The organism is Streptomyces sp. NPDC050743, from assembly GCF_044456925.1.
GTDB lineage: Bacteria > Actinomycetota > Actinomycetes > Streptomycetales > Streptomycetaceae > Streptomyces.
Window position 1 is genome coordinate 1 of sequence record NZ_JBITGJ010000036.1, and the last position, 57,533, is coordinate 57,533.

45 protein-coding genes and 2 pseudogenes (1 of these 47 running past the window's edge) are annotated in these 57,533 nt (G+C 72.7%); 26 read left to right on the top strand and 21 right to left on the bottom strand.

The features are described from left to right. Positions 1-110 precede the first annotated feature (110 nt). Both ACIBJF_RS28975 and ACIBJF_RS28980 read right to left on the bottom strand, forming a co-directional pair. The gene (locus ACIBJF_RS28975; RefSeq protein WP_399178070.1) at positions 111-674 is read right to left on the bottom strand and encodes an alpha/beta fold hydrolase; all 564 of its coding nucleotides are present in this window, start codon (positions 672-674) and stop codon (positions 111-113) included. Next, positions 667-1,251, bottom strand: a complete 585-nt coding sequence (locus tag ACIBJF_RS28980; RefSeq protein WP_399178072.1) for a TetR/AcrR family transcriptional regulator — start codon at positions 1,249-1,251, stop codon at positions 667-669. Before ACIBJF_RS28980 ends, ACIBJF_RS28975 begins: the two co-directional genes overlap by 8 nt. A gap of 181 nt (positions 1,252-1,432) precedes the next feature. Between ACIBJF_RS28980 and ACIBJF_RS28985 the strand changes: the two genes are divergently transcribed. The 5 genes from ACIBJF_RS28985 (at position 1,433) to ACIBJF_RS29005 (ending at position 6,092) form a co-directional block, all read left to right on the top strand. Continuing rightward, positions 1,433-2,077 carry a helix-turn-helix domain-containing protein gene (locus ACIBJF_RS28985; protein ID WP_399178073.1) on the top strand — a complete coding sequence of 215 codons (645 nt, stop codon included), beginning with the start codon at positions 1,433-1,435 and terminating at the stop codon, positions 2,075-2,077. Further along, a complete protein-coding gene (locus tag ACIBJF_RS28990; protein WP_399178075.1) occupies positions 2,074-2,850 on the top strand; it encodes an MFS transporter in 777 nt (258 codons plus the stop codon). The genes ACIBJF_RS28985 and ACIBJF_RS28990 overlap by 4 nt, the downstream gene beginning before the upstream one ends. A gap of 106 nt (positions 2,851-2,956) precedes the next feature. After that, the gene (locus tag ACIBJF_RS28995; protein ID WP_399178076.1) at positions 2,957-4,177 is read left to right on the top strand and encodes an RNA-guided endonuclease InsQ/TnpB family protein; all 1,221 of its coding nucleotides are present in this window, start codon (positions 2,957-2,959) and stop codon (positions 4,175-4,177) included. A 28-nt stretch (positions 4,178-4,205) separates the two neighbouring features. After that, positions 4,206-4,808: an MFS transporter gene (locus ACIBJF_RS29000; RefSeq protein WP_399178078.1), complete on the top strand. Its 603-nt coding sequence runs from the start codon at positions 4,206-4,208 to the stop codon at positions 4,806-4,808. 27 nt (positions 4,809-4,835) lie between these two features. Further along, positions 4,836-6,092 carry an MFS transporter gene (locus ACIBJF_RS29005; RefSeq protein ID WP_399178080.1) on the top strand — a complete coding sequence of 419 codons (1,257 nt, stop codon included), beginning with the start codon at positions 4,836-4,838 and terminating at the stop codon, positions 6,090-6,092. A gap of 97 nt (positions 6,093-6,189) precedes the next feature. Here ACIBJF_RS29005 and ACIBJF_RS29010 read toward each other — a convergent pair whose 3' ends face one another. From ACIBJF_RS29010 to ACIBJF_RS29035, 6 genes are all read right to left on the bottom strand, one after another. Further along, positions 6,190-7,020, bottom strand: a complete 831-nt coding sequence (locus tag ACIBJF_RS29010) for a MerR family transcriptional regulator (RefSeq protein ID WP_399178081.1) — start codon at positions 7,018-7,020, stop codon at positions 6,190-6,192. Positions 7,021-7,065: 45 nt separating this feature from the next. After that, positions 7,066-7,386: a nuclear transport factor 2 family protein gene (locus ACIBJF_RS29015; protein WP_399178084.1), complete on the bottom strand. Its 321-nt coding sequence runs from the start codon at positions 7,384-7,386 to the stop codon at positions 7,066-7,068. Between the two features lie 24 nt (positions 7,387-7,410). Then, positions 7,411-8,184: an SDR family oxidoreductase gene (locus ACIBJF_RS29020; protein WP_399178085.1), complete on the bottom strand. Its 774-nt coding sequence runs from the start codon at positions 8,182-8,184 to the stop codon at positions 7,411-7,413. Positions 8,185-8,548: 364 nt separating this feature from the next. Next, on the bottom strand, positions 8,549-11,419 hold the full coding sequence (locus tag ACIBJF_RS29025; RefSeq protein WP_399178087.1) for a glycoside hydrolase family 2 TIM barrel-domain containing protein: 2,871 nt from the start codon (positions 11,417-11,419) through the stop codon (positions 8,549-8,551). Between the two features lie 165 nt (positions 11,420-11,584). After that, on the bottom strand, positions 11,585-12,826 hold the full coding sequence (locus tag ACIBJF_RS29030) for an ROK family transcriptional regulator (RefSeq protein ID WP_399178089.1): 1,242 nt from the start codon (positions 12,824-12,826) through the stop codon (positions 11,585-11,587). 149 nt (positions 12,827-12,975) lie between these two features. Continuing rightward, positions 12,976-14,247, bottom strand: coding sequence for an FAD-binding protein (locus ACIBJF_RS29035; protein ID WP_399178090.1), 1,272 nt, complete (start codon positions 14,245-14,247; stop codon positions 12,976-12,978). Between the two features lie 158 nt (positions 14,248-14,405). On the opposite strand from ACIBJF_RS29035, the gene ACIBJF_RS29040 reads away from it, so the two are divergent. From ACIBJF_RS29040 to ACIBJF_RS29065, 6 genes are all read left to right on the top strand, one after another. Next, positions 14,406-15,080, top strand: a complete 675-nt coding sequence (locus ACIBJF_RS29040; protein WP_399178092.1) for a pyridoxamine 5'-phosphate oxidase family protein — start codon at positions 14,406-14,408, stop codon at positions 15,078-15,080. Between the two features lie 58 nt (positions 15,081-15,138). Next, complete coding sequence (locus ACIBJF_RS29045) at positions 15,139-16,482, top strand: radical SAM protein (RefSeq protein WP_399178094.1); 1,344 nt, start codon at positions 15,139-15,141, stop codon at positions 16,480-16,482. A 237-nt stretch (positions 16,483-16,719) separates the two neighbouring features. Further along, on the top strand, positions 16,720-18,228 hold the full coding sequence (locus tag ACIBJF_RS29050; RefSeq protein ID WP_399178095.1) for a cellulose binding domain-containing protein: 1,509 nt from the start codon (positions 16,720-16,722) through the stop codon (positions 18,226-18,228). 268 nt (positions 18,229-18,496) lie between these two features. Then, on the top strand, positions 18,497-19,591 hold the full coding sequence (rsgA, locus tag ACIBJF_RS29055; RefSeq protein WP_399178098.1) for a ribosome small subunit-dependent GTPase A: 1,095 nt from the start codon (positions 18,497-18,499) through the stop codon (positions 19,589-19,591). 172 nt (positions 19,592-19,763) lie between these two features. Further along, positions 19,764-21,167 carry a DNA-3-methyladenine glycosylase 2 family protein gene (locus ACIBJF_RS29060; protein ID WP_399178179.1) on the top strand — a complete coding sequence of 468 codons (1,404 nt, stop codon included), beginning with the start codon at positions 19,764-19,766 and terminating at the stop codon, positions 21,165-21,167. Continuing rightward, positions 21,164-21,736 carry a methylated-DNA--[protein]-cysteine S-methyltransferase gene (locus ACIBJF_RS29065; protein ID WP_399178100.1) on the top strand — a complete coding sequence of 191 codons (573 nt, stop codon included), beginning with the start codon at positions 21,164-21,166 and terminating at the stop codon, positions 21,734-21,736. The genes ACIBJF_RS29060 and ACIBJF_RS29065 overlap by 4 nt, the downstream gene beginning before the upstream one ends. Here the strand turns inward: ACIBJF_RS29065 and ACIBJF_RS29070 are convergent. Continuing rightward, positions 21,645-22,043, bottom strand: coding sequence for a PPOX class F420-dependent oxidoreductase (locus ACIBJF_RS29070; protein WP_399178101.1), 399 nt, complete (start codon positions 22,041-22,043; stop codon positions 21,645-21,647). The two genes, ACIBJF_RS29065 and ACIBJF_RS29070, sit on opposite strands and share 92 nt — an antisense overlap. Positions 22,044-22,239: 196 nt before the next feature. On the opposite strand from ACIBJF_RS29070, the gene ACIBJF_RS29075 reads away from it, so the two are divergent. Further along, positions 22,240-23,445, top strand: a complete 1,206-nt coding sequence (locus ACIBJF_RS29075) for a GDSL-type esterase/lipase family protein (RefSeq protein WP_399178103.1) — start codon at positions 22,240-22,242, stop codon at positions 23,443-23,445. Positions 23,446-23,453: 8 nt separating this feature from the next. Here the strand turns inward: ACIBJF_RS29075 and ACIBJF_RS29080 are convergent. Beyond that, positions 23,454-23,933: pseudogene (locus tag ACIBJF_RS29080) on the bottom strand (DUF456 domain-containing protein); the annotation flags it as partial. A 76-nt stretch (positions 23,934-24,009) separates the two neighbouring features. Further along, a pseudogene (locus tag ACIBJF_RS29085) lies at positions 24,010-24,989 on the bottom strand (helix-turn-helix domain-containing protein). Positions 24,990-25,427: 438 nt separating this feature from the next. On the opposite strand from ACIBJF_RS29085, the gene ACIBJF_RS29090 reads away from it, so the two are divergent. The 3 genes from ACIBJF_RS29090 (at position 25,428) to ACIBJF_RS29100 (ending at position 29,533) form a co-directional block, all read left to right on the top strand. After that, positions 25,428-26,990, top strand: a complete 1,563-nt coding sequence (locus ACIBJF_RS29090; RefSeq protein ID WP_399178104.1) for a protein phosphatase 2C domain-containing protein — start codon at positions 25,428-25,430, stop codon at positions 26,988-26,990. A gap of 27 nt (positions 26,991-27,017) precedes the next feature. Next, positions 27,018-28,760, top strand: a complete 1,743-nt coding sequence (locus ACIBJF_RS29095) for a pyruvate dehydrogenase (protein WP_399178106.1) — start codon at positions 27,018-27,020, stop codon at positions 28,758-28,760. Positions 28,761-29,059: 299 nt separating this feature from the next. Continuing rightward, positions 29,060-29,533 (top strand): ATP-binding protein, encoded by a 474-nt coding sequence (locus tag ACIBJF_RS29100; protein WP_399178108.1) that lies wholly within the window; start codon positions 29,060-29,062, stop codon positions 29,531-29,533. Positions 29,534-29,654: 121 nt separating this feature from the next. On the opposite strand, the gene ACIBJF_RS29105 is transcribed toward ACIBJF_RS29100, so the two are convergent. Next, on the bottom strand, positions 29,655-30,704 hold the full coding sequence (locus ACIBJF_RS29105; RefSeq protein ID WP_399178110.1) for a DUF2637 domain-containing protein: 1,050 nt from the start codon (positions 30,702-30,704) through the stop codon (positions 29,655-29,657). A gap of 449 nt (positions 30,705-31,153) precedes the next feature. Here ACIBJF_RS29105 and ACIBJF_RS29110 point away from each other — a divergent pair, with 449 nt between their 5' ends. Next, the gene (locus tag ACIBJF_RS29110; protein ID WP_399178112.1) at positions 31,154-31,954 is read left to right on the top strand and encodes a GntR family transcriptional regulator; all 801 of its coding nucleotides are present in this window, start codon (positions 31,154-31,156) and stop codon (positions 31,952-31,954) included. Between the two features lie 652 nt (positions 31,955-32,606). Here the strand turns inward: ACIBJF_RS29110 and ACIBJF_RS29115 are convergent. Then, positions 32,607-33,374: a hypothetical protein gene (locus tag ACIBJF_RS29115; RefSeq protein ID WP_351806454.1), complete on the bottom strand. Its 768-nt coding sequence runs from the start codon at positions 33,372-33,374 to the stop codon at positions 32,607-32,609. A 167-nt stretch (positions 33,375-33,541) separates the two neighbouring features. Then, the gene (locus ACIBJF_RS29120; protein WP_399178114.1) at positions 33,542-35,215 is read right to left on the bottom strand and encodes a PucR family transcriptional regulator; all 1,674 of its coding nucleotides are present in this window, start codon (positions 35,213-35,215) and stop codon (positions 33,542-33,544) included. 343 nt (positions 35,216-35,558) lie between these two features. On the opposite strand from ACIBJF_RS29120, the gene ACIBJF_RS29125 reads away from it, so the two are divergent. The 5 genes from ACIBJF_RS29125 to ACIBJF_RS29145 all read left to right on the top strand — a co-directional run bounded on the left by ACIBJF_RS29125 (position 35,559) and on the right by ACIBJF_RS29145 (position 42,297). Further along, positions 35,559-36,452 carry an FAD binding domain-containing protein gene (locus tag ACIBJF_RS29125; protein WP_399178116.1) on the top strand — a complete coding sequence of 298 codons (894 nt, stop codon included), beginning with the start codon at positions 35,559-35,561 and terminating at the stop codon, positions 36,450-36,452. After that, positions 36,452-37,039, top strand: coding sequence for a (2Fe-2S)-binding protein (locus tag ACIBJF_RS29130; protein WP_399178118.1), 588 nt, complete (start codon positions 36,452-36,454; stop codon positions 37,037-37,039). The genes ACIBJF_RS29125 and ACIBJF_RS29130 overlap by 1 nt, the downstream gene beginning before the upstream one ends. Position 37,040: 1 nt before the next feature. Next, positions 37,041-39,425, top strand: coding sequence for a xanthine dehydrogenase family protein molybdopterin-binding subunit (locus tag ACIBJF_RS29135; protein WP_399178120.1), 2,385 nt, complete (start codon positions 37,041-37,043; stop codon positions 39,423-39,425). Between the two features lie 208 nt (positions 39,426-39,633). Next, positions 39,634-41,100 (top strand): NCS2 family permease, encoded by a 1,467-nt coding sequence (locus tag ACIBJF_RS29140; RefSeq protein WP_399178122.1) that lies wholly within the window; start codon positions 39,634-39,636, stop codon positions 41,098-41,100. 45 nt (positions 41,101-41,145) lie between these two features. After that, entirely contained in the window at positions 41,146-42,297 is a 1,152-nt protein-coding gene (locus ACIBJF_RS29145; RefSeq protein WP_399178124.1) for an XdhC family protein, read from the top strand. Positions 42,298-42,307: 10 nt separating this feature from the next. On the opposite strand, the gene ACIBJF_RS29150 is transcribed toward ACIBJF_RS29145, so the two are convergent. Both ACIBJF_RS29150 and ACIBJF_RS29155 read right to left on the bottom strand, forming a co-directional pair. Next, complete coding sequence (locus ACIBJF_RS29150; protein ID WP_399178126.1) at positions 42,308-42,748, bottom strand: SRPBCC family protein; 441 nt, start codon at positions 42,746-42,748, stop codon at positions 42,308-42,310. 53 nt (positions 42,749-42,801) lie between these two features. Then, positions 42,802-43,572 (bottom strand): polysaccharide deacetylase family protein, encoded by a 771-nt coding sequence (locus ACIBJF_RS29155; protein WP_399178180.1) that lies wholly within the window; start codon positions 43,570-43,572, stop codon positions 42,802-42,804. A gap of 154 nt (positions 43,573-43,726) precedes the next feature. On the opposite strand from ACIBJF_RS29155, the gene ACIBJF_RS29160 reads away from it, so the two are divergent. After that, positions 43,727-44,371 carry a phosphoribosyltransferase gene (locus ACIBJF_RS29160; RefSeq protein ID WP_399178128.1) on the top strand — a complete coding sequence of 215 codons (645 nt, stop codon included), beginning with the start codon at positions 43,727-43,729 and terminating at the stop codon, positions 44,369-44,371. A 24-nt stretch (positions 44,372-44,395) separates the two neighbouring features. Here ACIBJF_RS29160 and ACIBJF_RS29165 read toward each other — a convergent pair whose 3' ends face one another. Further along, a complete protein-coding gene (locus ACIBJF_RS29165; RefSeq protein ID WP_399178130.1) occupies positions 44,396-45,559 on the bottom strand; it encodes a magnesium and cobalt transport protein CorA in 1,164 nt (387 codons plus the stop codon). Between the two features lie 137 nt (positions 45,560-45,696). Between ACIBJF_RS29165 and ACIBJF_RS29170 the strand changes: the two genes are divergently transcribed. Further along, positions 45,697-46,812 carry a winged helix DNA-binding domain-containing protein gene (locus tag ACIBJF_RS29170; RefSeq protein ID WP_399178131.1) on the top strand — a complete coding sequence of 372 codons (1,116 nt, stop codon included), beginning with the start codon at positions 45,697-45,699 and terminating at the stop codon, positions 46,810-46,812. 137 nt (positions 46,813-46,949) lie between these two features. On the opposite strand, the gene ACIBJF_RS29175 is transcribed toward ACIBJF_RS29170, so the two are convergent. From ACIBJF_RS29175 to ACIBJF_RS29185, 3 genes are all read right to left on the bottom strand, one after another. Continuing rightward, on the bottom strand, positions 46,950-47,741 hold the full coding sequence (locus tag ACIBJF_RS29175) for a S1 family peptidase (RefSeq protein WP_399178133.1): 792 nt from the start codon (positions 47,739-47,741) through the stop codon (positions 46,950-46,952). A gap of 241 nt (positions 47,742-47,982) precedes the next feature. Then, positions 47,983-50,811, bottom strand: coding sequence for an ATP-binding protein (locus tag ACIBJF_RS29180; RefSeq protein WP_399178135.1), 2,829 nt, complete (start codon positions 50,809-50,811; stop codon positions 47,983-47,985). Positions 50,812-50,963: 152 nt separating this feature from the next. Then, positions 50,964-51,794, bottom strand: coding sequence for a response regulator transcription factor (locus ACIBJF_RS29185; protein WP_399178137.1), 831 nt, complete (start codon positions 51,792-51,794; stop codon positions 50,964-50,966). Positions 51,795-51,982: 188 nt separating this feature from the next. Between ACIBJF_RS29185 and ACIBJF_RS29190 the strand changes: the two genes are divergently transcribed. Beyond that, a complete protein-coding gene (locus tag ACIBJF_RS29190) occupies positions 51,983-53,656 on the top strand; it encodes an AMP-binding protein (RefSeq protein WP_399178139.1) in 1,674 nt (557 codons plus the stop codon). Next, positions 53,653-55,245 carry an AMP-binding protein gene (locus tag ACIBJF_RS29195; protein WP_399178140.1) on the top strand — a complete coding sequence of 531 codons (1,593 nt, stop codon included), beginning with the start codon at positions 53,653-53,655 and terminating at the stop codon, positions 55,243-55,245. Before ACIBJF_RS29190 ends, ACIBJF_RS29195 begins: the two co-directional genes overlap by 4 nt. A 93-nt stretch (positions 55,246-55,338) precedes the next feature. Here ACIBJF_RS29195 and ACIBJF_RS29200 read toward each other — a convergent pair whose 3' ends face one another. Next, a complete protein-coding gene (locus ACIBJF_RS29200) occupies positions 55,339-56,109 on the bottom strand; it encodes a hypothetical protein (protein ID WP_399178142.1) in 771 nt (256 codons plus the stop codon). A 251-nt stretch (positions 56,110-56,360) separates the two neighbouring features. On the opposite strand from ACIBJF_RS29200, the gene gcl reads away from it, so the two are divergent. Continuing rightward, a protein-coding gene (gene gcl / locus ACIBJF_RS29205) for a glyoxylate carboligase (protein ID WP_399178143.1) crosses the window boundary here: on the top strand, positions 56,361-57,533 show its 5' portion. It continues 615 nt past the right edge of the window; the window shows 1,173 of its 1,788 coding nt (coding positions 1-1,173); the start codon lies at positions 56,361-56,363; its stop codon lies off the right edge, out of view.

The following is a 57,533-nucleotide window of genomic DNA, read 5'->3' on the forward strand; positions in this document are numbered from 1 at the left end:
ACACCCACCACCGGCCACAAGCCGCGAGGAGCAGCACTGGGCGCAGGCTTCCACCTGCACGCTCATGCTTCCCCACCAAAGTGGGCAGAACCCACACTGGACCTCACGGTTCACATGGGATCGCTTAGCTGATTAGAGACGCTGAGACCGCCCGGGGAAGCGGTGAAGGACGGCAGGTACGACGTGAACGGGCGCAGTACGCGCGCCAGGAAGACCCCGTACGGTGTGGCCGCGTCCCCTTCCGCGGGCGGGCGCCCGGGGCCGTCCAGCTGTCCGATCAGTTCGGCCCGCCGCGCCTCCCCGTCCGGCAGGACCATCACGCACGGCGGTTCGTGCGCGACCACGTGCGCCAGCCGTCCGGGGTGGCGGGCGAGCAGGTCCAGGGCCGCGATGCCGCCGGAGCTGGTCCCGACGACGTAGGCGGACCCGCCCTCCGGAAGCACCGCCTCCAGCACCCGGTGCGCGCCCTCGCTCCAGTCCGCCACCCGCTGCTCGGGAACCGGCAGCCCGAGCCGGCCGTGGGCGAGGCCCAGCGGGTCGTACGTCACCACGGTGAACCGCGCGGCCAGCCGCTCGGTCAGCGGCCCGAGCCCCATCGGATGCCCGGCGCCGCCCGGCAGGACCAGCAGGACGGGACCGCTGCCCGTGACGTCGTAGGGAAGCGGTTCAGTCATCGTTCCTCGTCTCCCGGGGCCAGTGGGTCAGGGCCAGGTGCAGGGCGTCGATCGCCTTGTCCCAGGAGGCCCGTACGTCCCGGTCCGCGCCGAAGCCGCCGGAGGACTCCAGGGCGCAGTAGCCGTGGAAGGTGCTGCGCAGCAGGCGTACGGCGTCGGTCAGGTCGGGTTCCTCAAGGCCGTAGCCGCGCAGCATGCCGTAGGTGATCTCTGCGGTGCGGCGCATCGCCGGGGAGTCGACGATCAGGGACTGGTCGATGCGGATCTGGGTGGCCGCGTAACGGCCGGGGTGCTCCAGGGCGTAGGCGCGGTAGGCCCCGGCGAAGGCGGCCAGCGCGTCCTTGCCCGCGCGGCCCGCCACGGCCACCGCGATCCGGTCGATCAGCTCGCCGCCCGCGTGCAGCGCCAGCCGGGTGCGCAGGTCCGCGAGGCCCCGGACGTGCGAGTACAGGCTCGCGTCCTTCACACCGAAGCGGCGCGCCAGCGCGGACAACGTGACGTTCTCGAACCCCGCCTCATCGGCGAGTTCGGCGGCGGCCACGACGACACGCTCGACGGTGAGTCCCGCTCGGGCCATGGGACCTGCCCTTCCCTGTCTACCTAGGACATCTAGGTTATGAGCTAGGTATACCAGGAAACGGTACCGGGCTGAAGCGGTCCGCCGGGCTCAAGGGCGACGAGGAGTCGTCTCGCTGCTCAATCTTTGGAAATTACGTGAGAGTTGACTCTCACATCTTCCGAGAGAACACTCTCACGTCATGGAGACCGGCAACCGCTTCGGCGATGTGGAGATATCCGACCCCAAGGTCATGCGGGCCCTCGCCCACCCGGTGCGGCTCGCGATCCTCGAACGGCTGCGCCGGTACGGCCCCGCCACCGCGACCCGGCTTTCCCCGTACGTGGGCGCCACCCCGTCCGTCACCAGCTGGCATCTGCGTCATCTGGCGGGCTTCGGCCTGATCCGGGACGCCGAGGGCGGGACGGACGGGCGCGAGCGGCGCTGGGAGGCCGTCGGCCGCGGCTTCCGCTTCGTCATCGCCACCGACCCGGCCGACGAGGAAGGGCAGGCGGCGTCCCGGGCGCTCACCGGCGAGATGTTCGCACGTGCCGCCGAAGTCCCGCTGCGCTGGCTGACCGAGACCGCACCCGCCCTGGAGCCGGAGTGGATCCACGCCCTCGGCACGGCCGACACCCGCATCGTGGTGTCGGCCGACGAACTGGCGGCACTGCGCGATGCGTTGGAGGAGACCGTCGCCCGGTACATCAACCGCGGCCCGGCCGAACGGCCCGCAGGAAGCCGTGGGGTGCGACTGCTGCTGTATGCGCTTCCCGAAACGGCGGAATCAGCGGAAACGGCAGAAACAGCCGAGGCCGACGACGCAGAGCCGGAGCAGGAAACATGAGCGGGACCCTGTGGCGGGACTGCCGCTTCCGTCGCTTCTGGGCCGGCCAGACCGTCTCCCAGTTCGGCGACCGCGTCACCGAGCTGGCGTTACCCCTGCTCGCGGTCTCCACCCTGCACGCCTCCGCCGTGCAGGTGTCCTGGCTGACCGCGCTGGTGTGGACGCCCAACCTCCTGGCGCTCCTGCTGGGCGCCTTGGTCGACCGCCGAACGGAGAAACGGGCCGTCATGGTCGCCGCCGACCTCGTCCGCGCCGCGCTCCTGCTCACCGTCCCGGCCGCCGCGCTGCTCGGCACGCCCACCCTGGTCCAGCTGTACGCGGTGGCGCTGCTGACCGGCCTGGCCTCGGTGGCGTTCGGAACCGCTTACCCGTCCTACTTCGCCCACCTCGTGCCCCCGGCGTCGTACATCGACGCCAACAGCAAACTCAGCGCCAGCCGTTCGGTGTCGTTCGTCGCCGGCCCCGCGGTCGGCGGCTGGCTGGTCCAGGTACTGAGCGCACCGCTCGCCGTCGCCGCCGACGCGCTGTCCTTCCTCGCCTCCGCCCTCCTCATCGGGCCGTTGCCCGCCGCCGGACCGCCCCCGACCCGGTCCGCCCCGCCCCGGCTCCTGCGCAGCGCCCGCGAGGGCCTGGTCCACCTCCTGCGCCACCCGGTGCTGCGTGCCGCGCTCGGCTGTGCCGCCACCGTCAACTTCTTCACCGGGTTTCTCCGAGGATGCCCCGGCCTTCGGGCCGGGGAGGAATCGGACTCCTGCGGAGCAGGGCAGGGATAGCCGGATCGCCGTCAGGGCGATCCGGCGTCCACCCCGCACGGCGGTGATGCCGCCCACGATGATCGAGAACTCTCAACTGTCAGTGGCCTCGGGTAGATTCGGATGCATGACGACAGAAGCGACCACGAAGGACACCGGGCATGCCCGGTACACCTTCCGTGTGCGCCTGTCGGCTGCCGCGCGGCGCGCACTCGAAGCGGAGTGGGATCGCTGCCGCTGGATCTGGAATGAGTGCGTCGCGAAGTCCCAGCAGGTCCACGCGCAGAGCCGGGCGACGGGTGAGAAGGTGACCTGTGGTCCGGGGCAGTTGGACAAGATGCTGACCGAGGCACGCGGGATGACGCCCTGGCTGGCTGAGGGCGCGAGCGTGCCTCAGCAGCAGGTGATACGCGACTTCGCCAGGTCGAGGGCGAAAGCGCTGAAGGACATCGAGGACCGGCTTCCGATGCACCGGCGGGCCGGGATGCCCAGGTGGAAGAAGAAGCGGGAGGCGCGGCCCAGCCTGAACTACACGAAGCGGGGTTTCCGCCTCAGGGACGGACGCCTGCACCTGGCGGGCCAGATCGTGCTGACGGTGGTGTGGTCACGGGACCTTCCGGCCGACCCGTCGAGTGTGCGGGTGTTCCAGGACACGCTCGGACATTGGTACGTGTCCTTCGTCGTTGCCGCGCAGAGCGAACCGCTCGCCGCCACGGGGCGCGTGCTCGGGGTGGACTGGGGTGTGAAGGAGACCGCCACCACCACCGACGACGCCTACGATCTGCCGCATGCCGAGCACGGCAGGCGGGCCGCGCAGCGGCTGGCGAGGTACCAGCGGATGACGGCCCGGCGGCGCCGTCCGAAGGGACAGCCCGCATCCGCCGGCTACCGCAAGGCCCAGGCGCAGGCGGCGAAGCTGCACAAGAAGGTCGCGCGGCAGCGGGAGGACACCGCCCGCAAGTGGGCCAAGCGGGTGATGCGCGGCCACGACGGGGTCGCGGTGGAGGACTTCAGGCCGAGGTTCCTGGCGAAGACCACCATGGCCCGCAAGGCGGCCGATGCCGCCCTCGCCGCCACGAAGCGTGCCCTGGTCGAGATGGGCCGCAAGCACGCGCGGGACGTCCGTCTCGTGCACCCGGCGCACACCACGATGGACTGTGCCACGTGCGAAGCGAGAACCAAGCACGCACTGCCTCTGTCGATGAGAACGTATACCTGCACCGCGTGCGCAGCGGTGTCCCCCAGGGACAAGAACTCCGCCCGCGTGATGCTGGTCCGGGCAGGTTGGAACCCGGACGGTGCCGAGGGCGTAAGACCACCCGAGCCGCCGGCTCCGGCGGCGGCCTGAGCCGTAAATCCCCGCTCAGCCCTGGAGGGTGAGGCATCCCCTCCCTTCAGGGAGGGGAGCCTTCAACTTCCTGACCGGCACCGGACTGCTCGTCCTGTTCGCCCAGCGGGAACTGGCGCTGTCCCCCGGCCTGATCGGAGCCGTCTTCGGGATCGGGGCGATCGGCGGACTCCTCGGCGCGGTCGCCGCGCCCGCCGTCTCCCGGCTGATCGGCGTCGGCCGCAGCGTGGTCGTGGGCGCCGTCCTCTTCCCGGCGCCCTACGCCCTCGTCTGGCTCGCCGACGGCCCGCTGAGGACCCGTGCCGGAGCCCTGGCCGCCATCGAGTTTCTCTCCTCGCTCGGCGTCATGCTCTTCGACGTCAACCTCAACTCCCTGGCTGCGGCGGTCACTTCGGACGATCTGCGCAGCCGGATCGCCGGCGCCCACGCCACCGTCAACTACGGCGTACGGCCGCTGGGCGCGCTGGCCGGCGGCGGTCTCGCCACCCTCGTCGGTCTGCGGGGAACGATCACCGTGTCCGCCGTCGGCGGCGTGCTGTGCGTGCTGTGGCTGCTGCGGTCGCCGATCCCGGCCATCCGCACTCTGCACACGGCCGATTCCGCACCGGTCCGCCCCGGCGCGGCCGCGTAGGGTGTTCGGACGCGGGGAGGGGGAGCGGTGGGACGTGAGACACGCAAGGGGCGCAGCCGCAGGGCCGCCGCGGAGCGAGAAGAGACCCAATCCCTCTGGCGTAGACGGGACTTCGCGGTCTTCTGGGCCGCCCAGACCCTCTCCGTCCTGGGTGACTCCTTCGCCCTGATCGCGCTGCCGCTGCTCGTCCTGGAGGCCACCGGATCCGTGGCGAGGATGGGGCTGCTCACCGCCGTCGGCGGGGCAGCCGCCGTCCTCGCCGCCGTCTTCGCGGGCACCGTGGTGGACCGCGTCGACCGGCGCCGGCTCCTCATCACGTGCGACCTCGTCCGCATGGCCCTTTACGGCCTGATCCCGCTCGTGTGGGCCTTCGGCCCGCGCATCTGGCTGCTGTACGCGGTGCTGCCGGTTTGCGAGGCCGTCGGCATGTTCTTCGCCGTCGGCTATGTCACCGTCGTCCGAGGTCTCGTCGGCACCGGCCGGCTCACCGAGGCCAACGGCCGGCTGAACGCCACCGCCGCGGTGGCCGGGGTGCTGGGACCGGTGGGCGCGGGGCTGGTCGCCGCCTGGACCGGACCGGCCGCCGCCGTCGCCGTCGACGCGGCCAGCTTCGCCGTCTCCGCCGCCTGTATGCGCTGGGTACGACTGCGCCCCCGGGCCGGCGACGACACCCCGGCGCCCGGCCGCAGTACCGTAGGGCAGGACCTGCGCGCCGGAATCGCCTTCCTGTACCGTAACCCGCTGCTGCGCTCGCTCACCGCCCTGCTGTTCGGTTTCAGCTTCCTCACCCTGGGCCTGAACGACCTGGTCATCTACCACCTCAAGCACGACCTCGGCCACGACGACGGCACGGTCGGCACCGTTCTGGCCGCCGGTGCGCTCGGCACCATCGCCGGGTCTCTGCTCGTCGCCCGCGTCCGCCGTCTGCTCGGCTTCGGACGCACCTGGATCGGCGCGACCGCGCTGTGCGGGCTGGCCTGCGCGGGCCTCGGCCGGGCCGGTACCGTGCCCGCCGTCGCCGTTCTCGCCGCCGGCTTCCTGGCCGGTGTCGGCATCGCGGGCACCTGCTCGATGTCCCTGCGCCAGGAGGTCACTCCCGAGCATCTGCTCGGCCGGGTCACCTCCGCCTACTGGACCCTGCAGTACTCCGCCGCCCCCGCCGGCGCCGCCCTGCTCACCTGGGCCGCCGAACGCTGGGGCACCACACCGGCCGCCCTGACCGCGGGCACCGCCTGCGTCCTGCTCGCCCTCACCGCCCTCCTCACCCCGATCCGCACGGCCTGACCCCGCGTTCCGCGCCCCTCGCCGCACCCCCGAAGCGCGCTCGGGTAGGCCCTTCGCACGACCCGCGAGCAGCGTCGTCCCGGCCCCGTCGCCACCATCAGCAGCGGTCGTGGAGCAGCCATGCGACAAGGGTGCGCCAGTGGTCGGGCTGGTCGGTGTCGCGTGGCCCGACGAGATAGACCTCCTCGACGAAGTCATCGGAGCCCAGCCCGTTCCGGGCCGCGAAGGAGCCGACGGCGGCGTAGGTGAGGTCGAGATCGTCGTGCGGACCGGAGTGGGTGGCGACGACGGCTCTCCGCTCGGGCAGTTGAAGCTCCCTCACGGTGACAGGGGTTCCTGGCCGCAGCGGTGGCTCGGCCGGGAGGTAGACGGTGGCACGGCCGTGGCCCTCGGTGAAGAGCGTGTGCTCGTACCGGCCGCCGGGCGGGAGCACCGGACGCCGGCCGGCTGCTGCGTCCAGGTCACGCATCGCGTCGTCGTACCAGCTCAAGTCGGCCCCGGGCGAAACGTCCACGGACACGGCGAGGACTCGCTGAGGCGGAAGAACATCCAGGCTCACCGCTCGTTCGGCCTCCGGGTCGAGGAGCTCCCGCAATGCCTGCACCGCTCGCTGGGTGCGGCCGAGCCGGTCTTCGAGCCGGCGCAGGTGGTCGGCGACGATCTGTTGCGCCGTGCCGTGGTCCGCCGCGCTCCCGCCGGCGGACTCCGCCTCGAGAAAGCGCCGGAGGTCCGGCAGCGGGAGGTCGAGCTCGCGGAACCGCCTGATGGTCAGGGCCGGGCGGACCTGTGCGGGCGCGTAGTAGCGGTAGCCCGTGGCCGGGTCGACCTCCGCGGGGACGAGGAGCTCCTGCTCGTGGTAGCGGCGCAGCGCGCGGATGCTCAGGTGTGTGATGCGGGAGAACTCTCCGATGGTCAGCCGCTCAGCCACGATGTCCTCCTCGTGGTCCGCATCCGGACCGGTGCGCTCTCGCTGTCAGGGTTCGATGTCCAGCTGGGTGATCTTCCCCCGTACGTCGCGCACGAAGGCGAAACGGAGCGTGACCGGGCTGCCGGGGAAGTCGCCGGAGACCTCCGCGACCGCCGTGCACGCGGTGGCCGTACCGGTGACCTCGCGGAGGCTGTAGCGCACGGAAGGGATCTCGGCGCGCCAGCGGCGCACCGCCGTGAGTCCATGGTGGCTCCGGCCGTCGTCGTGTACGACGACGTCGTCGCCGAAGAGCGAGAAGTAGCGCTCACGGTCGGGGTCGACCGCCGCGCCGAAGTACTCCTCGGTGAACTCCTGGATGTCGTGCATGGTCTTCTCCTGTGTCGAGACGGGTCAGAGGGTGCGAATGGTGCCGCCGTCGACGACGTGTTCGGCGCCGGTGACCGCGCTCGCCCGATCCGAGGCAAGGAAGGCGATTACCTCGGCCACCTCTTCCGGCTCGGCGGGCCGCCCCAGCGGGATGCCGCCGAGGACCTGCATCAGGTCGTCGAGAGCGGCCTCCCTGGAGATGCCGTTCTCGCTCATCCGGCGTGCGAGCAGGTGCTCGGCACCGTCGGTGCGGATGAAGCCGGGCGCGACCGAGTTGACCCGGACACCGGCCGGGGCGACCTCGTTCGCGAGTCCCTTGCTGTAGGTGGCCAGGGCGCTCTTGGCCGCGGCGTACGCCAGCGTCGAGTGGTGCAGCGGCATACGGCGCTGGATGGAGGTCACATGGACGACGGCGCCCGACCCGCGGGCCACCATCCGGGGGACCAGCTCGCGGTCCAGCCGGACCGCGGGGAACAGGTTGAGCGCGAACTCCTGCGCCCACAGTTCCTCGTCCAGGGCCGCGTACCCACCGGCCGGGGAGCGGGAGCCACCCACGACATGCACCAGGATGTCCGGTACGTCGAGCAGCTCGGCCACTGCCGCAGCCGCCGATGCCACACCTTCGCGGGTGCTCAGGTCGGCCCGGACGAAGAGGGGGTCGGAGGTCTCGGGCGGCGTACGGGCGATGGTGACGACCCGGGCTCCGGCGTTGCCGAGCCGGCGTGCCGTCGCCAGCCCGGCTCCCTTGCTCGCGCCCGCCACCACGGCGAGGCGCCCGTCGAGATCAGTGCTGCTCATGACCTCGACCCTGCACCCTCCCGCGGGGAGAGACTCAAGCCGCATGCCCGGACTCGGGGCGGGCGCAACGGCGGCGCCAGGCTGCGCGACCTTCGGTCGGGGGCGCTGAGTGGCCGCCAGAGTCTGCGAGGGGGCTCGGAAACGGGGCTTCGAGCCCGGCCGGTCTCGGGGTGCCGCGCCCGTGGGGCCGTGCCCCGTGCGGGCGCGGTCATCCGCTCACCCCCGTGTGGTGCCCGAGGGCACGGCGCCACAGCAGGTGGGCGGACAGGCCGAGCGCGCAGGACGCGGTCGCCGGCCAAGGCCGACACCGGCGCGGCCGGCCGGGCGGAACCGGCCGGCCGCGGTGGGTGTCGGGGCGTGGCGGTCAGCTGGTCTCCGGGTCGGGGGCGGTGGAGAACACGAAGGAGAACTCCGCCGGTTCGGCCCGCAGGTGGTACTGGGGCAGCGGGGCCGGGCCGCAGGACTGGGAGCCGATGCCGTGCTGGCCGTGGTCGAGGTTGACCCACACCGTGTCGCCGGGGGGGAGGTCGGTGCGGTGCGCGGCGGCGTCCAGCTGCTCGGTGGTCCAGCGGCGGGCGGTGAGCCAGAACGCCGGGTCGCCCTCGATGCGCAGGCCGCCGAGCTCGGCCCAGCGGACGTCGATGCGGGCGCCGTTCTCCTGGGGACGGACGTACGGCGTCTGCATACCGTCCACGGTCGACTGCCAGCGGCCGACCGCCGACGCCGTGCTGGTGTCCGGATACGCCTCGCCGGGGCCCCCGCCGTACCACTGCACACGGTCGGCCGCTCGCAGTCCGAGGCGGATGCCGAGCCGGGGGAGGGGGACGGTCCAGTCGCCCTCGGGGGTGGTGCATACGGTCAACCGCAGCCGGTCTCCGTCCGAGGTCCAGCGGTATACGGTCGACAGCCCCAGCTCCCGTGCGGCCGGCGCCACCCGGGTGCGGACCGTCAGGGTGTGCTCGCCGGTCTCCACGGCGTCCAGCCGGTGCCGCATCCGGTGCAGGCCGAGCCCTCGCCACAGCGGCCCATAGCGCAGGTCGGGCTGCCAGGGGGCACCGTCGTCGTTGTCGGTGGTGGCTCGCCACACGTCCAGGCGCAGCCCGGAGACCGGCACGCCGCCGACGGCCGTCAGGGCGCCGGTGCGGGCGTCGAAGGTGCCGGGGCCGAGGGTGATCACCCCGTCGCCGGACACCGGGCGGGCCGTCGCCGCGACCGTGGGCACCCGGCGCTCCGACGCCGGGACCTGGCCCCAGGCCACCACATGGCCCTTCGGCGCCCAGGCGGTGTCCGCCGCGAGCGCCGCCCGGACCGTCCAGAAGGCCTCGCCGGCCGGCGCCCCGGCCGGCGGCGCGGGCAGCTTCACGTCGGCCGACTCGCCGGGCGCCAGCGCCGGCACCGACAGCGTGCCGGTCTCCACCGCCTTCCCGTCGACCTCGTACGACCACGAGAACGCCAGCGCCGACAGGTCGGCGAAGTCCTGCTTGTTGGTGACCCGGACCGTGGCGTCGCCGAAGTCGCCGGCGATGCCGACCGGTTCGATCACCTTCTTGAACTCGACCAGGCCGGGGGAGGGCCGCCGGTCCGGGAAGAGCAGGCCGTCACAGACGAAGTTGCCGTCGTGCAGCTCCTCGCCGAAGTCACCGCCGTAGGCGTAGCCCAGCTCCGGATGGGCGATGCCGTGGTCGATCCACTCCCACACGAAGGCACCCTGCAGCCGCTCGTACGACTCGAACAGCCGCTGGTAGTCGGCGAGTCCGCCGGGACCGTTGCCCATGGCGTGCGCGTACTCGCAGAGGATGAAGGGCAGCCGGCGGCGCTTGAGGCTGCCGCCGTCCAGGCTCTGGCCGATCCGCTCGACCTCGGCGTGGCCGGCGTACATCCGCGAGTACACGTCCGTGTCGCGGCAGGTGAGGTCGCCCTCGTAGTGGATCAGGCGGGAGGCGTCCCGGCCGCGGATCCACTCGGCCATCGCGGTCAGGCCGCGGCCGGTGCCGGCCTCGTTGCCCAGCGACCAGACGACGACCGACGGGTGGTTCTTGTCCCGTTCGACCATGCGGGACGCCCGGTCCAGCAGGGCCGGGGTCCAGCGGTCGTCGTCGACGGGGTTGTCCCGCCAGCCCTGCTCGGTGAAGCCGTGGGTCTCCAGATCGCACTCGTCGATCACCCACAGCCCGTACTCGTCGCACAGGTCGAGGAAGGCCGGGTGCGGCGGGTAGTGGGAGGTGCGGACGGCGTTGACGTTGTGCCGTTTCATCAGCAGCACGTCCTCGCGCATGGTGGCGAGGTCCAGCGCGCGGCCCTTCTCCGGATGCCACTCGTGGCGGTTGACGCCCTTGAACAGCACGGGCCTGCCGTTGACCTTGATCAGGCCGTCCGCCAGCCCGACGGTGCGGAAACCGATGCGCAGCGGCACCCGCTCGCCCTCGGTGGCGAGCGTGCCCTCGTACAGCCTCGGGGTCTCCGCCGACCACGGCTCGACCGGTACGGTCACACTCTCGCCGGTCGCGATGTCGATACCGAGCTCGGAAACGGTTACCCGGCCGTCCACGTCGGAGTCGACGCGCAGGGTGCCGGTGCCGGCGCGGTGGTCGTAGGAGGCGTGCACGAAGAAGTCGAGGGCGGCGCCCGCCGGGCGGTGCAGCAGGGTGACGTCACGGAAGATGCCCGGCAGCCACCACTGGTCCTGGTCCTCCAGGTAGGAGCCGGCCGACCACTGGTGGACGCGGACCGCCAGTACGTTGCCGGCAGTCTTCAGCAGATGGCCGACCGCGAACTCGTGCGGCAGGCGGGAGCCCTTGAACTCGCCGAGGTCCGTGCCGTTCAGCCACACCCGGGCGCAGGACTCCACCCCGTCGAAGCGCAGCACGGCACCGCCGTCCGACGGCCAGTCCTCAGGCAGGTCGAAGACCCGCAGATGGTCGCCGGTCGGGTTCTCGGTCGGCACCCGTGGCGGGTCGACCGGGAACGGGTAGAGGTGGTTGGTGTAGATCGGGGAGCCGTGCCCCTGGAGGACCCAGTGGCCGGGGACCGGGATCTCGGCCCAGCCTTCGGCGTCGTACCCCTCCGCGGCGAAGGAGTCGTCCTCGGCGTCGGCCGTCGGCGACAGCCGGAAACGCCAGCTGCCGTTCAGGGACAGGGACTTGGCGTCCGAGGACGCGTACCAGGCGCGGGGCGGCAGCGCCCCGGAGCCCGGCGAGACGTCCTCGAGGTAATCGGTGACGGTGTGGGTGCTCAACGACATCGGTCTCCTAGCTCAGCCCTTGATGCCGGTCTGCGGCCGGCACGGCGTCGGCACTCGCGGCCGGGGAGGTGAGAAGGGCTCCGGTGACGGCCAGTGCGGCACAGGCCGCCGGCAGCAGGAATCTCTTGCGGGGGTGAGACACGTGCATCCCTTCCGTCGTCATGAAGGCGGTGCGGTACGGCTCCTTGCGTTGCTGCGTGGTGCTGACCTCTGCCCGACGGACTGCAGTGCCCCTTCCAGCGCGAACGTGGCCGCGCCCAGCGACACCGGATCGGTGGGGATCGGGGAGAGGACGATCTCGGTGGCCGCCAGCGGCCGGCGCAGCGCGTGCCGGGCGACGGCCTGGCGGACCTCGTCGAGCAGCGGCTCGCCCAGCCGGGCGGCGACCCAGCTGCTGAGCACGACCACTTCGGGGTTGAGGAGGTTGATCAGGTCCGAGATGCCGGCGCCCAGGTAACGGGCGGTGTCCCGGACCACCTTGAGTGCCACGGGGTCGTCCGCGGCGACCGCGCGGGCCAGGGCGTCGATGGTGGCCGTCTGGTCCTCGGGGTGCAGCAGCGGGGACTGCGGGCTGAGCTCACGCAGGTTCTGCATGATGCCGGGCGCGCCCACGTACGTCTCGACACAGCCGTGATTGCCGCAGTGGCACAGCCGCCCGTCCAGCACGAGCGTGGTGTGGCCCCACTCGCCGGCGCTGTTGCTCACCCCCCGGTGCAGCCCGCCGCCGAGGGCGAGCCCGGCGCCGACCCCCGTGCCCAGATTGACCACGACCGCGTCCCCGCGGCCCCGCACGGCCCCGAACCACAGCTCGGCCACCGCGCAGGCGCGCAACGGATTGTCCAAGTACAAGGGATACGCGATGTGTTCGGCGAGCAGGTCGAGCAACGGCACCTCGTGCCAGTCCCAGTTGGGCGCGTACTCGGCGAGGCCGGTGTCCCGGTCCACCTGGCCCGGCACGCTCACCCCGACGCCGAGCACCCGGGCCGCCTCGACCCCGGCCTGCGCCACCACCGAGCCGACGGCCGCGGCCACGTGCCCGACCACCTGCTCCGGTCGGCTCTCGCCGGGCGGCATGTCCTCCTCGGCGCGGGCCAGCACGTTCAACGCCAGGTCGAACAGCTCGGCATGGACGTATGTCTCCGCGATGTCGACGCCGATCAACGCGCCCCCCGACGCGTTGACCGCCACCAGGCCACGGGGCCGGCCGCCGGCCGAGTCCTCGAACCCGACTTCGGTGATCATCCGGAGGTCGAGCAGCTCGCCGACCAGCGTGGCGACCGTGGCCAGGCTGAGTCCGGTGGCGGCGGCCAGCTCCTGCCGGGAGGTGGGAGACTCGGCGATGATCTGGCGCAGCACCTCGTAGCGGTTCGCGGTGCGGATGTCACGTGATGTGCGCTTCAACGGCTGCCCCTCCCATCCCGTCCGGCCGGACCAGGCCGGGGCGACAACGGCACCGGCGCGGGCGCCAGGCTAGGGGCTGGGAGGAGGTTTCGACAAGGGGTTAGGAAAGGGGCTGGAGGAAGTCCGGGCAAGCCCCGTTCGAGCGGCCGTCAGTCGTCCAGGAGGCCGAGGAGGTCCCGCACGAAGTCGTTGGCGAACGTGCCGGAAGGGTCCAGGTCGCGGACCAGGCCGCGGAAGTCGGCGAACCGTGCGTACCGCCCGCGCAGTACGGCCGAGGGGACCTCGAAGACCTTCCCCCAGTGCGGGCGCGGGTCGAACGCGTCCAGCACCTCCTCCAGCCGGCGCACCACCGGCAGCACCGCCGTCTCGTCCCGCACCCAGGTGAAGTGCAGCGCGACGGAATCACGTCCGTGCGCCGGGCTCAGCCACTGCGTGTCGGCGGCGACCGTGCGCACCTCGCAGGTCTGCAGCACCCCGGCGACCGTCTCCCGGACGCCGTCGATCGCGTACAGCGCGTCGAGGGCCGCCGACCGCGGCAGCAGGTACTCCGACTGGATCTCCTCCCCGCTGCTCGGCGTGAACTCCGCCCGGAAGTGCGGCAACCGCTCGTGCCACGGGCCGGGCACGCCCAGCTGCTCGGTGCAGTTCCGCGCGGGCATGCCCGGCACCGGGTGCAGGGGGCTGGCCGCGGGCGCGGCCCACGGGAAGTCCACCGCCGGCCGGTCCGTGCGCCGCTTGACCCACACCTGCCGAAAGCCCGGCTTCCGCCAGTCCGTGAACAGGCTCACGCTGTACCCCGCAGCCGCCACGGCATCGAAGTCCAGTTTCTCCAGTGGGAGTTCGGTGTAGACCCGCTGCTCCACCTCGTACGCCGGCTCCAGGTCGAGCGTGAGCGCGGTGACGACGCCGAGTGCGCCGAGGGAGGTCACGACACCGTCGAACCGCTGGTCGTCTCGGCCCATCGTCCCGGTGCTGCCGTCCGCGAGGACCATCTCCACCTCCCGGACCGCCGACGCCAGCGGGCCGTTGCCCACGCCCGAGCCGTGCGTGCCCGTCGCCACCGAACCGGCCACCGAGATGTGCGGCAGGGACGCCATGTTGGGCAGGGCGAGACCGTGGGCGTGGACCGTGCGGGCCAGTTCCGCGTAGCGGACCCCGCCCGACACCCGGACCGTGCGCGCCGCCGTGTCGACGTCGATCGTCCGCGGCAGCCCGGCGGTGGACAGCAGTACGCCGTCCGGACCCGGGTCGGCGATCCGGTTGAAGGAGTGCCCGCTGCCCAGCACCCGCACCCGCGCACTGTCCGCCACCAGCGCCGCGAGCGCGTCGAGCGTGCGCGGACGGTGGAACTCGCGCGCGGTGTAGGTGATGGTGCGCGCCCAGTTGGTGACCGTCCCGGCGGTCTCGGCCGTCCCTGCCACAGTTGCGTCCCTCCCGGAGAGTGCCTCTGCCTCGACCCTCTCATCCGCCGCGACCCAGAGGAGAGTCCTTCTGCGGATTTCGTTGCAGAAACCGCATTCATCAACGTATCCAGAATATGACTGGCCTACTGAATGCGATATCGGTAGCTTCTCGATCCATGACTCAGGAACCGCTGCCCGCCCGCCTGCCCGTCACCGACCGCACCCGTCATCGCCGGCTGCGCGAGCAGGGCAGCCTGGAGCGGGCGGAGCTGGAGGCGATCCTCGACGCCGCCTTCGTCTGTCATCTCGGGGTGCTGGTCGAGGGGCGGCCGGTCGTCGTGCCCACGGTGTACGGGCGGGACGAGCGGTGGCTGTATCTGCACGGGTCCGTGGCCGCCCGCAGCCTCGCCGGGGACACGCCGGTGTGCGTGACCGTCACCCACGTGGAGGGGCTCGTGCTCGCGCGGTCCGTCTTCGAGCACGGCGTCAACTACCGCAGCGCCATGATCCACGGCACGGCCCGCAAGGTCACCGACCCCGAGGAGAAGCTGGAGGGGCTGCGCCGGCTCACCGAGCACTCCGCGCCCGGCCAGTGGTCCTACACCCGCCGTCCCAGCCGCAAGGAACTGGCCGCCACCACCCTCCTCGCCCTCTCCCTGGAGGAGGCCTCCGTCAAGATCCGCACCGGCGCCCCGGACGACGGCGACGGACCCGACGCCGCCCTCGGCCTGTGGGCCGGGGTCCTGCCGCTGACCACGGCCTGGGGCACCCCGGAGCCCGACCCGGCGCTGCCGGCCGGGACCCCCGTACCCGACCACATCGCGCGCCGTGCGGGGACCCGGCACGGCTGAGCCGCAGGCGGGGGCATACGGTGTGAGACGTACGCCTGAACCGGGAGGAGACAGACGGATGGGCAGTCGTACCGCGCTGGTCGAGGATCTGATGGAGCGGTTCCCGCACGTGCCACGGGAAGCCGTCTTCAAGGAGGACCTGCTCCGCGGCGGCGTCGCCTTCGACCCGTCCGCCCTCAGCGACAACGAGAGCGGCGAGGTCAAACCGAAGTCGTACTTCATCTTCTCCTTCGACCACGGCACCCTGCCCGAGCTCGGTGAGGCGGCGCTGCGGCGCCCGCCAGAGGAGATCATCCTCACCGGCGGGCCGTACGACCTGCGGCGCACGGTCGTCTCCGTACGGGTGAACCCGGCCTCGCCGTACCGGGTGGCCGCCGACGACGAGGGACTGCTCGGGCTCTACCTCGACGGCAAGCGGATCGCCGACGTCGGCGTGCCGCCGATGCCGGAGTACTACCGGCACACCCTCTCCAACGGGAAGTCCGTGATGGAGGTGGCCCCGACCATCCAGTGGGGTTACCTGATCTATCTCACCGTTTTCCGGGTCTGCCAGTACTTCGGCGCCAAGGAGGAGTGCCAGTACTGCGACATCAACCACAACTGGCGCCAGCACAAGGCGGCCGGGCGGCCCTACACCGGCGTGAAGGACGTCGAGGAGGTGCTGGAGGCCCTGGAGATCATCGACCGGTACGACACCCAGAAGGCCTCCACCGCCTACACCCTGACCGGCGGCGCCATTACGAAAACGGTTGCCGGCCGTGACGAGGCCGACTTCTACGGCCACTACGCCAAGGCCATCGAGGAGCGCTTCCCAGGCCGCTGGATCGGCAAGGTCGTCGCCCAGGCGCTGCCCAAGGCGGACGTGCAGCGGTTCAAGGACTACGGCGTGCAGATCTACCACCCCAACTTCGAGGTGTGGGACCGCCGACTGTTCGAGCTGTACTGCCCCGGCAAGGAGCGCTACGTCGGCCGCGACGAGTGGCACCGGCGCATCCTGGACTCCGCCGAGGTCTTCGGCGCGCGCAACGTGATCCCCAACTTCGTGGCGGGCGTGGAGATGGCCGAGCCGTTCGGGTTCACGACGGTGGACGAGGCGATCGCGTCGACCACCGAGGGGCTGCGCTTCTTCATGTCGCACGGCATCACGCCCCGCTTCACCACCTGGTGCCCGGAGCCCACCACCCCGCTCGGCAAGGCCAACCCGCAAGGCGCGCCGCTGGAGTACCACATCCGGCTGCTCCAGGCCTATCGCCAGACGATGGAGGACTTCGGGCTGTCCTCCCCGCCCGGTTACGGCCCGCCCGGACCCGGCCGCGCGGTCTTCTCCGTCAGCTCCTTCATGGACAGCCTGCCCGCGGACGAGTCGGCGGTGGACAACGAGGAGGCGCCGGCCCAGGTGTGATCGCGCGCACCGATCCGGCGGGACGGTGAGCGCAACGGCGCCCGCGTCCGTACTGAAGGCGGGAGTTGTGGGCTCGCGGCGCCACGCATCCGCCCCGCCACCGACGGTGACCGGATCTGAACAGGCCGCTTGTCAGTTGTGTCGAGGACGTGAAAGGCTCTGTGCCCTGCCGCGAGGTTCCCAGCAACTCCCGTCTGTCTCTGGTGAGTTGCCCTCGCTCGTGGATGCAGGAGTTCCATGCCCGACCTGCCGACCCCCAAGGACGCCACCGAGTCCGCGCTGTTCTCGGAGGGCTGGGACGCGGTGCTCAGTTACGCGGACCTGTGCACCTCCGGCTCCCTGACGGCCCATCAACTGGCCACCGAGGCGTTCACGTTCGGCATGCGCGAGGTCCGCGCCGCCACCAGCACGCATGTGCGCGGCGCGGGCCGCCGCACCGCCCGGCTGCCCACGATCCCGGCGCTGCTCACCGCCGTACGCGACACCGCGGCCGCCTGGGAGACCGGCGGGCAGGGTCACAAGCTCGACCCCGACCTCCGGCTGTGGCTCAACTCCCCGAGCGCCGCTCGCTGTTCGGGCCCGCCGCTGGAGCGCCCGGTCGCGCTGCGCGGCCTCCGGGACATGCAGGAGGCCGACGCCTCGCTGCTGTGGCTGGCCGAGGTGGAGGCGCTGCCCCTGCCCACCGTCGCCCGCCGGCTCGGCCTGGACCCGGCCACCGTCGCCGACGAGCTCGACCAGGTCCGCACCCTGTTCCGTGACCGCTGCCACCGCGCCCATCTCGACACCCCGATGGACGCGCGGTGCCGCTCCTACGCCCGCCTGCTGGACGCGGTCACCCGCTCCCCGGCCGCCGAGACCCCCGACGACCTCTCCCGGCACCTCGCGACCTGCGTGCGCTGCGCCGAGGCCGCCGCCTGTCTGCGTCTGCACGGCGGCGGGCTGCCCGCCGCGCTGGCCGGCGGGGTCATCGGCTGGGGCGGCCTCGCCTACCTGGAGCGCCGCCGCCGCGCCGCCGAGGTCCGCCTCGGCGCGGGCCGCCCCGGCGGCGCCGACCCCGCCGCCGGCGACCCGGAGGAGGACACCGGCCGCAGCCGCGCCCTGCGCGGCGGCCTGCTCGCCGCCGCCGTGCTGCTGCTCTCGGCCCTGGCGCTCGGCGTGTCGATGATGCCGTTCGGCGGTTCCGGCGACGACGGCGCCGCCGCCCGGGACGACGGGCAGCCGGTCGCCGCCGACCCCAGCGTCTCCCGGACCAGCACCAGCACCAGCACCCGGCCCGCCTCGCCGACGGCGCCCGCCGCCACCCCCTCCGCGACGCCGACCACGGCCGGTTCCGGCCGCAGGCAGCCCGACCCCGAACCCCAGGGCAGCACCTCCTCGGCCGCGCACCACCCCGGCCCCAGCGCCGGTCCCGGCCGCTCCAGCGCCCCTGCGGCCGGCTGCCGGGTCGCCTACGACCTCGTCGACCAGTGGCCCGACGGCTTCCAGGCCTCCGTCACCGTCACCACGGACCGGCCCCTCGACGGCTGGACTCTGGCCTGGTCCTTCCGTGACGGCCAGCAGGTCGGCCAGATGTGGGACGCCACCGTCCACCAGAGCGGCGCCCGGGTCACCGCCACCGCCGCCGACTACAACAAGACCGTCGCCGCGCACGGCACGCTGTCCGTGGGGTTCATCGGCACCTGGCAGGGCAGAAACCGGGCGCCGTACGGTTTCACGCTCAACGGGGCGCCCTGCACGGCCGGCTGAGGACGCCGTACGGAAAACGCGCCGCGCGGAAAACGCGCCACGCGGAAAATGGTTTGACGCCGCGCACCTGCGGCGGGCTACGGTTTCCTTGCACGCCGAGGTGGTGTGCGCATGCGCGAGTGAGACGTGGAGGTGTCGACCGATGGCTGTCATTGCGATGGGCGCTGCCCGCATCCAGGAATCCGTCAAGTCCACCTCCGTGGCCACCGGCTGAACCCACCGCGCGCCGAACGCGCCCGCCCGGGGCCACCCTTGTGAAGGGTCTCCCTTGACTTCCACCTCTGCTGTATCCACCGCGCTGGCTCCCTACGGCTGGGACGAGGCCTGGGCCGACGCGTTCGCGCCGCACGCCGCCGGCGGACTGCTGCCCGGCCGCGTCGTCCGGGTCGACCGCGGCCAGTGCGACGTCGTCACCGCCGACGGGATCGTCCGCGCCGACACCGAGTTCGTCGTGCCCCGTGACCCGATGAAGGTCGTGTGCACGGGGGACTGGGTCGCCGTCGACCCCGGCGGTGATCCGCGGTACGTCCGCGCGTATCTGCCGCGCCGCACCGCCTTCGTGCGCTCCACCTCCTCCAAGCGGTCCGACGGGCAGATCCTCGCCGCCAACGTCGACCACGCCGTGGTCGCCGTGTCCCTCGCGGTCGACCTCGACCTCGGCCGGATCGAACGTTTCCTCGCCCTGGCCTGGGAGTCCGGCGCCCAGCCCGTCGTCGTCCTCACCAAAGCCGACCTGGTGCCGGACCCGGTCACCCTCGCCCACCTCGTGCAGGACGTGGAGACGAGCGCGCCCGGTGTGCCGGTGCTCACCGTCAGCGCCCTGCACGGCGAGGGGCTCGACGTCCTCGTCGCGCTCGTCGGCTCCGGCACGTCCGTGCTGCTCGGCCAGTCCGGCGCGGGCAAGTCCACGCTGGCCAACGCCCTCGTCGGCGCGGACGTCATGGACGTACGGGCGGCGCGGGACGTCGACGGCAAGGGCCGGCACACCACGACCACCCGCAACCTGCTCGCCCTGCCGTCGGGCGGGGTGCTGATCGACACCCCCGGGCTGCGGGGTGTGGGCCTGTACGACGCCGAGGGCGGGGTCGGCCAGGTGTTCTCCGAGATCGAGGAACTGGCCGAGCGGTGCCGTTTCCACGACTGCGCCCACGAGACCGAGCCGGACTGCGCGGTGCGCTCCGCCGTGGAAAGCGGGGAACTCCCGCATCGCCGGCTGGAGAGTTACCGGAAGCTGGTGCGCGAGAACCAGTGGATCGTGGCCAAGACCGATGCGCGGGTCCGCGCGGAGCTCCGCCGGGACTGGAGGAGGAAGGGCGCCGAGGGGAGGGCGGCGATGGAGATCAAGCGGGGGCGTCGGATGTAGGGCGCCCTGGGCCAGCGCTGCCTCGAAGGGGCGCGGGGAACGGCGCGACCAGCCACGTCGTACCCGCGCCCGGCAACGATCAGCGCCCCCGGCTGGACCGCACGGCCCGCCATCGCCATGTCCGATTCCCGCTAGCCCCATCCTTCGCCCCCGGTCCACACTGGACCACGTGATGGACGAGGACACCAGGTACGAGGCGGTGCGGAGCCGGGACGGGCGGTTCGACGGAGTGTTCTTCTTCGCCGTCGAGACCACCGGGATCTACTGTCGGCCCAGCTGCCCGGCGGTGACGCCGAAGCGGCACAACGTGCGGTTCTTCCCGACGGCCGCCGCCGCGCAGGGCTCCGGGTTCCGGGCCTGCCGGCGGTGCCGGCCGGACGCCGTGCCGGGGTCGGCGGAGTGGAACGTGCGGGCGGACGCCGTCGGGCGGGCCATGCGGCTGATCGCCGACGGCGTCGTGGACCGCGAGGGCGTCGCCGGGCTCGCCGCGCGGCTCGGTTACAGCGCGCGGCAGGTCCAGCGGCAGCTCACCGCGGAGCTCGGCGCCGGGCCGGTGGCGCTCGCCCGGGCCCAGCGGGCGCACACCGCGCGGGTGCTGCTGCAGACCACCGAGCTGCCGGTCACCGAGATCGCGTTCGCGTCCGGGTTCGCCAGCGTGCGGCAGTTCAACGACACCGTCCGGGAGGTGTACGCCTCGACACCGACCGAGCTGCGGGCCGCCGCCCTTCGGGGCCGGGGCGCGTCCCGGGGCCGGGCCGCTCCGGGCGCCGGGATACCGCTGCGGCTCGCCTACCGCGGCCCCTACCAGGCCATCGCCGTCTTCGACCAGCTCGCGGCGGAGGCGGTAACCGGTGTCGAGGAGATTTCCGGCGCGCCGGGCGGCCGTACCTACCGGCGCACCCTCCGGCTGCCGTACGGCACCGGGATCGTCGCCGTCGAGGAGCGCACCGGAGCGCCGAGCACCGGCACCGGCACCCATCCGGGCGGCTGGCTCGACGCCCGGCTGCACCTCACCGACCCCCGGGACCTCACCACCGCCGTGCAGCGGCTGCGCCGCCTGTTCGACCTCGACGCCGACCCGTACGCCGTCGACGAACGGCTCGGCGCCGACCCCCGGCTCGGCCCGCTGGTCGCCGCGCGGCCCGGGCTGCGCTCGCCCGGTGCCGTGGACCCGCCGGAGGCCGCCGTCCGCGCCCTGGTCGGGAAGGAAGGCGCTCGGGAGCTGGTGCTGCGGTACGGCAAGGTGCTCGACGCGCCCTGCGGCAGCCTCACCCATCTCTTCCCCGAGCCGGCCGTCCTCGCCGAGGCCGAGCCGGACGGGCCGCTGGGCGCGCTGGCCGCAGCCCTCGCCGACGGCACCGTACGGCTGGACCCGGGCGCCGACCGCGACAACGCGCAGGAGGCCCTGCTCGCCCTGCCCGGGATGGACCCGGCCACCGTCGCCGCCGTACGCGTCCGCGCCCTCGGCGATCCGGACGTCGCCCCGCCGGGGGCGGAGGTCCCGGACGGCTGGCGGCCCTGGCGCTCGTACGCCGTCCGGCATCTGTGTGCGGCAGGGGAGTGGAACGACCGATGACAACCGTTTACTGGACTCGACTGGACGCTCCCGTGGGCCGGTTGCTGCTCACCGCCGACGCGGACGGGGCGCTCACCTCGCTGTCCGTGCCCGGGCAGAAGGGCGGGCAGGCCGTGCAGGACGGCTGGCGCCGCGATGCCGGGCCGTTCCGGGCCGCCGCGGACCAGCTCGCCGCCTACTTCGCCGGTGAACTCAAGGATTTCCAGCTGGCGTTGAGCCCGCAGGGCACCGAGTTCCGGCAGCGGGTGTGGGCCGCGCTGGACGCGGTGCCGTACGGCGCCACCGTCACCTACGGGGAGATCGCCGCGCGGATCGGCGCCTCCCGCGCGGCGGTTCGCGCCGTCGGCGGCGCGATCGGCGCCAACCCCCTGCTGATCGTGCGCCCTTGTCACCGGGTCATCGGCGCCGACGGATCGATGACCGGGTACGCGGGCGGAGTCGAACGGAAGGTGTGGCTGCTGACCCTGGAGGGCGCGCTCACCGGTCAGGTTTCTCGCCGGTCCCCGGCTCCTGCTCCAGGCCCCAGCTGTGCACCCTCCGGGGACGGATGCGGATCACCTCCTCGCTGAAGTGCGGGCCCAAGTCGTGTGGGCCCACGAGGAGTTCGGCCTCGCCACGGATGTCGACGCCGCGCACCCGCCAGGGCCGTACGCTCACGATGTCGTCCACGACCAGGGCGACCTTCGGGTTCCGCTGGAGATTGCGCCACTTCTTCGTCGTCCCCATCGCGAAGCCGCCGACCAGGACCGTGCCGTCGTCCTGCACGAAGTAGCCCACGGGGTTCGCCTGCGGCTGGCCGTGCGGGTCGACGGTGGCCATGCGGCCGAGCCGCTGCGACGCCAGATACGCGCGCTCCGCCTCGCTGAATTCGGTCATGACGCCAGCCAAGCACGCCGGGCCGCCCCGCACATCGGCTCCGCGTCCTAGGTCCCTGGGTCGAACGCCCGTCGTCCGCCGCCGTCCCGCGCCCCGTTGCGCCGAGCGGGTGGACCGCTGTCTCGGGTGCGGTGGTGGGGCCCGGCGCTGTGGCACGGTCTGCTCCGACGGGCAACGGGGAAGGGCGGGTGCGGAGATGGCCGGGGCCGGACGGATCCTCGCGGTGCTGCTGCTGGCGATGGTGCCGGGCACGGCCGCGTCGGCCGTGGCGGAGCCGGCGCGGCCGTCCTGGACGGGCAGCTGGGAGACCGCGCCGTCGGGAACCGCTCCCGCACTGCCCGGCGCCGCGATCCGCAACGTCGTCCACCTCAGCGTCGGCGGCACGGCCGTGCGCATCCGGCTGGGCAACCGTTTCGGCACCGCGCCCCTGCGGCTCGGCGCGGTCACCGTCGCGCTGCGCCGCGGGGCCGGCCCGGGCGCGGTGCCCGGCACCCTGCGCACCGCCACCTTCCACGGCGCCCCGACGGTCACCGTCCCGCCCGGCCAGGACACGGTCACCGACCCCGTGCCGCTGTCCGTCCCGGCCGCGGCCGACCTCCTCGTGACCGTGTACACCCCCGACGACAGCGGACCCGCCACCTACCACCAGACCGCCCTGCAGACCAGCTACGTCGCCCGGGACGGCGCGGGCCGGGCCGCCGACCTAGGCGGCGCCGCCTACACCAGAACCGTCAGCAGCTGGTACTACGTCACCGGCGTCGACGTACGGGGCGCCGCGTCGGGCTGCATCGTCGCGTTCGGCGACTCCCTCACCGACGGAAACGGGTCCACCCCCGACGCCAACCACCGCTGGCCGGACCGGCTCGCCGCCCAGGTCCGCGCGGACCGGCTCGGCGTCCTCAACGCCGGAATCTCCGGAAACCGTCTGCTGCGCGACGGCACCGGACCGCGCGCCCTCGCCCGCCTGGACGCCGACGCCCTGGACCGGGCCGGGGCACGGGTCCTGGTCGTCCTGGAGGGCATCAACGACATCAAGGGCACACCGACGGCCGACGACGTCACGGCCTACGCCGACGCCTACCGCGCGCTCGTCGCCCGCGCCCACGCCCGGGGGCTCCGGGTCGTCGGCGTCACCCTCACCCCGTACCGGGGCTTCTCCGCCTACATGCGCGCCCGCGAGGCGGTACGGCAGCGGGTGAACGCCTTCATCCGCACCGGCGGCGCCTTCGACGCGGTCGCCGACGCCGACGCCGCCCTGCGCGACCCGGCCGACCCGACCCGCCTCCTTCCCGTCTACGACCCCGGCGACCACCTGCACTTCAACGACGCCGGCATGACCGTGGTGGCCGGGACGGTGCGGCGGGCTCTCGCCGGATCCCCCCTCGTGACCGCTCCCCGGTGACCGCTCAGCCCCCCCAGCACCGCACCCAGCCACGCCCCCGCGATCAGCAGGCAGGCGAACAGTTCCGTCAGCACGCTGGAGCCGCCCGAGCGCATCGTCGTACGGACGGCGGCCATCGCCTCGCCGTGCCCGCCCAGGCGCAGCCGCTCGTGCAGGTAGATGCCGGCCACAAAGCCCGGCAGCGCGCCCAGCACGGGCAGCAGGACGAAACCGAGGAACGCCCCGGCGCCCGCGTACACCCCCATCCGCGGTGTGGCGCCGCTCTGGCGCACCCGGCGCGGGGGCAGCGCCGTGCGGGCCGCCAGCGACAGCAGCAGCACCGCGCCGGCCCCCATCAGGACGGCCCAGGTCAATGGCCGGGGCTCCGTCAGCGCCCACCACAGCACCGCGGCCCACACCAGCCACGACCCCGGCACCCCGGGCACCAGCACTCCGCACAGGCCGAGCGCGACGACCACACCGACCAGCAGGAGTTCCCACACTCCCATCTGCCCAGAGTGCAGGAGAAGGCGGGCGACGGCAGAAGGCGGGCGGCGGCAGACGGGTGCCGGGCCCGCCGGGAGCCTACGAGCGCGTGACCCAGCCCCGCTCGTACGCGTGCCAGCCCAGCTGCAGCCGGGTCGTCACCCCGGCCAGCTCCATCAGCCGCCGCACCCGGCGCTGCACGGTCCGCAGGCCCAGGTCGAGCTGCTTGGCCACGCTCGCGTCGGTCAGCCCGGCCAGCAGCAACGACAGCACCTCCAGATCGGTGGCGTCGGGGCCGTCCGGCTGCTCCGCGACCACCCCCGACGCCCCCAGCCGCAGCGGCAGCGCCTCCCGCCACACCGACTCGAACAGCCCGGCCAGCAGCTCCAGCAGCCCGCTGGCGTGCACCACCAGCGCGGCCGGCTCCGCCGTGCGCGAGGTCAGCGGCACCATCGCGAGCGCACGGTCGGTGATCACCAGCTTCGTCGGCACCCGGTCCACCGCCCGCACCTGCTCGTCCCGGCCGAGCGCCGCCGTCAGCTCGGTCAGCCCGTGCGGCGGCTCCAGCACCGCGCGCTCCACCACCACCCGGTAGCGCACCCCGCGCCCGTCCGCCTGCGCCTCCGCCTCGTTCTCCACGCCGGACACGACCACCGGATTGCCGGTCACCAGGGCGCACACCTCCGCCGCCGCCCCCAGCTGCAGCTGCAGAAAGCGCTGGGCCACCGCCGAGGCACCGGTGACCACCTCCACCAGGTCGTGCACCGCGGGCTCGGCCGCCGCCGCCCGGTACTCCTCCGCGAGCAGCGCCGCCGCCAGTTCCGCCTTCTCCAGCTCGTGCCGCTGCTGGGTGAGCAGCGCGCCCAGCGCCACCCCGGGCGGGGCCGCCACCCAGCGGCCCGGCCGGGCCGGGGACTGGGCGGCGAGCCCGTGCCGCTCCAGCCGGCGCAGCGCCCGCTCGGCGTCCGGCTCGGACAGCGTCAGGCGCCGCGCCAGATCGGTCACGTCGGCCGCGCCCACGGACACAGCGCCCGGTACGCCGCCTCGTGCGTGTCGTCCAGCCCTATCGCCGCCAGCATCGGCCCACGTCCCTCCCCTGGAACCGGCCTGGAGTCCAGGCCCCGGCACCCACCACCAACAAGCCACCACGACGGGCCCGGCCTGGCGGGAACCGGCCACGGCGCAAACCCGCCGCGGAACATCATCGCCGCAGTGGAGGTGGGCCTGCCAAGGTGGCGGCATCGCGGGACGCGGGCCGTGCTCTGTATTCACAGCCGCGTCCCAGGAAACCAAGCCACAATCCGGCCATCCGACCGGTGTCCCGGGGGTCCGGGGCCGGGGCATCCGGACGCCGCCGGGCGGTCCTCCCGTGGGGGGTGGGGCCGCCCGGCGGCCATCTGCCGCCTCTCGTACGGCTGTTCGCCCCCTCATCCGACACGCCGTTCGACGCGGCCGGGTGCGCCGGATTTTCCTGATGCCCCGTTTTCATACAGCCCGTGCGGTGGACAATTAGGGGCATGAGCCAGCAGGGGGGAAGGCCCGCCCGTCCTGAGGACGACTGGTGGGGACAGCTGTACGACGACTCCACCGAGGACACGGGACCCACGACCGTGCCCGATTCCCTGGACGACCGCTTCGCCTCCGCGAAACACACGGTGACGGACCGGCCGGCCAGGTGGAGCGACGACGACGGCTCGGGCCAGGGTGCTGGGGACGCGGACCTGGGTGTCGGGGGCGCGGACCGAGGTGCCGGAGGGCCGATGGGAACGGAGTCCCGGGAGCCCGCGGTGCCGACGCAACGCGCGGCCTGGGAGCCTCCGCCGGCCGCACCCCCGACCCGGTCGACGTTCCCGCCGGCCACCAGGCCCCCGGAACCGGCCCCGGCACCGTCGGCACCGTCCGACCGGCAGCCACCCCCCGCCCCCTCCGCGTCGGCGGCACCGGCGTCCGACCGCCCTGAACCGTCCCCGTCGGCACCCGCCTCGCTCCCCGAGCCGCCACGGCTCCCGGACGCGCACGCCGCGCCGACGCCCACGGCAGGCGCCGCCGCCCACGACCCCGAGCCCGCCTCGGCCTCCCCCGCCCCTGCACCCCCTTCCGCCGTCGACTACGTCGGCTCCGGCCCGCCCACCTACGACCCCGAGCCCACCGCGCTGCCGGTCGCCGATCCGGACGGGCTGGAGGAGTTGGTCGCGGACACCGTGCTGGACGGTGCCCGGTACGGGGCCTGCACGCTGCGGGCCGTGTCGTTGCGCGGGGACTCGGCGCGGTACCGGGGTGAGCCGCGCCGGGACTCGCTGCTCATCGCGCGGTTCGGCACGGGCGAGCAGGCGCTGGTGCTGGTCGCGATGGCGACCGGCGTGCGGGGCACCCCGGGCGCGCATCTGGCGGCGGCCGAGGCGTGCCGGTGGATCGGGCAGGCCGTGGGGCGCAGTCGGCACCGGCTCGTGGAGGACATCCGGGCATCCCGGCGCGGCGACCTGAAGTCGGGTCTGCACCGGCTGACCGACCGCAGCCTCGGCAGGCTCCGCGCGAGCGCCGCCGAACAGGGCCTCGACCCGGAGGAGTACGCGGCGAGCCTGCGCTGTCTGCTGGTGCCCGCCGACCCCGACTGCCGTACGCGCGTGTTCTTCGGCGTGGGCGACGGCGGCCTGTTCCGGCTGCGGGACGGCGCGTGGCAGGACATCGAGCCGAAGGTGTCACCCGCCGACACCACCGGCGGCTCCGTTGTCGGCTTCGGCTCCGCGCCGGCGAAAACGTTTGCCGAGACCCCCGAGGGCGACCGGCTCACCATGGACTTCGGCATCCCCACCCCGCCGAGCCCGTACGAGCCGGCGCCCGAGCCGCCCCGCGAGCCGTTCCGGTTCCGTGCCTCGGTAGCCCGCCCGGGTGATGCCCTGGTGATGTGCACCGCGGGCCTGGCCGATCCGCTGCGCGGCGAGGCCGCTCTCTGCGCCTACCTGGCCCGCCGCTGGTCCGGCCGCACCCCGCCGGGGCTCGCCGCGTTCCTCGCCGACGCCCAGGTGCGGGTGAAGGGCTACGCCGACGACCGTACGGCGGCGGCCGTGTGGGAGGCGTAACCGTTTCCCCTGTGCATCCATGGGTGCATGGCCAAACAGAACGTAGCGGAGCAGTTCGTCGACATCCTCGTCCGCGCCGGTGTGCGCCGCCTCTACGGCGTGGTCGGGGACAGCCTCAACCCGGTGGTGGACGCCGTCCGCCGCAACGCAGCCATCGACTGGATCCACGTACGCCACGAGGAGACCGCCGCCTTCGCGGCCGGCGCCGAGGCGCAGATCACCGGGAAGCTGGCGGCCTGCGCCGGCTCCTGCGGCCCGGGCAACCTGCACCTGATCAACGGCCTGTACGACGCGCACCGGTCCATGGCCCCGGTGCTCGCGCTCGCCTCCCACATCCCGTCGAGCGAGATCGGCCTCGGCTACTTCCAGGAGACCCACCCCGACCGGCTCTTCCAGGAGTGCAGCCACTACAGCGAGCTGATCTCCAGCCCGAAGCAGATGCCCCGGCTGCTGCAGAGCGCCATCCAGCACGCGGTCGGGCAGAGCGGTGTCAGCGTGGTCGCGCTGCCCGGTGACATCGCCGCCGAACCGGCCCCGGAGAAGGCCGCGCAGAGCGCCCTCGTCACCTCCCGGCCGACCGTCCGGCCCGGCGACGCCGAGATCGACGCGCTCGTGGACATGATCGACGCGGCGGACCGGGTGACCCTTTTCTGCGGCAGCGGCACGGCGGGCGCGCACGCGGAGGTCATGGAGTTCGCCGGGAAGATCAAGTCTCCGGTGGGGCATGCGCTGCGGGGCAAGGAGTTCATCCAGTACGACAACCCGTACGACGTCGGCATGAGCGGACTGCTCGGCTACGGCGCCGCCTACGAGGCCACCCACGAGTGCGACCTGCTGATCCTGCTCGGCACCGATTTCCCGTACAACGCCTTCCTGCCCGACGACGTGCGGATCGCCCAGATCGACGTACGGCCCGAGGTGCTCGGCCGCCGCTCCCGCCTGGACCTCGCCGTGTGGGGCGACGTGCGCGAGACCCTGCGCTGTCTCACCCCGAGGGTGAAGGAGAAGACCAGCCGGCGCTTCCTCGACCGGATGCTGAAGAAGCACGCCGACGCGCTGGAGGGCGTGGTCAAGGCGTACACCCGCAAGGTCGACAGGCACGTCCCGATCCACCCCGAGTACGTGGCCGCCGTCCTGGACGAAGTCGCCGACGACGACGCCGTGTTCACGGTCGACACCGGGATGTGCAACGTGTGGGCTGCGCGGTACATCTCGCCGAACGGGCGCCGCAGGATCATCGGTTCCTTCTCGCACGGCTCGATGGCGAACGCGCTGCCCATGGCGATCGGCGCCCAGTTCACCGACCGGCGCCGGCAGGTGGTCTCCATGTCCGGCGACGGCGGGTTCTCCATGCTGATGGGCGACTTCCTGACGCTCGTGCAGTACGACCTGCCGGTCAAGGTCGTGCTGTTCGACAACTCCTCCCTCGGCATGGTCGAGCTGGAGATGCTGGTCTCCGGGCTGCCCTCCTACGGCACCGCCAACACCAACCCCGACTTCGCCGCCGTCGCCCGCGCCTGCGGTGTCTACGGCATCCGGGTGGAGAAGCCCAAACAGCTGGCCGGCGCGCTCAAGGACGCCCTCAAGCACAAGGGACCGGCCCTGGTGGACATCGTCACCGACCCCAACGCCCTGTCCATCCCGCCGAAGATCAGCGCGGAGATGGTCACCGGATTCGCCCTGTCCGCCTCCAAGATGGTGCTGGACGGCGGCGTCGGCCGTATGGTCCAGATGGCCCGCTCCAACCTGCGCAACGTGCCGCGCCCCTGAACCCGGAGGCGAAGGGGCGGGTTTCGGCCACTTTCACGGCGTGTGACGGTGTGCCGACGGCCGGTGCCGGGCGCATCTGCCTTGCCGTCCCGGGGCGTCCGTGGCGCCCAGGGCCCTGAGAGGAGCCGGCCACCCGGGTCCGACGGGGACCGGTGGCCGGCCCGTACGCCGTAAGGCCGTGGCCGAACCGCCGGTCATCGGGCATGTGTGATGACTGCCTGTGTGCGTGCTGGGCAAGCATCCTCCGTGAACGTGTTCGACCAGGAGGGGCAGGGTCCAGCGGCGTGCGGGCGGGGGTCATGAAGAGTCAGGCACGAGGGGGCGGTCCCGCGGTCGTCGGGGGCTCCTCGGCGACGACGGGGGAAGAGGCCGGCACCATCACGGAACACGCGCACCGGCTCCGGCGCAGGCTGGGGCGGGCCGATCTCAAGGCGGTGCCCGAGGCGCGCCGGGAGTTGCGCGAACTGCTACGGCACTGGGGCAAACCGGGCCGTTCGGAGATCGCCGAGCTGCTCACCAGCGAACTGGTCACCAACGCGCTCGTCCACACCGACGACGACGCGGTCCTCACGGCGGTCGTGGAGCCGGGCGGACTGCGCGTGGAGGTACGGGATTTCGTGGCCCGCAGACCGCAGCTGATTGGCCCGGACTCGGACGACGACACCCATGGGCGGGGCATGGTGCTGGTGCAGTCCCTGGCGGACGCCTGGGGCGTACGGCCGCACGGGGTGGGCAAGTCGGTGTGGTTCGAACTGGGCGCCGAGGCGGCGTGACGCTCCGCGACGGCTCTGCCGCCGTGGCGGCGCCGGCGCCCGAAACGGGACAGGGCGGGAAACGGGCCGGGGGCGTGACCCGTGTGGTCACGCCCCCGGCCCGTCATGAGCGGCGGTGGTCCTAGCCGAACTGCTGCTCCAGGTCCTTCAGCTTGCGCTCCAGGGAGTCCAGGCGCGGCAGGGCCATGGTGTCGTCCTCGGCGGTGAGGTCGACGGCCACCTGCTCAGCGGACCCGCTGCGGACCGGCTGCAGGGAGGGGCGGGCGCGTACGGGCAGCTGTTCCGCGGTCGATATGGCAGGCTCCGCGGTCGCCTGGGCGGACCCGCGCTCCACCGCCTGCACCTCCACCTCGACCTGCCGTCCGCCCCGGTTGACGAAGCCGCGGTGGCCCCGGCTGATGGCCTTCAGCTGGGCGCGCTCGATGCGCTGCTGCTCGCGCCTGCGCTGCCGCTGCTCCTCCTTCTGCCGCCTGTCGTCGCGGACCTCCTCGACCGCCTCGTCCAGGCTGCGCACGCCTTCCAGGAGCATCAGCGACCAGGCCCGGTAGGTCTCGCGGGGGGCCCGCAGCCAGCGCACGATGCGGATCTGCGGCAGCGGACGCGGCACCAGGCCCTGCTCGCGCAGCGCGGCCCGGCGGGTCTGCTTCAGCGCACGGTCGAACAGCACGGCCGCCGACAGCGACATACCGGAGAAGAACTGCGGCGCGCCGGCGTGGCTTGCGCCCCGGGGCGCGTGCACCCAGTTGAACCAGGCCGCCGCCGCGGCGAACATCCACACGAGTATCCGGGAGCCGAGGGCCGCGTCACCGTGGCTGGCCTCGCGCACCGCGAGGACGGAGCAGAACATCGCCGCGCCGTCCAGGCCGAACGGCACGAGGTACTGCCAGCCGTCGGTCAGCCCCAGGTTCTGTTCGCCGAAGCCGACGAGGCCGTGGAAGGACAGGGCGGCCGCGACCGCCGCACAGCAGAACAGGAGCACGTAGGAGGCCGTGCCGTAGATGGCCTCCTTGCGCCTGCGGCGCTCCTCGCTGCGCTCCCACGAGTCGTCCGCGCTCGCGTTCTCCCCGGAGGAGCGCTTGCCGCGCGCGAGCACCGCCACCGCCGCCAGCATTCCCAGGAGCAGTACGGCGCCCGGAAGCAGCCAGTTCAGCGATATGTCGGTCAGTCTCATCAGGGGTCCCTTGCATTGGGATAGGGCGTAACGCCCGCCATAGTGGCCCACTCCCGACGGCCCTCAGGGGGTTTCGGGGCAAGAGGCCGCCAAGGAAGTGCAAGGGGATGCCCAGGGCGGCGTTCTGCTCGAACTGCCGCTTGAGGGGCGGGAGTTGAGTTCGAAGAAGAGTACCTGTACCGGTGGTTCCTCGGAAAGTTCCCGTGGTTCGTGAGGAAGTTGTGAATCACCTGTCCGAGGGCCGTCCGCGGGCGGGTGGCACCATCTCCGATGATCTTAGTGGACCCGGGCCCGGCCGAATGGCGCGGATCCTGAACGGCTTAGGCAAGGCAAACCTTATTCAGCCCGTTCGGAATTTGAACTGTCGCCTCGGGCGCCTAAGGTGCTTGACGGACCGGAGACAACCGGTCGTTAATGACCCAAGTGCCGACAAGCTGCCAGGAGGACCCGTGAAGCAGAGCACGCAGGGCTCCGCCGGTGCGGGGACGCCGCGCGGGATGCCGCCGGGTGCCGCCCGGGTGCCCGTGCAGCCGCGCGCGGCGGACGGCCCCGACGGCTTCCGCGAGCGGGACACCGCCGTGCCCACCGCGCGGGGTGAGCACACGCACAGTGAGCGGCCGATTCCGGACCCGCGGCATGCGGTGCAGCGCTCCTCGGTGCGCGGGCAGATCCTGGACGCGCTGCGTACGGCGCTGGTGACCGGGGAGCTGAAGCCCGGCGAGGTCTACTCGGCGCCGGTGCTCGGCGAGCGGTTCGGCGTCTCGGCCACGCCTGTGCGGGAGGCCATGCAGCAGCTCGCCCTGGAGGGCGCCGTCGAGGTCGTGCCCAACCGCGGGTTCCGGGTGGTCGAGCGGGGGGCGCGGGAACTGGCCGAGCTGGCGGAGGTGCGTGCGCTCATCGAGCTGCCGGTGATGCTGCGCCTCGCCCGGAGCGTGCCGGCTGAGCGGTGGGCCGAACTGCGTCCGCTCGCGGAGGAGACGGCACGGGCGGCGGCCACCGGCTGCCCGGCGACGTACGCGGAGTCCGACCGCGCCTTCCACCGCGCCCTGCTCGCCCCGGCGGGCAACGAGCAGCTGGTCCGCATCGCCTCCGATCTCCACCGGCGCTCGCAGTGGTCACCGGTCCGGCGGGGCCGAGCGTACCTGGTCGCGGACGCGGCGGAGCACATGACGCTGCTGGACGCGTTGATCGCCGGGGACGTGGACGTGGTGCGGGGCCTGGTGTCCGGGCACTTCGCCGGCGGGGGCTGAGAGCGCCGGGCGGGCGCCACCGGGGTCCGGGGACGACTTCGGGGTGCGGGTCCGACGTGGCCGTTCGCGCGGCTGCCACCCGCGCGCACCCGGCGACGAGCTCGCACCCGCGCCCTATGCCGTGGTTACCCTCGGAGCCGGTGACGTGGCCGTTCGCGCGGTTCCCATCCGCGCGCACCCGGCGACGAGCTCGCACCCGCGCCCTATGCCGTGGTTACCCTCGGAGCCGGTGACGTGGCCGTTCGCTCGGCTGCCACCCGCGCGCACCCGGCGGCGAGCTCGCACCCGCGCCTCTACGCCGTGGCTCCCCTCGGAGTCGGCGGCGTGGCCGTTCGCTCGGCTGCCACCCGCGCGCACCCGGCGACGAGCTCGCACCCGCGCCTCTACGCCGTGGCTCCCCTCGGAGTCGGCGGCGTGGCCGTTCGCGCGGCTGCCACCCGCGCGCACCCGGCGACGAGCCCGTACCCGCGCCTCTACGCCGTGGTCACCCCCGGAGTCGGCGGCGTGGCCGTTCGCGCAGTTGCCACCCGCGCGCACCCGGCGACGAGCCCGTACCCACGCCTCTACGCCGTGGTCACCCCCGGGTCGGCGGCGTGGCCGTTCGCGCGGCTGCCACCCGCGCGCGCCCGGCGACGAGCTCGCACCCGCGTCCCTACGCCGTGGCCACCCCCGGAGCCGGTGGAGTCAACTGCCGTGCCAGCCAGGTTGGTACGCCCCCGAGCAGCCGGAACAATCGCCGGGCCTCCTCCCGTAGCCGCGAGGCCTCCGGCTCGGTCTCCGCGTCGGCCAGTGAGGCCAGCGCGGGCGCCGTGCCCACCAGGTAGCCCAACTCCTCGCGGATCCGCAGCGATTCGGCGAAGCCGTGGCGCGCCTCGGTCAACTCGCCGTCGCGTAGGGCGAGTCCGGCGAGGTGGCGCCAGGTGAAGGACAGCAGGAGCGGGTCGGCGTGCGCCGTGGCTCCCGCGTGGGCCCGGCGGTACGCGGCCCGCGCCGCCTGCGGGGAACGGGTCAGGTTCTCCGCGATCAGGCCCCGGCGGAAGTCGAGCAGGGCCCGGCCCGGCGCCCCCGGCGGGATCAGCGCCGCCGCCCGCCCCAGCGCGGCCCGGGCCTCGTCCGCGCGGTCCCGGACGCCGTGCAGCGTCGCCGTGTAGGCGAGTTGGCCGCGCTCGCAGGCGGCGGCCCCCCGCTCCTCGTCGGTGTGCGCGAGCGCCTCCGCCGTCCGCAGGGCGTCCTCTGCGTCCTCCCAGCCCCGCTCGGTGTACAGACACCGTTCGACCAGCAGCGCGGCCCGCTGCAGACCCGTGGCGGGGGTGTCCGGCGGCAGCAGGGCCGCCGCGTCCGCCCAGCAGGCCCGCGAACGCAACCGCCATACCGCGGTCTGGAGCGGATCGTCACCGGCGGTCGTTCCGTTACCAGACATGGCGGTATGCGCCACGTTGCCCTCCCCGAGCACGCCATCGAGCTGTTGAGTGGTGGCGGCATTCCAGCACCAATCGCGGGGCCGGGCCAAGAGGGTGGGTGAAAGATTTCACAAAGTCGTGGGGTGCGGGCGTGACCGGGTTTGGCCGCCGGGCGCCCCCGCGGGCCTCAGCTCATGCGCAGGGCGAGGAAGAAGTCGAGCTTGTCCTCCAGGCGCGAGAGGTCACGTCCCGTCAACTGCTCGATCCGGCCCACCCGGTAGCGCAGCGTGTTGACGTGCAGGTGGAGCCGTGTGGCGCAGCGCGTCCAGGAGCCGTCGCAGTCCAGGAACGCCTCCAGGGTCGGGATCAGCTCGGCCCGGTGGCGGCGGTCGTAGTCCGTCAGCGGGTCCAGCAGGCGGGCCGTGAAGGCGCGCCGGACGTCGTCGGGCACGAAGGGGAGCAGCAGGACGTGCGACGCCAGCTCCTGGTGCCCCGCCGCGCAGACCCGGCCCGGGCGGGCGGCCGCCACCCGGCGCGCGTGCCGGGCCTCCTCTAGGGCGCCGCGCAGCCCCTCGGCGGAGTGCACGGCCGCGCTGACGCCGAGGGTGAGCCGCCCGTCGTCGTTCAGGCCCGCCGAGAGCGTCTCCCGCACCGACTGCAGCAGGGAGTCGGCCAGCAGCCCGGTCTCCGAGCCGTCGTGCTCGGCGGAGACCGCGGGCAGCGGCACCAGGGCGATCGCCTCGTCGCCGGTGTGCGCGACGGCGATCCGGTCGGACGGCTCGGGGCCGGTCGCCTGCGGATCGACGAGCACTTCCTCCAGCAGCGACTGCGCGACCGGGCCGCCCTCGACCTCGCCGCCCTCCCACTCCACGCGGGCCACCACGACCTGCCAGTGCGGGGCCGCGCCGAGCCCGGGCAGCAGCACCGGGGCGGCCACCCGCAGGCGGGCGGCGATCTCGGCCGGCGCCGCGCCCGTCTGGACCAGCTCCAGCACCTCCTGGGCGAGCCGGCGCCGGACCGTGCGGGCCGCGTCCCGGCGGTCCCGCTCGACCGCGATCAGCTGGGTGACGCCCTGCAGCAGGTCCAGCCGCTCCTCGGGCCAGTCGCCGGCGTCCGCCTCGACGGCCAGCAGCCAGTCCGACAGCACCGACTCGCGCACATCGCGGGCGGCCTGCGGGGAACGGCCGGAGGAGCGGATCGGGAAGAGGGAGTAGGTGCTGCCGGCCAGCAGGACGCGGTGCGGGCCGCGGCGGCCGGTGCGGGTGGCCGACAGGTGCTCGGCGGCGAGCTTGGCGCAGAGGTCCGCGGGCAGCGCCGGGCCCGCCACCTTGGAGCCGGCGATCAGCCGGCCGGTCGGGGCGAGCACCCAGGCGCGCAGGTCCAGGTCGGTGCCGAGCAGGTCGAGGACCACGTCCGGGCCGCCGCCCGCCGGGCCGGAGGTCATCATCCGCCGGTGCCGGTCGACCACGGCCGCCAGGTCCCCGGCGCGCTCGCTGGAGACTTGCCGTACGACGTGCTCGGTGATCGTGGCGAAGGCCACCGACTCGTGCACCGCGAACAGCGGCAGCCGGTGCTTGGCGCAGGCCAGGACCAGGTCCTCCGGCACATCGCCCAGCTCCGCCTCACCGGCGGCGAGCGCCGCCACCCCGGCCTGCACCAGGATGCGTACGAACGGCTCGGAGTCGGCGGCGTCCCGGCGCCAGGCGAGGCCGGTCAGCACCAGCTCGCCCCCGGAGAGATAGCGGCTCGGGTCGCGCAGGTCCGTGGTCATGACGCCGCGCACCGACCGGTCCAGCTCCTCCTCGCCGCCGAGCAGCCGCAGGCCCAGCGCATCGGTGTCCAGAAGTGCGCGCAGCCGCATCTCGTCGCCGCCGTTCTTTGTCTCGAAACCTACGATGGATCTTGGAGGGTGACGGGGGAGCCACCCGGAGAGTGACGCCCGGGGACGCGTTCGGCGGTCCTCCGGCTGTTTCCTGCGTTTCTCGAGGAAAACGGAGAGGTTACCGATGACCTCCGTTCATACGAATCTACAAGATGCCCGCCGTGGCCAGCCAACTCCTTCATGGTTTCGGTGACTGACCCCGTCGGAGCACGGAGCGGTGTACTGAGTCCACTCCGCGTTAACAGCACATGAACGAGCCGCGCCCGCCGCACACGGATTGGCTCAATCTGTACGACCCACGAGACGAAGAAGAGAGCCGGTCATGGACTTCCTTCGCCCCGCCAGCTGGGAGGAGGCGCTCGCCGCGAAGGCCGAGCACCCCACCGCTGTGCCGATTGCGGGTGGCACCGATGTGATGGTCGAGATCAACTTCGACCACCGCCGGCCCGAGTACCTCCTCGACCTGAACCGCATCGGCGACCTCTACGAGTGGGAGGTCGGCGAGGAGAGCGTACGGCTGGGCGCCTCCGTCCCGTACACCAGGATCATGCAGGATCTCCGTGCCGAGCTGCCGGGCCTCGCGCTCGCCTCGCACACGGTCGCCTCCCCGCAGATCCGCAACCGCGGCGGCGTCGGCGGCAACCTCGGCACGGCCTCGCCCGCCGGTGACGCCCACCCCGCCCTGCTCGCGGCGGGCGCCGAGGTCGAGGTGGAGTCGGCGGCCCGCGGCACCCGGCTGATCCCGATCGACGCGTTCTACACGGGCGTGAAGCGCAACGCGCTCCAGCCCGACGAGCTGATCCGCGCCGTCCACGTCAAGAAGGCCGACGGACCGCAGCAGTACTCCAAGGTCGGCACCCGCAACGCCATGGTCATCGCCGTGTGCGCCTTCGGCCTCGCCCTGCACCCCGAGACCCGTACGGTCCGGACCGGCATCGGCTCGGCCGCGCCCACGCCCGTGCGGGCCAAGGCGGCCGAGGAGTTCCTGAACGCGGCCCTGGAGGAGGGCGGCTTCTGGGACAACGGAAAGATCATCACCCCGTCGGTCGCCAAGCAGTTCGCCGACCTGTGCTCGGCCGCCTGCAACCCGATCGACGACGTCCGGGGCACCGCGAGCTACCGCCGGCACGCGGTCGGCGTGATGGCCCGCCGGACACTCACCTGGACCTGGGAGTCGTACCGCGGCGCCCGCCGCGCATCAGAGGGAGCTGCGTAATGCGCGTCAACTTCACCGTCAACGGACGTCCGCAGGAGGCCGACGACGTCTGGGAGGGCGAGTCCCTGCTGTACGTCCTGCGCGAGCGCCTCGGCCTGCCGGGTTCGAAGAACGCCTGTGAGCAGGGCGAGTGCGGCTCCTGCACCGTGCGCCTCGACGGCGTGCCCGTCTGCTCCTGCCTGGTCGCGGCCGGGCAGGTCGAGGGCCGGGACGTGGTGACCGTCGAGGGCCTCGCGGACTACGCCAAGCAGCGCGCCGAGGGCGGCTGCGCGAGCGGCGCCTGCGGTACCGGTACGACCCTCCAGGACGCTCGGCAGTGGCAGGCCAAGGGCACCGACTCGCAGACCGGCGAGGGCACCGAACTCTCCCCGATCCAGCAGGCCTTCATCGACGCCGGCGCCGTCCAGTGCGGCTTCTGCACCCCGGGTCTGCTCGTCGCCTCCGACGAACTCCTGGAGCGCAACCCGAACCCGTCCGACGCGGACATCCGCGAGGCGCTGTCGGGCAACCTGTGCCGCTGCACGGGCTACGAGAAGATCATGGACGCGGTCCGCCTGGCGGCCGCCCGCCAGTCCGAGGAGGTCTGACATGCTGGCCAACGGCGCCCCTACGAAGATCACGCAGGGCTCCCAGACCAAGGGCGGCATCGGCGAGTCCACGCTCCGCCCGGACGGCACCCTCAAGGTCACCGGCGAGTTCGCGTACTCGTCCGACATGTGGCACGAGGACATGCTGTGGGGCCAGATCCTGCGCTCCACCGTCGCCCACGCCGAGATCGTCTCGATCGACACCTCCGAGGCCCTGACCACGGCGGGCGTGTACGCCGTCCTGACGTACGACGACCTGCCCACCGAGGTGAAGAGCTACGGCCTGGAGATCCAGGACACCCCGGTCCTCGCGCACGGCAAGGTACGCCACCACGGCGAGCCGGTCGCGCTCGTCGCCGCCGACCACCCGGAGACGGCCCGCCGCGCCGCCGCCAAGATCAAGGTCGAGTACCGCGAACTGCCGGTCATCACCGACGAGAAGTCGGCCCTCGCGCCGGACGCGGTCCTCGTCCACGACAACCGCGACGACCACCACTTCGCGCACGTCCCGCACCCCAACGTCGTGCACCGCCAGCCGATCGTCCGCGGCAACGTGGAGGAGGCCCGCGCGCGGGCCGACGTGATCGTCGAGGGCGAGTACACCTTCGGCATGCAGGACCAGGCCTTCCTCGGCCCCGAGTCCGGCCTCGCCGTGCCCGAGGAGGACGGCGGCGTCCACCTCTACATCGCCACCCAGTGGCTCCACTCCGACCTGCGCCAGATCGCGCCCGTCCTCGGCCTGCCCGAGGAGAAGGTGCGCATGACGCTGGCCGGCGTCGGCGGCGCGTTCGGCGGCCGCGAGGACCTGTCCATGCAGATCCACGCCTGCCTGCTCGCGCTGCGCACCGGCAAGCCGGTGAAGATCGTCTACAACCGGTTCGAGTCCTTCTTCGGGCACGTCCACCGGCACCCGGCGAAGCTGTACTACGAGCACGGCGCCACCAAGGACGGCAAGCTCACGCACATGAAGTGCCGGATCGTCCTGGACGGCGGCGCCTACGCCTCCGCCTCCCCGGCGGTCGTCGGCAACGCCTCGTCGCTGTCGGTCGGCCCGTACGTGGTGGACGACGTCGACATCGAGGCCATCGCCCTCTACACCAACAACCCGCCCTGCGGCGCCATGCGCGGCTTCGGCGCGGTCCAGGCGTGCTTCGCCTACGAGGCGCAGATGGACAAGCTGGCGAAGAAGCTCGGCATGGATCCGGTGGAGTTCCGGCAGCTGAACGCCATGGAGCAGGGGACCGTCATGCCGACCGGGCAGCCGGTCGACTCCCCGGCCCCGGTCGCCGAACTGCTGCGCCGCGTCAAGGCGATGCCGCTGCCGCCGGAGCGCCAGTGGGAGTCCAGCGAGGGCGCCGACGTACGGCAGCTGCCCGGCGGTCTGTCCAACACCACGCACGGCGAGGGCGTCGTACGCGGCATCGGTTACGCGGTGGGCATCAAGAACGTCGGCTTCTCCGAGGGCTTCGACGACTACTCCACCGCCAAGGTGCGCATGGAGGTCGTGGGCGGCGAGCCGGTCGCCACCGTGCACACCGCGATGGCGGAGGTCGGCCAGGGCGGTGTCACCGTCCACGCGCAGATCGCCCGCACCGAGCTCGGCGTCACCCAGGTGACCATCCACCCCGCCGACACCCAGGTCGGTTCCGCGGGCTCCACCTCGGCCTCCCGGCAGACGTACGTCACCGGCGGCGCCGTGAAGAACGCCTGCGAGCTGGTCCGCGAGAAGGTCCTGGAGATCGGCCGACGCAAGTTCGGCTCCTACCACCCGGCCTGGGCGACCGCGGAACTCCTGCTGGAGGGCGGCAAGGTCGTCACCGACAGCGGCGAGGTCCTCGGCGACCTGGTCGACGTCCTGGGGGACGAGGTCGTGGAGATCGAGGAGGAGTGGCGGCACCGGCCGACCGAGCCCTTCGACCTGCGCACCGGCCAGGGCAACGGCCACGTCCAGTACTCCTTCGCCGCGCACCGCGCGGTCGTCGAGGTCGACACCGAGCTCGGCCTGGTCAAGGTCATCGAGCTGGCCTGCGCCCAGGACGTCGGCAAGGCGCTCAACCCGCTCTCCGTCATCGGCCAGATCCAGGGCGGTACGACCCAGGGCCTGGGCGTGGCGGTGATGGAGGAGATCATCGTCGACCCGAAGACCGCGAAGGTCAGGAACCCCTCCTTCACGGACTACCTGATCCCCACGATTCTCGACACGCCGACCATCCCGGTCGACGTGCTCGAACTCGCCGACGAGCACGCCCCGTACGGGCTGCGCGGCATCGGCGAGGCCCCGACCCTGTCGTCCACCCCGGCCGTCCTCGCGGCGATCCGCAACGCGACCGGGCTGGAGCTCAACCGCACGCCGGTGCGGCCCGAGCACCTGACGGGGACCGCGTAACACCCCAGCTCTCCGGGCGGCGTGAGGGAACGTCACACACTCCGCCGCGCCGCCCGGAGGAACCCTTTGAGTTCCGCACCGCTCGCGGTCCTTGAAGTACCAGGAAATTCGTTCGTCTCGGGCCGTCCCCCGGGTCGTCCATTCCCAAATCCCGTGGCCGCTCAGGGCGGTAGCACGGGTGCCCCTGTGAACCTTGGGAGATGGCACCATGACCCAGCAGTCAGTGGAGCCCACGACCACCGCCGAAGACGCGGGCGCGGGTTCGCGTCCGCCGGCCGGCAGGTCGTGGCTCGACCGGTACTTCCACATATCCGAAAGAGGATCCACCGTCGCGACCGAGGTGCGCGGTGGCGTCACCACCTTCATGGCGATGGCGTACATCCTTCTGCTCAACCCCGTGATCCTCAGCGGCGCGGACAAGTCCGGCGACTCCCTGAGTCAGAAGGCCCTCATCACGGCCACCGCGCTCGGCGCGGCGTTCACCACGCTCCTCATGGGCTGGATCGGCAAGGTGCCGCTCGCCATGGCCGCCGGACTCTCCGTCTCCGGTGTGCTGGCCGGTCTGGTCATGGGCACCAAGGACCTGACCTGGGCCCAGGGCCTGGCGATGTGCGTCGCCTACGGCGTCGTGATCATGCTGTTGGTGGTCACGGGTCTGCGCGAGATGATCATGAACGCGATCCCGTTGCCGCTCAAGCACGGCATCACGATGGGCATCGGTCTGTTCATCGCGTTCATCGGCCTGGTCAAGGCCGGGTTCGTGCACGCCGGCACGGCGACCCCGGTCACGCTGGGCAACGGGGGTGAGCTCGTCGGCTGGCCCGTCCTGCTCTTCGCCGTCACGCTCCTGCTGATCTTCGCGCTCCAGTCCCGGAACGTTCCGGGCGCCATCCTCATCGGCATCGTCACCGGCACCGTTCTCGCGCTGATCGTCAACGCGGCCGGCCTCGTCGACGACAAGGGCTGGGCCAACGGCGAGAGCCCCGCGCTGCACGGCAGCGCCGTGTCGATGCCGGACTTCTCGCTCATAGGCAAGGTGTCCTTCGGCGGCCTGGGCGACGTCGGCTACATGACGGTCACCTTCATCGTCTTCACGCTGGTGCTCGCCGGCTTCTTCGACGCGATGGCGACCATCATCGGCATCGGCACCGAGGCCAACCTCGCCGACTCCCAGGGGCGGATGCCGGGCCTGTCCAAGGCGCTGTTCATCGACGGCGCCGGCGGCGCCATCGGCGGTGCGGTGGGCGGCTCCGGTCAGACCGTGTTCGTCGAGTCCGCGACCGGCGTCGGCGAGGGCGCCCGTACCGGACTGGCCTCGGTCGTCACCGGCGGGTTCTTCGCCCTCTGCCTCTTCTTCACACCGATCACGGCGATCGTGCCGCGCGAGGTGGCCTCGGCCGCCCTCGTCACCATCGGCGCGATGATGATGATGAACGCCCGTCATGTCGACTGGGGGGACCGCTCCGTCGCGATCCCGGTCTTCCTGACCGTCGTGATCATGCCGTTCACGTACTCGATCACCCCCGGTGTCGCCGCCGGTGTGATCTCCTACGTCGTCATCAAGCTCGCCCAGGGCAAGTGGCGGGAGATCGGCCCCTTCATGTGGGGGCTGACGGTGCTCTTCCTCGTCTACTTCTCCCTGCATCCGATCCGGGCCCTGCTGGGCGTGCACTAGCCGGTCGAACGTCCCATCCACGCGAACCCGTTAGGAGACCGACAGATGCTGGACATCGCCGAAGAGCTGAACCGGTGGGTCGAGCAGGGCCGTGACTTCGCCGTCGCCACCGTGGTGGCCGTCGGCGGCAGCGCCCCGCGCCAGCCCGGCGCCGCCCTCGCGGTGGACGCCGACGGCACGGCCATCGGCTCGGTTTCCGGCGGGTGCGTGGAGGGCGCCGTGTACGAGCTGTGCCGACAGGCGCTGGAGCACGGGGAAACCGTTCTCGAACGCTTCGGCTACAGCGACGAGGACGCCTTCGCCGTAGGCCTGACCTGTGGCGGCGTCATCGACATCCTCGTCACGCCGGTCCGGGCGGACGGTCCCGCCCGGCCGGTGGCCGCCGCCGCGCTGGCCGCCGCCGCCCGCGGGGAGGCGGCGGCCCTCGCGCGGATCGTGGAGGGACCGGACGAGCTGCGGGGCCGGGCCCTCCTGGTCCGCCCCGACGGCTCCTTGGAGGGTGGCTTCGGCGGCCATCTCGAGCTGGACCGCACGGTCGCCGCCGAGGCCGGCGCCTTCCTGGACGCCGGCCGCACCGGCTCCCTGGAGATCGGCGAACAGGGCTCACGCTGCGGTGCCCCGCTCACCGTCCTGGTCGAGTCCTCCGTCCCCGCCCCCCGGATGATCGTCTTCGGCGCGATCGACTTCGCCTCCGCCCTGGTCCGCGTCGGCAAGTTCCTCGGCTACCACGTCACGGTGTGCGACGCCCGCCCGGTGTTCGCCACGAAGGCCCGCTTCCCGGAGGCGGACGACATCGTGGTCGAGTGGCCCCACAGGTACCTGGAGCGCACCGAGGTCGACGGCCGTACCGTCCTGTGTGTCCTCACCCACGACGCCAAGTTCGACGTACCGCTGCTCAAGCTGGCCCTGCGGCTGCCGGTCGCCTACGTCGGCGCGATGGGCTCCCGCCGCACCCACCTCGACCGCAACGAGCGCCTGCGCGAGGTCGGCGTCACCGAACTCGAACTGGCCCGCCTGCGTTCGCCGATCGGCCTCGACCTCGGCGCCCGTACGCCGGAGGAGACGGCCCTGTCCATCGGCGCGGAGATCGTCGCGGGCCGGCGCGGCGGCAGCGGGGTCTCCCTCACCGGCGCGCACACTCCCATCCACCACGACACGGCCTCGCGGCCGGCCGGGAGGATCGGGTCGGTGGCCTGAGGGCGACGGCTCACGCCCGCCTGAGCAGCCGGTTGACCGCGCGGCCGAACACCACGCGTGCCGTGCGCTCCAGTACGCCGTCGAAGGCGCGCGGCAGGAAGCGCACCCGCAGTTCCTCCAGCCACAGCACCCGGCTGCGGCCCCCGGGACCCGGCAGGACCTCGATCTCCGCCCAGCCCCGCACCACCCGGCCGCGCTTCTCCAGCCGGCACAGCCCGCCCTCGCCGTCGGCGGGCGGGCGCCAGACCGTGACCTCCATGACGTCGTCGACGGCCAGCGGGCCGATGCCGGAACGGGCCACCAGACGCGTACCCACGCCCGTGGGCCCGTCGGTGAGCACCCTGATCCGGGTCAGCGGGACCGCGTCGGCGTGGCGGGGCCACTCGGTGAGCCGGCGCCACGCCTCGTCGAGGGGGAGCGGGGCCGTACGGGCGAAGGAGAAGATCGGCACGCCACGATCGTAGGCAATGCGGGCCGGCCGGCGGCCCGTTCGGCCCCCGCTCGTCAGGGCCGGTAGACCTTGCCCGGTTCCGCCCTGCCGGGCGCCAGCAGCTGAGGCACCGTCACGAAAACGTATCCGCGCGCTTTCAGCGCGTCGATGATGCCCGGTACGGCGGGCACGGTGCCCGGGTAGATGTCGTGCAGCAGGATGATCCCGTCCCGGGACGCCTGGTCCAGGACGCGCTTGGTGATGAGCTCGGAGTCGTTGGTCGTGTAGTCCTTGGCGGTCACGCTCCACAGCACCTCCGCCAGGCCCTCCTCCTTGGCGATCTCGTGCACATTGCTGTCCGTGCGGCCCTGCGGCGGGCGCATCAGCGTGGGCCTGCGCCCGGTGAGCCGCTCGATCGCGTCGTCCGGCCGCTTCAGCTCCTCGCGTATCCGGTCGTCCGATATCCGCGTGAGGATCTTGTGGTCCCAGGTGTGGCTCGCGACCTCGTGCCCCTCGGCCGCCATCCGCTTGACCAGCTGCGGGTACTTCTCGATGTGGTTCTTGCCGAGCAGGAAGAAGGTGGCCGGGACCTTCTTCTGCTTCAGGATGTCGAGCAGCCGCGCCGAGTTCTCGCTGGGTCCCGCGTCGAAGGTGAGCGCGATGCACTTGGCCTCGCGGCAGTCGACGGTCCCGAGGCTCGCCGCCGCGCCGTGCGCCGCCGCGGCGGCCCGTGCGCTGCTCGGTGCGGTCGTGTCGACCTGGGCGCAGCCGGACAGGACGAGCGCCAGGCCGAGTGCGGCCGAGGCGGGCGCGGCCGGACGCAACCTCCGGGCGGTTTCCCGCATCTTCCTGGTCGCGTGCTTCGGCGTCGGGATCTTGTCGGTCGAAAGAGGCATGCGCGACTATACACTCAGTGTATAGAGTATCAGTTCGAATATCTCCACAAGGCTCGACCAGGAGCACCATGGAAGGAGAGGCACCGTGCGGAGGAGGACGGCCATGCGCTTCCGGGACCGTGCCGAAGCCGGACGGGAACTCGCCGGACTGCTGAGCGACCTGCGGGAACAGGGCGCTCTCGTCGATCCGCTCGTCCTCGCCCTGCCGCGCGGCGGCATCGCCGTCGCCGAGCCCGTCGCCCGGGCCCTCGGCGCCCAGCTCGACGTGCTCATCGTGCGCAAGATCGGCGCGCCGCACCACCAGGAGTTCGCCGTCGGCGCGCTCGTCGGGGACGACCCGCCGCTCTTCAACGCCGGGACGCTGGACCGGCTCGGCCTGACCGAGGAGTCCATGGCCCCGGTGGTGGAACGCGAGCGGCGCGAGCTGCGCCGCCGTGAGGAGCGCTACCGCGGCGGCCGGCCGGCGCCGGACCCCGCGGGGCGTACGGTGATCGTCGTCGACGACGGTCTGGCCACCGGCGCCACGGCCCGCGCGGCCCTGCGGCACGTACGGCGGCGCGGGCCCGCGCACCTGGTGCTGGCCGTGCCCGTCGGCGCGCCGGACTCCGTGCAGCAACTCGCCTCCGAGGCCGACACGATCGTGTGCCCCCATCAGCCGGCCGCCTTCACCGCGGTCGGGCAGTGGTACGAGGACTTCGAGCAGTTGACGGACGCGGAGGTGCTTGCGGCGCTCGGCAGCGGCGGGTAAGCGCCGCCGGGGTGCCGGCCGTTGCTACAGCCAGTCCCGCTTCTTGAAGACCACGTACAGCGTCAGACACACCACGCCCATCAGCCCGATCGCGAACGGGTAGCCGAACAGCCAGTGCAGCTCCGGCATGTGGTCGAAGTTCATGCCGTAGATCGTGCCGACGAGGGTGGGGGCGAAGAGGATGGCCGCCCACGACGAGATCTTCTTGACCTCCTCGTTCTGCTCGAAGCCCGCCTCCGCCAGCGCGCGCATCTCCGCGTTCTGCTGCTGGGAGACCAGGGTGGCGTTGACCGTGAGGATCTCGGAGAGGGCCTGGCGGAAGCCGTCGACGCGCTCGCTGATGTGGGTGACGTGGTCGGCGACGTCCCGCAGATAGCGCTGGAGCTCCTCGTCGGTCTCGTACTTGGCGAAACCGGCCATCAGCCCGTGCAGCATGCCGACCAGCGGCCGGGTGGCGCGCTGGAACTCCACCATTTCGCGGGAGAGTTCGTAGATGCGGCGGGAGACCTCGGGGTCGCCGCGGAACACTTCGGTCTCGATCTCGTCGATGTCGTTCTGGACACCGGAGACCACCGGGGCGTAGCCGTCGACGACGGCGTCGAGGATCGCGTACAGGACCGCTTCCGGGCCGAGCTTGAGCAGGTCCGGGGTGTCCTCCATGCGGCGGCGGACCGCCGACAGGTCCGGGGCCGCGCCGTGCCGGACCGTGATGACGAAGTCCGGTCCGACGAACACGTGCAGCTCGCCGAAGTCGACCTCCTCCGGCGCGTCCAGATAGCGGGCGGCGCGCAGCACCACGAACAGCGTCTCGCCGTACCGCTCCAGCTTGGGCCGTTGGTGCGCCTCCATCGCGTCCTCGACCGCGAGCGGGTGCAGGCCGAACTCGGCGGCCAGCGAGTGCAGATCGGCCCCGGTGGGCCGGGCCAGGCCGATCCAGGCCATGCCCGAGGGCCGTTCGCGCAGCTCGCGGTAGGTCTCGGCGAGCGTGGCGGGGGTGGAGACGCGGACCCCGTCGTGGTACAGCGCCGCCTGGACGATGCTCACCGGTTCGGCGCGGTCCGCCGCGGCGGGGGTGGGCGCGGGTGCCTCGGCGGCGGGGGACTGGGGCTGGTTGAGGGCGCGGCGCCAGCCGGACCTGCGCCCGTTCCCGCCGTTCCCGCCGTTCCTGCCGTTCTCTCGCTCGGACATCGGCCGCCTCCTAGGAACCCAGGGGGACAGGAGGAGCAGGATATCGGCGGGCCCGCCGCGAGCGGCGCGCGCCGCGGTGCAGGGTCTGGTGAGAGTTGAGGACAGAAGGTGTCCGCGGTCCCGGTTAGCGTGCGGTCATGACGAAGAGCCGTGCGACGAAGGCCCCCCTCCTGGACGTCCGTGCCCTCAACCGCGCCACGCTGGAACGCCAGCTGCTGCTGCGCCGCTCGGCGCTGTCCCCGCAGGCCGCCGTGGGGCATCTGCTCGGTCTCCAGGCGCAGAACGTCAAACCGCCGTACTACGCCCTCGCCGCCCGCCTCGACGGCTTCGCGCCGGAGCGGCTGTCCGCGCTCATGGCCGACCGCGAGGTCGCCCGGATCGTCACCGTGCGCTCCACCCTGCACACCCACACCGCCGAGGACTGCCTCACCCTGCGGCCCCTCGTCCAGCCGGCCCGGGACCGCGAGCTGGGCCAGTTCCGCGGCGGCCTGGCCGGCGTCGACCTGGGGCTCCTGGCCGGCCTCGCCCGTGAGCTGGTCGAGGCCGAGCCGCGGACCATGGCCCAGCTGCGGCAGGCGCTGAGCGCCCGCTGGCCGGACGCCGACCCGCGGGCCCTCGCCGTCGCCGCCCGCTGCACGCTGCCGCTGGTCCAGGTCACCCCGCGCGGACTGTGGGGCCGCAGCGGCCAGGTCGCGCTCACCACCGCCGAACACTGGCTCGGCCGCCCGGCCGGGCCGGCCCCCGAGCCGGACGCCGTGGTCCTGCGCTATCTCGCCGCCTTCGGCCCGGCGTCCGTCAAGGACATGCAGACCTGGGCCGGGCTCACCCGCCTGAAGGACGCCTTCGAGCGGCTGCGCCCGCGGCTGCTGACCTTCCGGGACCCGAACGGAGTCGAGCTGTTCGACCTGCCCGACGCCCCGCGCCCCGACCCGGACACCACGGCCCCGCCCCGCTTCCTGCCCGAGTTCGACAACCTCCTGCTCTCCCACGCCGACCGCGGCCGCGTCGTACCCGCCGAGCACCGGGGCCGGCACTGGCAGGGCAACCAGGCCTACCGCACCCTCCTGGTCGACGGCTTCCTGGCGGGCCTGTGGAAGCTGGACCCGGACGCCCTGGTCGTCGAGCCGTTCGCCGAGCTGACCAGGGCCCAGCGGGACGAGGTCACCGCGGAGGGGGAACGGATGCTCGCGGTCCTGCACCCGCAGACCCCGTACGACATCCGCTTCGGGACGGTCGTACCGCGGGACACCTGACCCCTCAACGGGGGGCGGCCGCACATGTGGAGAGGGGGGCGCTGCGGGCCGCTCGTGGTGGCTCGCAACGCCCCCCTGGCATCTACCTGAGGGGTGCTCAGGTGTCCCTCTTCCGGGCTACGAGTGGACCTGCGCGGTCATGAAGCGACCTGCGCGGTCACGAGGTCCGAGAAGGTGGTCAGCCGGGTGTACACACCCGGGTGACCTGCCTCCGCGCACCCCTCGCCCCAGGAAGTGATCCCTGCCAGGACGCCCCCGATGAGCAGGGGACCGCCGCTGTCGCCCTGGCAGGTGTCTACGCCGCCGGAGGAGTATCCGGCGCACACCATGTCGGACTGGACGAAGTCCGAACCGTAGGAGGTACGGCAGCTGGAGTCGGACACGACCGGGACGGTCGCGGTCCGCAGCTGGTTGGAGGAGCCGCCGTTCTCCGAGGTGGTGCCCCAGCCGAGGATCCGGGCCGTGGTGCCGGCCGCGTACACGCCCGTCTGGGAGGAGGAGACGTACGACACCGGCTTGTACGGCATCGACGTCGCCAGGGTCAGCACGGCCACGTCATGGCCGCTGGTGGCCTCCGTGTACTCCGGGTTGACCCAGATCTTGCTGACCTTGCCGACCGTGCCGTCGGTGCCGTTGAGATAGGTCCGGCCGCCGACCACACGGACGTTGCCCGCCGACTCGCCGGCCATGCAGTGCGCGGCCGTCACCACCTTCGTGGCGGACACCAAGGTGCCACCGCAGAACTGGCCGCCGGACGCGTCGGTGATCTGCATGATGAACGGGTACGCCGCCGTCGTCGTGGTCGTACCGCCGACGATGGGCTGGGGTGCGGCGCTCGCCGTGGGGGAGGCGAGCAGCGCGGTCGCCGCGGCGGCGGCACCGGCCACCAGGGTCGCGGCGGCCTGTCTTGCACGTCTGGGCCCGAACATGAGTCTCCTGTGGGGGGTTGCACCGGTGGGGGATCGCACGGGTGTGGGGGGTCGTGCACGAGGTGGGAGCGCCCCCGCTCGAACGAAGCCGAGAGCTGGGGGAGGGACCGACCCCGTGTGCCCGGGCGAGCGGCACGCCCATTACGCTAGGACCCGGCACCCTTGGCGCCCAATGAGGGAACCCCCTAAGGGGGTGGGTGAGGGAAAACCCTCGGTCCGGCTCAGTTAACCGGCCGTATTCTCACTTCGCGCGGCGAGCCGCCGCCAATCGGACGATGTCGACCCGCGACCGGATCCCCAGCTTGCGGTAGACCCGGGTCAAGGTCGCCTCCACCGTCTTGACGCTGATGAACAGCCGTGCGGCGATCTCCCGGTTGGTGGCGCCCTCCATGACCAACGCGGCGACCTGACGCTCCATCGCGGCCAGGATGTCCAGCGCGTCCAAGGCGTCCGGCACGGCGCGCGCGGGTTCCGGCTCGGGGGTGGTGAGGGATTCGTCCACCTGACGCAGCCAGGGCAGTGCCCGGCAGCGGCGGAACATCCGGGTGGCCTCGTCGTACACCGACGAAGCCGTGCCGGTCCGGGCCTTGCCGCGCAGCCGGGCGAGCGCGAGCGCGGCCCGGGCCTCCTCCAGCCCGTAGCCGAGCTTGCCGAGCCGGGCCTGAGCGGACGTCAGCTGGGCGACCGCGGCCTCCAGGTCCCCCTGGGCGGCGCGCACCAGGGCCTCGGAGCGGTCCAGGACCGCGAGGACGCTCTCCCGGCCGAGCCGCAGGGCGTGTTCACGGCTCACGTCGATGACGTCCTGCGCCTCGGCCGGTTCACCGATCCGGACCAGCGCCTCGGCGAGGTCGCCCTGCCAGCGGCCGCGCGCCGGGTCGGTGATGCCGAGCCCCAGTTCCAGGGTCCGCACCCGGCGCAGCGAGCGGACCGTGCCCGCCGGGTCCCCGGCCACCAGCTGGGCGTATCCGAGCGCGCCCAGGGCCCTGGAGAGGTACATCTGGTCGCCGTCCTCCTCGGCGTGCTCCACCGCCTCCCGGGCGAGGGCGAGGGCCCGGTCCACGTCCCCGCCGGAGGCCTCGGCGAGCGAGGTGAGCATCGCCGAGGCGGTCTCGCCGATCCCGGAGTCCCGGGCCAGGCGCAGGCTCTCGCGGGCCAGTTCCAGGGCGCGTCCGCAGTGCCCGGCGCGCAGCTCGGTCTCGGCGATGCCGCGCAGGAAGTGCACCTCGCTCTCCACCGAGCCGCGCCGGCGCACCTCGCGCAGCAGCGCGGTGACCGTCGCCCGGGCCTCGGTCAGCTGGTCGCTCATCACCAGCCAGCGGAACCGGGCGCTGGCCGCCCCGTTGTGGTGCCAGGCCACCCTGGGGTCCTGCGGCTCCTTCAGGGCGCGTTCGATGGTCCGCGGCGCCTGCGGGTGGCCCATCAGGGTCTCGGTCTGGGCCTGGAAGGCGAGGGAGAGCAGTTCGGTGCGCCGGTCCTTGCCGCGCGCGGCCAGCTCGGCGGCGTGCGCGGCGGCCTCGCGGGCCTCGGTGAAGTCGCCCTCCACGATCAGCGCCCGCCAGGCCAGCTGGTAGTGCACCAGCGCCAGCAGCCGGGGGTCGTCGCCGGCGTCGGCGAGGGCCTGCGGGAAGACGGCGTCGACCTCGGCCATGGTGTGGCCGGCGGTGTCGATGACGATGATCCAGGCCCGCACCCGTTCGGCGGGCACGCTCGCCCGCGACAGCACCTCGCGGGCGATGTCCCGGGCCAGGTCGATCTCGCCCGCGGTGATCGCGTCCTCGGCGGCCTGCAGCCGGCGCTCCTCCGGGCCAGGCGTCCCGTCGGCGGGGGTGTGCCGGGCGGCGAGCAGGCCCAGGTGGGCCGCGACCGAGGGTGCGCCGCGGTCCCGGGCGAGGGCGGCGGCCTCGGCGAGCCGGGCGGCGACGTCCGGATCGGTGCCGGTGGTGGCCAGGGCCAGGTGCCGGGCCCGTTCGATCGGCTCGGAGGCGGCCGTGGACAGGGCCGCGTGCGCGGCGCGCCGCTCGTGCGCGGGCGCCTCCGCGTACAGCGCGGCCGATATCAGGGGGTGCGCGAACCGTACGGCGGGGGCGTCGGGCTCGGTGGCCAGCAGCCCGAGTTCGGCCGCCTGGGCGCACTCGGCCTCGGCGTTCTCCCGGCCGGCCGCGTGCAGCAGCGCCGGGCTGGGGCGGGCGCCGGCGCTGGCCACCAGCAGGGTGCGGCGGGCCTCGACCGACAGCATGTCCAGGCGGCTGAGCACCAGGGCGCGCAGGCTGGTCGGCACCGGCAGCGGCTCGCCCGGGCGGGGCGGGGTGGGGCTGTCGGCGAGGGCGCGGCCGAGTTCGAGGGCGAACAGCGGATTGCCGGCGGATGTGCGGTGGATCTCGCGGACGGTGGAGCGGGGCAGTTGGCCGTGGCCGCGGTGGTCGAGCAACTGGGCGACCTGGGTGCGGGTGAGCGGGCCGAGCCGGACCGCGAGGGTGCCCGGCGGGCAGGAGCGCAAGTGCCGGTCGTACTCCTGGCTCTCCTGGCCCTCGGTGCGTACCGCGCACAGCAGCTGCACCGGGGTGCCCTCGAGGCGGCGGGCGGCGAAGCCGAGCAGTTCGGCGCTGGCCGGGTCCAGCCACTGCAGGTCGTCGGCGACGACGAGGACACTGCCGTGCGCGGCCAACGCGCGCAGCGCGGAGAGCACCGCGAGGCGCAGGGCGAGTCCGTCGCGCTGGAGGCTGGACTCGCCGCGGCCTGTGAGCGCCGACTCCAGGGCGGTGCGCTGGGCGAGGGGCAGCCGGGGCGAGACGTCGTCGAGGACCAGGCCGAAGAGGTCGGCGAGGGCCAGGAAGGGAAGATGGGATTCCGACTCGGTGGCGGAGCAGCGCAGGACGGTGCGGGCGGTGGCGCCGTATTCCTCGGCCAATGCCCGCAGGACGGTGGATTTCCCTATTCCGGCGGGACCGTGGAGCAGCACACTGCCGCCCGAGGCGAGTTGGTCGCGGGCGCCGGCGAACAGGTCCTCGCGGCCGATGACCAGGTCGGGGCGGCACCTGGCAGGCTCCTGGAAGTCCCGTCGCACGGTCACCGCTCCCCTCGTGTGTCGTGTCCGGGGCAAATTCTAGGCAACGATCGCTGAAATTCGGCCGGATGCTGTGGTGAGGGAAATAACAAATGATCAAGCATAGGGAAATTCAAGGCGCCTACGCTTGAATGGAAAGGTTTCCCAACGGTTCGCCGTCACGGCAGCAGCCCCGCCCTGCGGGCCGCGGTCACCGCCTCCCCTCGGGTGTGCGCGCCCAGCTTCCGCATCGCCGAGCGCAGATAGCCCTTCACCGTCTCCGCACGCAGGCCCAGCCGTTCGGCCACGGCCGCGTTGGTCGCTCCCGCCGCCACCCAGGACAGCACGTCCAGTTCGCGTGGCGCCAGGGTCACGCCGCCGGACCGTGGCGGCGCGGTCAGCAGTCCGCAGGCCGCGAGCAGTTCGGCCCGCAGATCCGGATCGGCGATCCGCGGGGCCAGCGCCCGGAGCGCCGCATGCGCCTCGCGCACCTGTTCCCAGGCGGCACCCTGGTCGCCGCCGGCCGGCTCCGGCCGGGCCGCCGCCAGCAGCCCCCGCGCCTCGTCCCGCACCACCAGCGCCTGCTCCACGTCCCGGGCGACGGCCATGGCCGCGCCCAGCGTGCGGTCGCCGAGGGGCTGGGCCGAGCGCAGCGCGCCGTAGAGCACGCCGCGCACCCGGCGCCGTACCACCACCGGCACCGCGACGACCGAGCGGATGCCCTCCGCGGCCACCGGCACGTCGTACTCGTGGCTGATCTGCCGGGAACTGGAGTAGTCCGTCACCGCGCACGGCCGGGCCAGCGCCACCGCCTTGCCGCCGAGCCCGTTGCCGGAGGTCACCGCGAGCGAGCGCAGGGCGGCCGTGGTCGTGCCGCTCAGCTCGCTGATCCGGATCTGCGGCCGGCCGGACTCGACCAGGCCGCCGAAGGCGACCGGCAGCCCCGTGACGTGCCGCAGCCGGGCGAGCGCGCCACCGATCTCCACCGTCCCCGCCGCGTCTGCCGTCACCTGTCCGCCCCTTCTGCCGACCCCACCCCCGTTCGGGGGTAGTGAGACCCGCATCACGGATTAGACGATGCCAGAGAGCCGCCCGGCAATGGTCCGGAAACAGCGGGAGTGAGCCGTGGGGCCGAGCACGCCGCGGGCACCGGCTGCGAGCGCCCCGAGGTGAACGACCACAGCGCGAGGAGTGTGTGATGACGACGGCGACCGAGGTGTTCCGCGACGCCCGGGACTTCCTGCTGGAGCACCGCGAGGACTATGCCACCGCCTACCGGGGCTTCGCCTGGCCGCGGCCCGCGCAGTTCAACTGGGCGCTGGACTGGTTCGACGCGATCGCCGCCGGCAACGACCGGACCGCGCTGCACATCGTCGAGGAGCACGGCGGCGAGACGCGGCTGTCCTTCGCCGAGATGTCCGAGCGCTCGAACCGGGTCGCGAACCATCTGCGGGCGCGGGGTGTCGCCGCCGAGGACCGGATCCTGGTCATGCTCGGCAACCAGGCCGAGCTGTGGGAGACCGCGCTGGCCGCGATGAAGCTGCGCGCGGTGGTCATCCCGGCCACCCCGCTGCTCGGGCCGGCCGATCTGCGCGACCGGGTGGACCGGGGCCGGGTGCGGCATGTGATCGCGCGGGCCGAGGACGCCGCGAAGTTCGCGGAGGTGCCCGGCGGTTACACGCGGATCTCGGTCGGCGGACCGCCGCCGGGGGGCTGGGAGCCGTACGAGGACGCCTACTCGGCCCCCGCCGACTTCGTGCCCGACGGCCCCACGCTGGCCGACGACCCGCTGATGCTCTACTTCACCTCCGGTACGACCGCCCGCCCCAAGCTGGTCGAGCACACCCACACCTCGTACCCGATCGGGCACCTGGCCACCATGTACTGGATCGGCCTGAAACCCGGTGACGTGCACCTGAACATCTCCTCGCCGGGCTGGGCCAAGCACGCCTGGTCCAATCTGTTCGCGCCGTGGAACGCCGAGGCGACCGTCTTCCTCTTCAACTACACCCGCTTCGACGCGGCCCGGCTGATGGCCGAGATGGACCGGGCGGGAGTCACCACCTTCTGCGCCCCGCCGACCGTGTGGCGCATGCTGATCCAGGCCGACCTGAGCCTCCTCGCCACCCCGCCCCGCGAGGTGGTGGCCGCCGGCGAGCCGCTCAACCCCGAGGTCATCGAACAGGTCCGGCGGGCCTGGGACGTGACCATCCGGGACGGCTTCGGGCAGACCGAGACCGCCGTGCAGGTCTCCAACAGCCCCGGCCAGCGGCTGAAGACCGGCTCCATGGGCCGCCCGAGCCCCGGCTACCGCGTCGAGCTCCTCGACCCGGTCTCCGGCGCGCCCGGCGCCACCGAGGGCGAGATCGCCCTGGACCTCTCCGAGCGCCCGGTCGGGCTGATGACCGGTTACCACGGCGACCCGGACCGCACTGCGGAGGCCATGGCGGGCGGCTACTACCGCACCGGGGACATCGCCTCCCGCGACGAGGACGGCTATCTGACCTACGTCGGCCGCGCGGACGACGTCTTCAAGGCCTCCGACTACAAGATCAGCCCGTTCGAGCTGGAGAGCGCGCTGCTGGAGCACGAGGCGGTGGCCGAGGCCGCCGTCGTGCCCGCACCGGACGAGCTGCGGCTCGCGGTGCCGAAGGCGTACGTTGTGCTCGCCGAGGGCTTCGAGCCCGGACCGGACACCGCGAAGGTCATCTTCGAGCACTCCCACCGGGTGCTCGCCCCCTACAAGCGCATCCGTCGGCTGGAGTTCGGCGCGCTGCCCAAGACCGTCTCCGGCAAGATCCGCCGGATCGAGCTGCGCGAGGCCACGGCCCAGGGCTCGCAGCACGAGTACCGCGAGGAGGACTTCCGGTGACCGCATCGCTGTCGTACACCCACGGAACCGGTTCCACCGCCCTGCTCGGCGACACCATCGGCGCCAACCTGGACCGGGCCGTGGCCGCCTGGCCGGACCGCGAGGCCCTGGTCGACGTGCCCTCCGGCCGGCGCTGGACCTACGCCGAATTCGCCGCCGACATCGAGGAGTTGGCGCAGGCGCTGGTCGCCAGCGGAGTCGTCAAGGGCGACCGGGTGGGCATCTGGGCGGTCAACTGCCCGGAATGGGTCCTGGTCCAGTACGCCACCGCCCGCATCGGCGCGATCATGGTGAACATCAATCCGGCCTACCGCACCCACGAGGTCGAGTACGTCCTCAACCAGGCCGGGATCTCCCTGCTGTTCGCCTCCCTGAGCCACAAGAGCAGCGACTACCGCGCGATGATCGAGCAGGTGCGCGGCAGGTGCCCGGCGCTGCGCGAGGTCGTCTACATAGGCGACCCCAGCTGGGAGGCACTGCTCGGGCGAGGCACCGGTGACGCGTCGTACGAGGAACTGTCCTGCGACGACCCGATCAACATCCAGTACACCTCCGGGACCACCGGCTTCCCCAAGGGCGCCACCCTGTCCCACCACAACATCCTCAACAACGGCTACTTCGTGGGGGAGTTGATCGCCTACACCGAGCAGGACAGGATCTGCATCCCGGTGCCCTTCTACCACTGCTTCGGCATGGTGATGGGCAACCTGGCGGCCACCTCGCACGGCGCCTGCATGGTCATCCCGGCCCCGTCCTTCGAGCCGAAGGCCACCCTGGAGGCGGTGCAGCAGGAGCGCTGCACGTCCCTGTACGGCGTGCCGACCATGTTCATCGCCGAGCTCAACCTCCCCGACTTCGCCGCGTACGACCTCTCGACCCTGCGCACCGGCATCATGGCGGGCTCGCCGTGCCCGGTGGAGGTGATGAAGCGGGTCGTCGCCGAGATGCACATGGCGGAGGTCTCCATCTGCTACGGCATGACCGAGACCTCCCCGGTGTCCCTGCAGACCCGCCGGGACGACGACCTGGAGCACCGCACGGGCACCGTCGGCCGCGTGCTGCCGCACCTGGAGGTCAAGGTCGTCGACCCGGCCACCGGCGTCACCCAACCGCGCGGAATCGCGGGGGAGTTGTGCACCCGCGGCTACAGCGTGATGCTCGGCTACTGGAACGAGCCCGAGAAGACCGCCGAGGCCGTGGACGCCGGCCGCTGGATGCACACCGGGGACCTGGCGGTGATGCGCGAGGACGGGTACGTCGAGATCGTCGGCCGGATCAAGGACATGATCATCCGGGGCGGCGAGAACATCTACCCGCGCGAGATCGAGGAGTTCCTCTACGCCCACCCGAAGATCCGGGACGTCCAGGTCGTCGGGGTGCCGCACGAGACGTACGGCGAGGAGGTCCTGGCCTGTATGATCCCGCACGACGCGGCCGCCCCGCTCACCCTGGAGGAACTGCGCGCCTTCTGCCAGGGCCGGCTCGCCCATTACAAGATCCCCAGCAGGCTGCAGATCCTCGACTCCTTCCCGATGACGGTGTCCGGAAAGGTGCGCAAGGTCGAGCTGCGCGAGACGTACGGGGCGTGAGCCCGTCGCGGTACGGCCGGTGAGCCCGTCTCCCCCGCACGGCGGAGACGGGTCCGCCGTGCGGTCGCTGCCCGGCGCCGTCACCGTCCGCTGCTACAGGCGTCGCGTCCACGGCCGGCCGCCCGGCGCGCCCGTCTCCTTCAGGGTGTCGGCCGCGTCGTTCACCGGCTGCGGGACGCCCGCGAGGTCCAGGACGAAGAGGGGGACGCCCAGGGTGTTCGCGCGGGCCCGGGCGTCGTCGGTGTAACCCGCGAGGCAGAAGTACACACAGTCCGCGGACTCCGTCATCGCCGTCAGCCACAGGCACTCCACGTCCCGTGGCTCCGCCGGGCGCACGGTCGGGTCCACCTGGGCGAGGAGGCCGGGCGTGGCGAGCCCGATGCCGTTCGGGGGCCGCTGGTCGGCGCGGCGGATGTCCCGGTAGCCGAGCCAGCGCAGATAGAGCACGGCGACGGTGACGGCGTCGCGGGCGGTGCGGATGGCGCGCGGCCGGAAGGCGGTGCGGTGGGCCGGGGTCTCCGGTCCGGCCACCGCGGACCGCATACCACTGTCCGAGGGGGACGTGCCGACCACGGCTGACGGCATGCCGGTGTCCGCCGGAGGTGCCGCCGCCACCGGGATGCGCAGGACCGTGCCGCAGGAACAGCCCAGCTCCGGGTGCGGCCACTGGTTGCCGCGCCCGCAGCAGGCGCACCGCACGGAGACCCACTCGTCGTCCCAGGCCCGGTGGTCCGCCACGGCCGGTTCGGTGGCGGTATCCAGCCGCGGGGCGGTGGGCACGCCGCACGCGCACGGATACGACGGCGCGGTGTAGACGTGCTCGCGCCGGCAGGCCGGGCAGCGCACCGGCACGCTCTCGGGCATGGCCCACTCCCAGGCGTCGCGTGGGGACAGCGGCTCCCATGCTCCTCCTCTTCCGCCCCGCTTGTCCGGCGCTTGCCCGGTCTCCGCCTCTCTTGACGACAGTTGGCGCGCACTTCTACATTGATTCCAGATAGTAGAAGTTAAGTTCCGCGATACGGAAAAAGCTCGCGGAAGGTCGACAATCTGGAGACTGTGCTCACCGCGGGGCGCGACGGGAGTACGCATCCGAGAAGCCGAAGCAGGAGTACTCGATGGCTCGTATGACCGCTGCCCGCGCGGCAGTTGAGATCCTCAAGCGCGAGGGCGTCACCGACGCCTTCGGTGTGCCGGGAGCGGCGATCAACCCCTTCTACAAAGCCCTCAAGGAGGGCGGCGGCATCAACCACACCCTCGCCCGCCATGTGGAAGGCGCCTCGCACATGGCCGAGGGCTACACCCGCACCAAGCCGGGCAACATCGGCGTCTGCATCGGCACCTCCGGCCCGGCCGGCACCGACATGATCACCGGCCTGTACTCGGCCATCGGCGACTCCGTCCCGATCCTGTGCATCACGGGCCAGGCGCCCACCCACGTGATCCACAAGGAGGACTTCCAGGCCGTCGACATCGCCTCGATCGCCAAGCCGGTCACCAAAATGGCGGTCACCGTCCTGGAGGCCGCGCAGGTCCCCGGCGTCTTCCAGCAGGCCTTCCATCTGATGCGCTCCGGCCGTCCCGGTCCGGTCCTGATCGACCTGCCGATCGACGTCCAGCTCACCGAGATCGAGTTCGACCCGGAGACGTACGAGCCGCTGCCGGTCTACAAGCCGGCCGCGACCCGCGCCCAGATCGAGAAGGCGATCTCCTTCCTGCTCGCCTCCGAGCGCCCGGTCATCGTCGCCGGCGGCGGCGTCATCGGCGCCGACGCCACCGACCTGCTGGTGGAGTTCGCCGAGCTGACCCAGACCCCGGTCATCCCCACCCTGATGGGGTGGGGCACCCTGCCCGACGACCACGAGCTGAACGCCGGCATGGTCGGCGTGCAGACCTCGCACCGGTACGGCAACGCCAACTTCCTGGAGTCGGACTTCGTGCTCGGCATCGGCAACCGCTGGGCCAACCGCCACACCGGCTACAAGCTCGACGTCTACCGCCGGGGCCGCACGTTCGTCCACGTCGACATCGAGCCCACCCAGATCGGCAAGATCTTCCCGCCGGACTACGGTGTCGTCTCCGACGCCAAGGCCGCACTGGAGCTGTTCGTCGAGGTGGCGAAGGAGCTGAAGGCGGCGGGCAGGCTCCCCGACCGCTCCGCGTGGGTGGCCTCCACCCAGGAGCGCAAGGCGACTCTGCTGCGCCGTACGCACTTCGACGACGTGCCCATGAAGCCGCAGCGCGTGTACGAGGAGATGAACAAGGCCTTCGGCCCGGACACCCGCTACGTC

Excerpts from the sequence above, each read along its gene's own strand:
- ACIBJF_RS29090 (WP_399178104.1), top strand. The coding sequence starts at position 25,428 with ATGAGCCAGCAGGGGGGAAGGCCCGCCCGTCCTGAGGACGACTGGTGG.
- ACIBJF_RS29060 (WP_399178179.1), top strand. The coding sequence starts at position 19,764 with ATGGACGAGGACACCAGGTACGAGGCGGTGCGGAGCCGGGACGGGCGG.
- ACIBJF_RS28975 (WP_399178070.1), bottom strand. The coding sequence starts at position 674 with ATGACTGAACCGCTTCCCTACGACGTCACGGGCAGCGGTCCCGTCCTG.
- ACIBJF_RS29200 (WP_399178142.1), bottom strand. The coding sequence starts at position 56,109 with ATGCCCGAGAGCGTGCCGGTGCGCTGCCCGGCCTGCCGGCGCGAGCAC.
- ACIBJF_RS29050 (WP_399178095.1), top strand. The coding sequence starts at position 16,720 with ATGCCCGACCTGCCGACCCCCAAGGACGCCACCGAGTCCGCGCTGTTC.
- ACIBJF_RS29160 (WP_399178128.1), top strand. The coding sequence starts at position 43,727 with ATGCGCTTCCGGGACCGTGCCGAAGCCGGACGGGAACTCGCCGGACTG.
- ACIBJF_RS29145 (WP_399178124.1), top strand. The coding sequence starts at position 41,146 with ATGCTGGACATCGCCGAAGAGCTGAACCGGTGGGTCGAGCAGGGCCGT.
- ACIBJF_RS29065 (WP_399178100.1), top strand. The coding sequence starts at position 21,164 with ATGACAACCGTTTACTGGACTCGACTGGACGCTCCCGTGGGCCGGTTG.
- ACIBJF_RS29165 (WP_399178130.1), bottom strand. The coding sequence starts at position 45,559 with ATGTCCGAGCGAGAGAACGGCAGGAACGGCGGGAACGGCGGGAACGGG.
- ACIBJF_RS29140 (WP_399178122.1), top strand. The coding sequence starts at position 39,634 with ATGACCCAGCAGTCAGTGGAGCCCACGACCACCGCCGAAGACGCGGGC.
- ACIBJF_RS29100 (WP_399178108.1), top strand. The coding sequence starts at position 29,060 with ATGAAGAGTCAGGCACGAGGGGGCGGTCCCGCGGTCGTCGGGGGCTCC.
- ACIBJF_RS29115 (WP_351806454.1), bottom strand. The coding sequence starts at position 33,374 with ATGTCTGGTAACGGAACGACCGCCGGTGACGATCCGCTCCAGACCGCG.
- ACIBJF_RS29020 (WP_399178085.1), bottom strand. The coding sequence starts at position 8,184 with ATGAGCAGCACTGATCTCGACGGGCGCCTCGCCGTGGTGGCGGGCGCG.
- ACIBJF_RS29170 (WP_399178131.1), top strand. The coding sequence starts at position 45,697 with ATGACGAAGAGCCGTGCGACGAAGGCCCCCCTCCTGGACGTCCGTGCC.
- ACIBJF_RS29105 (WP_399178110.1), bottom strand. The coding sequence starts at position 30,704 with ATGAGACTGACCGACATATCGCTGAACTGGCTGCTTCCGGGCGCCGTA.
- ACIBJF_RS29095 (WP_399178106.1), top strand. The coding sequence starts at position 27,018 with ATGGCCAAACAGAACGTAGCGGAGCAGTTCGTCGACATCCTCGTCCGC.
- ACIBJF_RS29175 (WP_399178133.1), bottom strand. The coding sequence starts at position 47,741 with ATGTTCGGGCCCAGACGTGCAAGACAGGCCGCCGCGACCCTGGTGGCC.
- ACIBJF_RS28980 (WP_399178072.1), bottom strand. The coding sequence starts at position 1,251 with ATGGCCCGAGCGGGACTCACCGTCGAGCGTGTCGTCGTGGCCGCCGCC.
- ACIBJF_RS29015 (WP_399178084.1), bottom strand. The coding sequence starts at position 7,386 with ATGCACGACATCCAGGAGTTCACCGAGGAGTACTTCGGCGCGGCGGTC.
- ACIBJF_RS28995 (WP_399178076.1), top strand. The coding sequence starts at position 2,957 with ATGACGACAGAAGCGACCACGAAGGACACCGGGCATGCCCGGTACACC.
- ACIBJF_RS29120 (WP_399178114.1), bottom strand. The coding sequence starts at position 35,215 with ATGCGGCTGCGCGCACTTCTGGACACCGATGCGCTGGGCCTGCGGCTG.
- ACIBJF_RS29130 (WP_399178118.1), top strand. The coding sequence starts at position 36,452 with ATGCGCGTCAACTTCACCGTCAACGGACGTCCGCAGGAGGCCGACGAC.
- ACIBJF_RS29045 (WP_399178094.1), top strand. The coding sequence starts at position 15,139 with ATGGGCAGTCGTACCGCGCTGGTCGAGGATCTGATGGAGCGGTTCCCG.
- ACIBJF_RS29190 (WP_399178139.1), top strand. The coding sequence starts at position 51,983 with ATGACGACGGCGACCGAGGTGTTCCGCGACGCCCGGGACTTCCTGCTG.
- ACIBJF_RS29040 (WP_399178092.1), top strand. The coding sequence starts at position 14,406 with ATGACTCAGGAACCGCTGCCCGCCCGCCTGCCCGTCACCGACCGCACC.
- ACIBJF_RS29125 (WP_399178116.1), top strand. The coding sequence starts at position 35,559 with ATGGACTTCCTTCGCCCCGCCAGCTGGGAGGAGGCGCTCGCCGCGAAG.
- ACIBJF_RS28990 (WP_399178075.1), top strand. The coding sequence starts at position 2,074 with ATGAGCGGGACCCTGTGGCGGGACTGCCGCTTCCGTCGCTTCTGGGCC.
- ACIBJF_RS29155 (WP_399178180.1), bottom strand. The coding sequence starts at position 43,572 with ATGCGGGAAACCGCCCGGAGGTTGCGTCCGGCCGCGCCCGCCTCGGCC.
- ACIBJF_RS28985 (WP_399178073.1), top strand. The coding sequence starts at position 1,433 with ATGGAGACCGGCAACCGCTTCGGCGATGTGGAGATATCCGACCCCAAG.
- ACIBJF_RS29070 (WP_399178101.1), bottom strand. The coding sequence starts at position 22,043 with ATGACCGAATTCAGCGAGGCGGAGCGCGCGTATCTGGCGTCGCAGCGG.
- ACIBJF_RS29075 (WP_399178103.1), top strand. The coding sequence starts at position 22,240 with ATGGCCGGGGCCGGACGGATCCTCGCGGTGCTGCTGCTGGCGATGGTG.
- ACIBJF_RS29135 (WP_399178120.1), top strand. The coding sequence starts at position 37,041 with ATGCTGGCCAACGGCGCCCCTACGAAGATCACGCAGGGCTCCCAGACC.